Source organism: Pedobacter psychrotolerans (assembly GCF_004340665.1).
GTDB classification, from domain to species: domain Bacteria; phylum Bacteroidota; class Bacteroidia; order Sphingobacteriales; family Sphingobacteriaceae; genus Pedobacter; species Pedobacter psychrotolerans.
In genome coordinates this window covers 173014-230684 of sequence record NZ_SLWO01000006.1, presented here as the reverse complement: position 1 = coordinate 230684, position 57671 = coordinate 173014, and the positions used below count along the sequence as shown (strand labels likewise).

The 57671-nt window shown below is 37.2% G+C and carries 51 protein-coding genes and 2 pseudogenes (2 of these 53 only partly in view); 35 read left to right on the top strand and 18 right to left on the bottom strand.

Annotated features, from left to right (window positions below):
* The 9 genes from EV200_RS16335 to EV200_RS16295 all read right to left on the bottom strand — a co-directional run.
* Positions 1-3216 carry the 5' portion of a TonB-dependent receptor gene (locus tag EV200_RS16335; RefSeq protein WP_132534540.1) on the bottom strand. It extends 69 nt beyond the left edge of the window, so the window shows 3216 of its 3285 coding nt (coding positions 1-3216); its start codon is at positions 3214-3216; its stop codon lies beyond the left edge, outside the window.
* Positions 3217-3354: 138 nt separating this feature from the next.
* Positions 3355-4380 (bottom strand): FecR family protein, encoded by a 1026-nt coding sequence (locus EV200_RS16330; RefSeq protein ID WP_132534538.1) that lies wholly within the window; start codon positions 4378-4380, stop codon positions 3355-3357.
* Between the two features lie 207 nt (positions 4381-4587).
* Positions 4588-5178 carry an RNA polymerase sigma factor gene (locus EV200_RS16325; protein ID WP_132534536.1) on the bottom strand — a complete coding sequence of 197 codons (591 nt, stop codon included), beginning with the start codon at positions 5176-5178 and terminating at the stop codon, positions 4588-4590.
* Between the two features lie 76 nt (positions 5179-5254).
* Entirely contained in the window at positions 5255-6658 is a 1404-nt protein-coding gene (locus EV200_RS16320; protein WP_132534533.1) for a S41 family peptidase, read from the bottom strand.
* A 97-nt stretch (positions 6659-6755) separates the two neighbouring features.
* Positions 6756-7235, bottom strand: coding sequence for a DUF1203 domain-containing protein (locus EV200_RS16315; protein ID WP_132534531.1), 480 nt, complete (start codon positions 7233-7235; stop codon positions 6756-6758).
* 449 nt (positions 7236-7684) lie between these two features.
* On the bottom strand, positions 7685-8293 hold the full coding sequence (locus EV200_RS16310) for a Crp/Fnr family transcriptional regulator (protein WP_132534529.1): 609 nt from the start codon (positions 8291-8293) through the stop codon (positions 7685-7687).
* Positions 8294-8427: 134 nt separating this feature from the next.
* Complete coding sequence (locus tag EV200_RS16305; RefSeq protein ID WP_132534527.1) at positions 8428-8850, bottom strand: DUF1810 domain-containing protein; 423 nt, start codon at positions 8848-8850, stop codon at positions 8428-8430.
* A gap of 173 nt (positions 8851-9023) precedes the next feature.
* On the bottom strand, positions 9024-9368 hold the full coding sequence (locus tag EV200_RS16300) for a hypothetical protein (RefSeq protein WP_132534525.1): 345 nt from the start codon (positions 9366-9368) through the stop codon (positions 9024-9026).
* 153 nt (positions 9369-9521) lie between these two features.
* Positions 9522-10064 (bottom strand): DoxX family membrane protein, encoded by a 543-nt coding sequence (locus EV200_RS16295; protein ID WP_208864560.1) that lies wholly within the window; start codon positions 10062-10064, stop codon positions 9522-9524.
* Positions 10065-10223: 159 nt separating this feature from the next.
* Between EV200_RS16295 and EV200_RS16290 the strand changes: the two genes are divergently transcribed.
* Positions 10224-11759, top strand: a complete 1536-nt coding sequence (locus tag EV200_RS16290; protein ID WP_132534523.1) for a DEAD/DEAH box helicase — start codon at positions 10224-10226, stop codon at positions 11757-11759.
* An 84-nt stretch (positions 11760-11843) separates the two neighbouring features.
* Here the strand turns inward: EV200_RS16290 and EV200_RS16285 are convergent, their stop codons facing one another.
* Together EV200_RS16285 and tssD are read right to left on the bottom strand one after the other, a co-directional pair.
* Positions 11844-12029 (bottom strand): hypothetical protein, encoded by a 186-nt coding sequence (locus EV200_RS16285; protein ID WP_132534521.1) that lies wholly within the window; start codon positions 12027-12029, stop codon positions 11844-11846.
* Positions 12030-12114: 85 nt separating this feature from the next.
* The gene (gene tssD, locus EV200_RS16280) at positions 12115-12642 is read right to left on the bottom strand and encodes a type VI secretion system tube protein TssD (RefSeq protein WP_229676858.1); all 528 of its coding nucleotides are present in this window, start codon (positions 12640-12642) and stop codon (positions 12115-12117) included.
* Between the two features lie 128 nt (positions 12643-12770).
* On the opposite strand from tssD, the gene EV200_RS16275 reads away from it, so the two are divergent.
* The 5 genes from EV200_RS16275 (at position 12771) to EV200_RS22115 (ending at position 16703) form a co-directional block, all read left to right on the top strand.
* Positions 12771-13274, top strand: a complete 504-nt coding sequence (locus EV200_RS16275; RefSeq protein ID WP_132534519.1) for a GNAT family N-acetyltransferase — start codon at positions 12771-12773, stop codon at positions 13272-13274.
* A gap of 47 nt (positions 13275-13321) precedes the next feature.
* Positions 13322-13918 carry a hypothetical protein gene (locus tag EV200_RS16270; protein ID WP_132534518.1) on the top strand — a complete coding sequence of 199 codons (597 nt, stop codon included), beginning with the start codon at positions 13322-13324 and terminating at the stop codon, positions 13916-13918.
* 56 nt (positions 13919-13974) lie between these two features.
* Positions 13975-14469, top strand: a complete 495-nt coding sequence (locus EV200_RS16265) for a hypothetical protein (RefSeq protein WP_132534517.1) — start codon at positions 13975-13977, stop codon at positions 14467-14469.
* Between the two features lie 241 nt (positions 14470-14710).
* Positions 14711-16120, top strand: coding sequence for an alpha-L-fucosidase (locus tag EV200_RS16260; RefSeq protein WP_132534516.1), 1410 nt, complete (start codon positions 14711-14713; stop codon positions 16118-16120).
* A gap of 433 nt (positions 16121-16553) precedes the next feature.
* A complete protein-coding gene (locus EV200_RS22115) occupies positions 16554-16703 on the top strand; it encodes a DUF2256 domain-containing protein (RefSeq protein ID WP_132534515.1) in 150 nt (49 codons plus the stop codon).
* A 131-nt stretch (positions 16704-16834) separates the two neighbouring features.
* On the opposite strand, the gene EV200_RS16250 is transcribed toward EV200_RS22115, so the two are convergent.
* Positions 16835-17020 carry a CsbD family protein gene (locus EV200_RS16250; protein WP_132534514.1) on the bottom strand — a complete coding sequence of 62 codons (186 nt, stop codon included), beginning with the start codon at positions 17018-17020 and terminating at the stop codon, positions 16835-16837.
* 270 nt (positions 17021-17290) lie between these two features.
* Between EV200_RS16250 and EV200_RS16245 the strand changes: the two genes are divergently transcribed.
* From EV200_RS16245 to EV200_RS16215, 9 genes and pseudogenes are all read left to right on the top strand, one after another.
* Positions 17291-18835: a PAS domain-containing protein gene (locus EV200_RS16245; protein WP_132534513.1), complete on the top strand. Its 1545-nt coding sequence runs from the start codon at positions 17291-17293 to the stop codon at positions 18833-18835.
* Positions 18836-18844: 9 nt separating this feature from the next.
* Positions 18845-19210 (top strand): response regulator, encoded by a 366-nt coding sequence (locus EV200_RS16240; RefSeq protein ID WP_132534512.1) that lies wholly within the window; start codon positions 18845-18847, stop codon positions 19208-19210.
* A gap of 78 nt (positions 19211-19288) precedes the next feature.
* Positions 19289-19660, top strand: a pseudogene (locus tag EV200_RS22230) (PAS domain-containing protein); the annotation flags it as partial.
* A 438-nt stretch (positions 19661-20098) separates the two neighbouring features.
* Positions 20099-20740 (top strand): sensor histidine kinase, encoded by a 642-nt coding sequence (locus tag EV200_RS22225; protein ID WP_373287857.1) that lies wholly within the window; start codon positions 20099-20101, stop codon positions 20738-20740.
* A 91-nt stretch (positions 20741-20831) separates the two neighbouring features.
* Positions 20832-21725: a bestrophin family protein gene (locus tag EV200_RS16230; protein WP_132534511.1), complete on the top strand. Its 894-nt coding sequence runs from the start codon at positions 20832-20834 to the stop codon at positions 21723-21725.
* 599 nt (positions 21726-22324) lie between these two features.
* Positions 22325-23128, top strand: a complete 804-nt coding sequence (locus EV200_RS21910; RefSeq protein WP_208864559.1) for a carboxypeptidase-like regulatory domain-containing protein — start codon at positions 22325-22327, stop codon at positions 23126-23128.
* A gap of 36 nt (positions 23129-23164) precedes the next feature.
* Positions 23165-25402 (top strand): annotated as a pseudogene (locus tag EV200_RS16225) (SusC/RagA family TonB-linked outer membrane protein); the annotation flags it as partial.
* A gap of 9 nt (positions 25403-25411) precedes the next feature.
* Positions 25412-27265 (top strand): RagB/SusD family nutrient uptake outer membrane protein, encoded by a 1854-nt coding sequence (locus EV200_RS16220; protein WP_132534510.1) that lies wholly within the window; start codon positions 25412-25414, stop codon positions 27263-27265.
* A 9-nt stretch (positions 27266-27274) separates the two neighbouring features.
* Positions 27275-27946: a DUF3823 domain-containing protein gene (locus EV200_RS16215; RefSeq protein ID WP_132534508.1), complete on the top strand. Its 672-nt coding sequence runs from the start codon at positions 27275-27277 to the stop codon at positions 27944-27946.
* A gap of 127 nt (positions 27947-28073) precedes the next feature.
* Here the strand turns inward: EV200_RS16215 and EV200_RS16210 are convergent, their stop codons facing one another.
* Complete coding sequence (locus tag EV200_RS16210; protein WP_165877949.1) at positions 28074-28826, bottom strand: hypothetical protein; 753 nt, start codon at positions 28824-28826, stop codon at positions 28074-28076.
* A gap of 97 nt (positions 28827-28923) precedes the next feature.
* Positions 28924-29832, bottom strand: coding sequence for a helix-turn-helix domain-containing protein (locus EV200_RS16205; RefSeq protein WP_132534504.1), 909 nt, complete (start codon positions 29830-29832; stop codon positions 28924-28926).
* Between the two features lie 539 nt (positions 29833-30371).
* On the opposite strand from EV200_RS16205, the gene spt reads away from it, so the two are divergent.
* The 10 genes from spt to EV200_RS16155 are packed head-to-tail and all read left to right on the top strand — an operon-like array spanning position 30372 to position 41260.
* Positions 30372-31577, top strand: coding sequence for a serine palmitoyltransferase (spt, locus tag EV200_RS16200; RefSeq protein ID WP_132534502.1), 1206 nt, complete (start codon positions 30372-30374; stop codon positions 31575-31577).
* On the top strand, positions 31574-32695 hold the full coding sequence (locus EV200_RS16195) for a hypothetical protein (RefSeq protein ID WP_132534500.1): 1122 nt from the start codon (positions 31574-31576) through the stop codon (positions 32693-32695). Before spt ends, EV200_RS16195 begins: the two co-directional genes overlap by 4 nt.
* On the top strand, positions 32692-33663 hold the full coding sequence (locus EV200_RS16190; RefSeq protein ID WP_132534498.1) for an NAD-dependent epimerase/dehydratase family protein: 972 nt from the start codon (positions 32692-32694) through the stop codon (positions 33661-33663). Before EV200_RS16195 ends, EV200_RS16190 begins: the two co-directional genes overlap by 4 nt.
* A gap of 24 nt (positions 33664-33687) precedes the next feature.
* Positions 33688-35013, top strand: a complete 1326-nt coding sequence (locus EV200_RS16185; protein WP_132534496.1) for an inositol-3-phosphate synthase — start codon at positions 33688-33690, stop codon at positions 35011-35013.
* The gene (locus tag EV200_RS16180; RefSeq protein ID WP_229676856.1) at positions 35013-35468 is read left to right on the top strand and encodes a phosphatidylglycerophosphatase A family protein; all 456 of its coding nucleotides are present in this window, start codon (positions 35013-35015) and stop codon (positions 35466-35468) included. The genes EV200_RS16185 and EV200_RS16180 overlap by 1 nt, the downstream gene beginning before the upstream one ends.
* Positions 35469-35471: 3 nt before the next feature.
* Positions 35472-35849 (top strand): GtrA family protein, encoded by a 378-nt coding sequence (locus tag EV200_RS16175; RefSeq protein ID WP_132534492.1) that lies wholly within the window; start codon positions 35472-35474, stop codon positions 35847-35849.
* Positions 35846-38401, top strand: a complete 2556-nt coding sequence (locus EV200_RS16170) for a DUF5686 and carboxypeptidase-like regulatory domain-containing protein (protein ID WP_132534489.1) — start codon at positions 35846-35848, stop codon at positions 38399-38401. The genes EV200_RS16175 and EV200_RS16170 overlap by 4 nt, the downstream gene beginning before the upstream one ends.
* Positions 38402-38410: 9 nt before the next feature.
* Complete coding sequence (locus tag EV200_RS16165; RefSeq protein WP_132534487.1) at positions 38411-39694, top strand: DUF4833 domain-containing protein; 1284 nt, start codon at positions 38411-38413, stop codon at positions 39692-39694.
* Positions 39695-39699: 5 nt separating this feature from the next.
* Positions 39700-40320, top strand: coding sequence for a sterol desaturase family protein (locus tag EV200_RS16160; protein WP_132534485.1), 621 nt, complete (start codon positions 39700-39702; stop codon positions 40318-40320).
* The gene (locus EV200_RS16155; RefSeq protein ID WP_229676855.1) at positions 40307-41260 is read left to right on the top strand and encodes a phosphatase PAP2 family protein; all 954 of its coding nucleotides are present in this window, start codon (positions 40307-40309) and stop codon (positions 41258-41260) included. The genes EV200_RS16160 and EV200_RS16155 overlap by 14 nt, the downstream gene beginning before the upstream one ends.
* A gap of 69 nt (positions 41261-41329) precedes the next feature.
* On the opposite strand, the gene EV200_RS16150 is transcribed toward EV200_RS16155, so the two are convergent.
* Positions 41330-41770, bottom strand: coding sequence for an Hsp20/alpha crystallin family protein (locus EV200_RS16150; RefSeq protein ID WP_132534483.1), 441 nt, complete (start codon positions 41768-41770; stop codon positions 41330-41332).
* Positions 41771-42484: 714 nt separating this feature from the next.
* Here EV200_RS16150 and EV200_RS16145 point away from each other — a divergent pair.
* The 5 genes from EV200_RS16145 to EV200_RS16125 all read left to right on the top strand — a co-directional run bounded on the left by EV200_RS16145 (position 42485) and on the right by EV200_RS16125 (position 50343).
* On the top strand, positions 42485-47143 hold the full coding sequence (locus EV200_RS16145) for a DUF3320 domain-containing protein (protein WP_132534481.1): 4659 nt from the start codon (positions 42485-42487) through the stop codon (positions 47141-47143).
* Between the two features lie 268 nt (positions 47144-47411).
* The gene (locus EV200_RS16140) at positions 47412-47831 is read left to right on the top strand and encodes a MarR family winged helix-turn-helix transcriptional regulator (RefSeq protein ID WP_132534479.1); all 420 of its coding nucleotides are present in this window, start codon (positions 47412-47414) and stop codon (positions 47829-47831) included.
* A 74-nt stretch (positions 47832-47905) separates the two neighbouring features.
* Positions 47906-49225: an NAD(P)-dependent benzaldehyde dehydrogenase MdlD gene (mdlD, locus tag EV200_RS16135; RefSeq protein WP_132534477.1), complete on the top strand. Its 1320-nt coding sequence runs from the start codon at positions 47906-47908 to the stop codon at positions 49223-49225.
* A 27-nt stretch (positions 49226-49252) separates the two neighbouring features.
* Positions 49253-49675, top strand: coding sequence for an organic hydroperoxide resistance protein (locus tag EV200_RS16130; protein WP_132534475.1), 423 nt, complete (start codon positions 49253-49255; stop codon positions 49673-49675).
* A gap of 32 nt (positions 49676-49707) precedes the next feature.
* On the top strand, positions 49708-50343 hold the full coding sequence (locus EV200_RS16125; RefSeq protein ID WP_132534473.1) for a nitroreductase family protein: 636 nt from the start codon (positions 49708-49710) through the stop codon (positions 50341-50343).
* A 336-nt stretch (positions 50344-50679) separates the two neighbouring features.
* Here the strand turns inward: EV200_RS16125 and EV200_RS16120 are convergent, their stop codons facing one another.
* From EV200_RS16120 to EV200_RS16110, 3 genes are all read right to left on the bottom strand, one after another.
* Entirely contained in the window at positions 50680-50940 is a 261-nt protein-coding gene (locus EV200_RS16120; protein ID WP_132534471.1) for a hypothetical protein, read from the bottom strand.
* 186 nt (positions 50941-51126) lie between these two features.
* Complete coding sequence (locus EV200_RS16115) at positions 51127-51579, bottom strand: ferritin-like domain-containing protein (protein WP_132534469.1); 453 nt, start codon at positions 51577-51579, stop codon at positions 51127-51129.
* Positions 51580-51719: 140 nt separating this feature from the next.
* Complete coding sequence (locus tag EV200_RS16110) at positions 51720-51920, bottom strand: hypothetical protein (RefSeq protein ID WP_132534467.1); 201 nt, start codon at positions 51918-51920, stop codon at positions 51720-51722.
* Positions 51921-52171: 251 nt separating this feature from the next.
* On the opposite strand from EV200_RS16110, the gene EV200_RS16105 reads away from it, so the two are divergent.
* The 5 genes from EV200_RS16105 to EV200_RS16085 all read left to right on the top strand — a co-directional run.
* Positions 52172-53071 (top strand): SDR family oxidoreductase, encoded by a 900-nt coding sequence (locus tag EV200_RS16105; RefSeq protein ID WP_132534465.1) that lies wholly within the window; start codon positions 52172-52174, stop codon positions 53069-53071.
* Positions 53072-53282: 211 nt separating this feature from the next.
* Positions 53283-54377 carry a glycosyltransferase family 4 protein gene (locus tag EV200_RS16100; protein ID WP_132534462.1) on the top strand — a complete coding sequence of 365 codons (1095 nt, stop codon included), beginning with the start codon at positions 53283-53285 and terminating at the stop codon, positions 54375-54377.
* Positions 54377-55525 (top strand): acyl-CoA dehydrogenase family protein, encoded by a 1149-nt coding sequence (locus tag EV200_RS16095; RefSeq protein WP_132534459.1) that lies wholly within the window; start codon positions 54377-54379, stop codon positions 55523-55525. Before EV200_RS16100 ends, EV200_RS16095 begins: the two co-directional genes overlap by 1 nt.
* Positions 55515-56837 (top strand): bifunctional PIG-L family deacetylase/class I SAM-dependent methyltransferase, encoded by a 1323-nt coding sequence (locus tag EV200_RS16090; protein WP_132534457.1) that lies wholly within the window; start codon positions 55515-55517, stop codon positions 56835-56837. Before EV200_RS16095 ends, EV200_RS16090 begins: the two co-directional genes overlap by 11 nt.
* Before the next feature lie 3 nt (positions 56838-56840).
* Positions 56841-57671, top strand: partial view of a glycosyltransferase gene (locus EV200_RS16085; protein WP_132534455.1) — the 5' portion only. 219 nt of this gene lie beyond the right edge of the window; the window shows 831 of its 1050 coding nt (coding positions 1-831); the start codon lies at positions 56841-56843; the stop codon falls past the right edge of the window.

The following is a 57671-nucleotide window of genomic DNA, read 5'->3' as shown; positions in this document are numbered from 1 at the left end:
TTCTTCATATTTATTGGTAAAACCTGGCTTTAAGCGCAACCGCTCACTAATGTCATCTCTTCCGGCTGCGTAATCAGGGTTATTTTCATAACTGCCTGTATTTACATAAAAAGCAGATGCCCTGTTTAGCAGGTTACTTGCATTTAATTTGATTTCGAGTTTTTTCTTCAAGAACCTGTAGCTAATCTGCAAATCAATCTGCGCACGTGGCTGTTCGTATTCTATCTGGTTGAAATACGGACTCACGATATAGGTTTTGTAGCCAGATTTGTTATAAATAATATTGAGGCCCAGGAAGTCTCCGGTATACTGTAAACCTAAATTAACCAGATAAGGTGACTGGCCATACATGGGCCTGCTTTGTTTCGTTGGAACGGAAATATCTGGCAAACTGGGCCCATCCGGATTAGTGATTTTATAGGTGCCCACCACACTGGATTTTTGTAAAGTCACATTGCCATAAGCAGTAATCTTGCTTAAAATCTGGTTGTCAGTAATAAAATTTAAATTCTTTCTCAATTCAAATTCTAAACCATATACTTTAGCCTGATCTGCATTTTTGATATAATAATTGATATTACCATTCACCAGGATAAAAGTTAATTCTGTGGGCTGATCAAAACGTTTGTAAAACGCACCTGCTGAAATTATTTCTCCTAATCCTGGAAACCATTCTGCTTTAAGGTCATAGTTGTTGATTTTAGTACTCACCAATCCTTGATTACCAAATAATGAACCCAGGTTTGGATCATAACGGAAAAACTGACTATTATCCATCAGCTCCGGTCTGATTACCGTACTGGAAGCAGCCGCTCTGATGTTTAGGTCTGTTATCGGAATATAGGTTAAGTTTGCTGAAGGCAACCATTGCCATTTTTTTTCGGTTGGCAGAACAAATTCACTTCCACCTCTGATATTGATGTCATTTCTAAGTTCGGTATATTTATAATATTCCGCCCTGATGCCCCAAACCAATCGTATTTTATCCGAAAGCCGATCATCAAGCATGATATAACCAGCATGGGTTTTGCTGTTTCCTTCGTATCCATTTAAGAAATAGGAATTAATGGCATAATTGTATCCGTTTGCTCCGAAATTTGCTGGATTTGCCATTTCACTAATGGGAATATACCTTAAGCTATCTGCCAGGTTAGCACTATTGGCAAGTGCAGCAATCTGCCAGTTAAATGTGCCTTTCTTGGTTACACCGAAATAGCCCGTTTTTAATGTATTTCTCAGCTTTCCGATATTAAATGGTGTTGAAGCATCTACACTCCAGGAGTAATTGCGTTCACTATTGCTATAATTATGACGTGAAGTGGGCAGGATATTTCCCTGGATAAAGGGAGAAGTATCATAAAAATACAAGTATTCATTGCCAATTAATCTTGGTACACTTGTAGCAATTCCAATATCTTTTTCTTTCCGTTCTATTGCCGTCCGAGCCAGATTCCACTCTAATTTCACTTTGCCAAGCTGATGCTGACCATTTAATTTATTTTGTAGAAGATCGGTAAATGTAGGGTCATCTACTTCTTGTATTCGGCTCGGTGGTATCCCTGCCGAAATAAAATTAGCTCCGTCATTGTTATCATACCCCGTTATTCTAAGCAGCTCATTATTGTAAAAATGGGTATACGTATTACGCAAACTAAAACGGTTGCTGCCCAGTTTTAAGCCGACATTAAGTAATGCGCCTAAGGTGGTATTAAAGATGTATTTAGCGCCAGCGTTATTATAGTTTAAATACCAATCGCTTCTACGTACCTGATCAATCTGATTAATGGTTTGCGTATTTCTGTAGGTAACTGATCCAATAATGCCTAATCTGTTCTGATTAGCGGTATCCAGCTTAATAAGCCTGCCGATACTGAATTGATAATTTTGCGTTGGCGCCGTTTTATATTTATAGATACTAAAGTTATCATTCTTAAACTTTTTACTTTGATCATCTATCTTTTTCTGGTATTCCTCGTTTGATAAGGATGTATTGGGTGCCGTTCCTCTGTCAGTTTGCTGCAAGCCTTCAGGAAAATCACGTCTGCCATCATCAAAACCTAGATAATCGTATTTACCTCTTTTATGGCTGAAGAAATCTTTTCCAGTACTTTGGTCGTTGTAGGATGTACCTGCTGTAAAACCGATAAAGTTTTCTGCCGGTATATCTTTGGTGTTGATTTGAATAAGACCGCCACCAAAACTCGTATTCATATCTGGCGTTGCCGTTTTGCTTACAACCACATTGTCTACCAAATTGGAAGGGATCAGGTCAAAAGAAAAATTGCGGGTTTGTGCTTCTGTACTTGGAAGCGTAACACCATCTAATTGAGCAGAGTTATAGCGTTCGCCAATTCCTCTTACAATTACAAATTTATTTTCTACCGTATTTACGCCACTAATGCGTTTTAAACTTTCGCCAATGTTTCTGTCGGGTGTTCTCGAAATCTGCTCGGCGCTAATGCCATTACTGATTTCCGATGCATTTTTCTGGCGGGTTAATAAACCTTCAACCGATGCTTTTTTGTAGCTGGCGGTTACCACAACTTCCTGTAAACCCTTCGTATCAGGTTTTAAGGAAATATCTAAAGGTGTGTTTTTATCAGCCCTTACATTTACATTGCTAATGCGTTGGGTAGTAAAAGAAATGTAACTAATTTCCAGTGTATAGTTACCCGGCTCAACACTTAAACTATAACTTCCATCGCTGGCGGTTTGAGTAGCTTTACCTGTTTCTATTATCTTAACTGAGGCGCCGGGAAGGGTTTCGCCCTTTTCATCGAATATTTTACCTGATATCAGACCAGGTTTTACCGGATCTGGAAGTTTGTAAAGCAAGATGGTCTGGGCATCTGCAAAGCGGTAAGCAACCCTGGTTCCTGAAAGTATTCTTTTCAGGATAGGCTCAAAGGCCATGTTTTTTATATCCAGGCTTATTTTATCTTTCTGGCTAAAGATTGATTTATTGTAATTAATCAGAAAGCCTGATCTTTTTTCGAGCAAACTAAGTGCTTCGGAAATGCTTAATTCGGTTATTTTAATACTTAAACCTCCTGATGTGGCATTCTGTGTAAGTCCTCTAGCCGTTGCCAGATTAAAGCATAAGGTAAATAGCAGTAATGTTGCCAATCCTTTGCTGTAATTCAGGTTGATAATATATTTTTTTATATTTTCGTAAAATCCTATTTTAATAGGATCAAGATGTTTTTTAATTCTCACGGGTTAAAAACTTTTGTTGAGGGGCTGGGTTGTTCGAGCAATCCGGCTCCTTATTTATATTAAGAGATTTAATTTTTTCGTAAATATTTTCTAGTCAGTTTTGCGCATTTCTATTGCGACTTTTAAGTAGTTAACTCATCATTGGCAGCCCTTCCCCCATACGGTAATTGTTTTAGTATTGGTGTCTATTTTATATTTAATGTGTTTTCCACTCATGATGTGGATTTCTTCCATTACATCATTAATGCTTTTATTAGAAAATGTGGCATTGAATCTGCATTTAGAAAGTTGGTTGCTCTGGAGTTCAATATTTACATTATAATACCTTTCCAATGATTTGAGTATGTTTGGAAGGCTTGCATCTTTAAACACAAAGCTATTTTTGATCCACGAATTGATATCTGTAATGCGTTCGGTACCTACGCTGTAATTGTGCTTATTTAAATAGTAGAAGAGTTTCATACCAGGTGTAAGCAGTGAAAGTTGTTTCATTTTACCTTGGCTATTGGCAGAAACACTTACCTTTCCGGTACGTACAGCCACACTAAAGGTATGATCCTGAGGGTAGGCATAAATATTAAAAGAAGTACCCAGTACCTGCGTCTGCATCTGTCCGCTGTGTACAACAAAGGGGCTGGTGGTGTCACGTTTCACCTCAAAAAAAGCTTCTCCTTCCAGTCGGATATTTCTATGGTTGCCTTTTTGAAAACGAGAAGGCCAGATCAGCTTACTTCCGGCACTCAGGTATACGATCGAACTATCCGGCAATATCAGTTTTACTTTCTCACCTTTAAGGGTAGTTTTTGTGAAATAGGTGATGGCAATTTGTGCAGGCTTTTGTACTTTTTGATAGGTATACCAAGCCAATGCAGCAGAAATGATTACCACAATAGCTGCGGCATATTTGAAAATGGCATAAAGGGGATGGCTTTTCGGTTCGCGTTCTTCTACCTTCGCCCAAATTTGTACCAGACCTTGTTCAGCTTCTGCAGAATGATCGGTTTTTTTAGCCTGCTTATCCCAAACCTTTTCCATTACCTGATGAAACTCGCTGTTTTCATTTGTTTGATCGGCCAGGTAATCCAGCACAATTTTTTCTTCCTCCTGATTGGTTTTACCTTCCAGATAGCGTTCAAATAATATTTTAATGTTTTCTTTTTTCACTTTTAATCGTAGTGCTTTAACGCCTTATATGCTGTGCACTGTGATATATATGTTTGAAATGCTGGATACAGCTATATGGAATTGAATTTATTTTTAAATAATAATTAAAACCTTGTTTATCAGTTATTTATTTTTTTTAATTAGGCTGGCTCTAAATGAAAAATGCCCTGAAGGGCATCACATCATCAATCAATAGAAGAGATCAGTTTAGCAGCAAATGAAAGCGATTAAGGATAAAATCGTTTCCGGAGAATAAGTTTTAAAATATTTCCGCATGATGCTTAATGATTTTTTGAGGTGGTTATTCACGGTGTTTTTTGAAATCCCCATCAATTGCGATATTTCTTCATGTGTATGGTGATCATCTCTGCTCATCAGGTATATTTTTTTTACCTGTGGTGAAAGTGTTTCTATCGCGTTTTGTGCTATCCGTTTAGATTCTTTGGCATTGAGTTCATCTTCTATCGCATTAAAGGATTCCTGCTGACATAAATTCTCATTGCTATAGGCTTTTTCCCTTGCTTTTTTGCGAAGTACCATTAAGAAATTGTTACGAACAAGGGTATAAAGAAAAGCATCAAAATTTCTTTCCGGATTTATTTTAGCCCTGTTCTCCCAAAGCCTTACAAAAGTATCCTGCGTAAGTTCTTCTGCCTCTTCCTTACATCGGGTGAAATGATGCGCATAACCGTATATCTTTTGGCGATACTGGTAATAAAGTTCATTAAAAGCAGCTGAATCGCCATTTTTGATATTGTTCAGGAGTTTTATCTGATTAAAACTTTCCAACTTTTCCATGAGTAGCAGTTATGGGAGGCAAGTTAGCCGTCGCGTTTAAAGTTAATGTTAACACAATGAAACCTTTTCCCTTAGATTACTTGTGGGTAATGACCGTGCTGTTCCGGGTGGATTGAAGCCGTGAATCCAGAAGTATGTTTCCTGCCTGAAAGCTGCCTGAAAGTGCTTTATTAATGCCGATTCCTGATTTTGATATTTTACCTGTTATCCTGCCTATAGCCGTTTTAATCAGCGGATCGCCCGGATCACCAAGTGGGAGCAAGGGTAGCGTATTCATTTCATTAATGACCACATCAGGATCAATCCCCAAATTATACGCACCGTTCCCTTGCGCATTAAAAAGTTTATAAACAATAGGATACATTTCCCAATTCACCTGTTTTGGATTCCTTGCATCGAAAATGCGGAAGGAGGCTTCGTCTTTACCTCTTGTTTTTTCTCCAATCTGGATCACCTGGATAAAGGGCTTGAGGTTATTAATGATGATTTCTGCAGCTGATGCCGTAGTTGCAGTAGATAGCACATAAACCCGGTTAAGGCCCAGATTCTGCTGGAGCAGTGCATTAAAGTTTAAGGTACGATCAAAGGTGGATGAAACACCGATAGACTCTGTTTTGGTACCCCCATTTTTATTGCCTTTGTACGTAATGAAAGGCTTATCATAGGTGATGTTTTGAGCAATCATGACACAAATTCCTGCTGCTTCTGCTACCTGTCCACCCGCATTATAACGGAGATCTAGGATAAGATCAGAAATGCCCTGTGCTTTAAAATTGCTAAAAACAGGGGAGAGGGAAGTGGCCAGACCAGCATTAAAATCAATTAGATACAGGTAACCGATTTTTTTTCCATCACTTTCTATCATCCTGCTGATTTCTTTTTGATCGAGGATCACGCCTTTACTGATTTCAACCGTACGGGTATCGGTCCAGATGTTATTGGTCTGTTCGGCCAGGCTCATAGAAAAGCGGTCACTGTTTAATATTTCATCCTGCAAGGCCTGGGCGTTAGCCGATGTTAGTGTTTTTCCATTTATTTTGCTGATGTAATCTCCACGTTTTAAACCTGCTCTTGAAGCCGGAGAATCTTTTAAAACCACTTTGATAATTCCAATTACTTTTGTACTGTTCTGGTCACTAACGGTAGTATAATCAAAACCAAAATTCCGGTTGCTGGGCGTTATGGTGGTGGCATCACCTGGCAGGTTAATATACGAGAAACGGTCAGATGGATTGCGGAGGGAATAAAAAAAATCTTTAGGCGGTAAAGCAATGTCCTGATCGGCACGTAACTGTTCATTCCAATAATAATAACGCTTAAGGCTATCCAGTATCCAGGTGTTAATGTTTTCATTGCTTCCTATAGGATAATCAAGCTTTTTCTGATCTTTCTTGCAAGAAGAAAGCATCGCTAAAAAAAGCAGGATGATACAAATAGAGCAAAAAGCTGTTTGTTTTAATGAGTTGGAGCGTTTTATCATGATAGTTCTGAATTTCACATCAAAATTAAGTGTACGCTTGTTAACTCCACGTTAAATATCAGCATGTTATCATAATGGTAGGATATACTACAATTGACTAAACTCGCTCTATTTTGCAGATGTAACAACAAGCCTCAGCATTTCTGGCATGCAGGTAGTCGATTTCCGTGTGTTGATCGAAAATTTCACCAATTAAATGATCAACATCTGCATCGCCAATTAATTGAGTGTACATCATTTGCTGATCTTTGGAATAGCCAATTAACGATAATGGAAATTTTTCTTTATCGGCTTTGATTTCTGGTGGGAATTGATGGATATTACGATAAGGTTCAACATCTTTTTGATGTATAAATACTGGTCCAGGTTGATTAAAAACATTATCAATGGTAAATGGACTATGGGTAAACAATAGCCGGATATCAATGCCTACAATGAAAGGTTTTAAGGATACACGGCAAGGACCAAAACCAGCGGCTACCTGTTCAATCACGTCGTGACCAAAATTATCTTTTAAAGTTCGTTTAATATTATTTGCGTATGCCGCGGAGATGGGGACAATTTTAAATTTCTTCATTTTATGAATTTGAATTACAAATAAATCAAGTTTTGAATAGGTAAACAATCCGAAACTTGCTGAAGTAAAATCAGGCATTGGACATTAAATCTGTCGATGTTTTACTCAAAAGAGTAGATTTATGGATAATTTATTGATTATTGGGCGTAATTGAAATGGCCTGGAGGACTGATGGAATTTATACTTGAAGTGATGATTAGTGAGTATTTTTTTTGTGATCAGTAAGATTTGTATTGGATCTTCAGGGTAATGTATGATGCTCAGAAATACGATCAGTAAATGGGGTAAATTGTCTTTAATAGATTTCTTAAGTGCTTATTAACCAGTAGTAAATATTTTAAATAAAAGATTAATCAGTTTTTCTTACCCTGATTAATCTGTTTATTATTGTATACAGTTTATGTTGTGTTTGTATAATAAATTATCAATTATTGATCATGTTCTATACGTCAGGTAGTAGAACTATTTAACATCTGACTTCGCAGACGGCTTAGCGTTTCAATACGCATACCCAAATAGGAAGCTAAATATTTCAAAGGAATTCTGTGGTAGAATTGGGGGTGAGTGTCATTCATTCTATTAAGGCGCTTAACAGCACTGTTAAGCCGAATTAAATAGTTCCGTTCTTCAGCATCGTGGTAATGTTGCCATAGCAGTTTTCTACAAATCATACTCATTTCAGGGTATTCTGCCAGTAATTTTTTGACTAATAAATTTGTAATTAAAATAACTTGACAGGGCTCTATTGTTTCAATAAACTGAGGTTTTGCTGTACTGAATTGTTTTGAAAAAAGGGTTAATCCAACAATTTGTCCTTCTATAGTAATCCAGGTGGTAAGATCTTCACCATCTTCACGGGTAAAGCCACGCGCTGCTCCTGATAGGATAAAATACATATTTGGATGCATATCCAATGGGCTGACAATGTGCTTCCGTTTTTTAAATTCGATTACCCGGGTTTCGTTGATAATTAAGGTGGCCATGTCTTTTGGTACCCGACCATGTTGTTCTAAATATCTAATTAATATTTTAGACTTTTCTAAGTGATTCGCGTTCATTATATAGGGATAGAGGACAAACCTTACAGAAATGATGCCGTTTTAGTAGATGTGAATTTACAAATATCTCTAAACCGTATACCCCAATCAAATAAACGCTTGTAGAATTTATTACACGAATTTAAATTAAATTATTATTGATCTAATTGTTTAATGGTAGATAAATCAGGATGATCATGATAAAATTGATGCAATATTTCCTTGAAAATTGGATTAGCATTTTCAACTTTTGAGAACAAAGTCATAGATGAATGCAGTTTCAGGTCATCAGGTGAACCTAATATTTCATTTGCGCTTTTGTTAGTATGTTTTAGCAATGCTGAAGAAATTTCTTGCAAACGCTTCCCAAGTATAGGATGGTTTAGATATTCTTCAGCCTCTTTTAAACTCTTTATACCATAATATGTAGCCATCTCACTTCTACCTAAACCAGATAGCTGAGGGAAAATATACCACATCCAGTGAGTGGTTTTTCTTCCATTTGAAATTTCATTTAGTGCCATAGCATAGCTGCTTTTTTGGGCTTCGAGAAATCTATTTAAGGTATCTTCTTTCATATTGAATATAGAACCCTTAATGTTTGATGTTGGTTTTCAAAGCAGCAATATCTCTGATTAGATTTACACTTAACTTACGAGAAATATACTCCTAAATTCTAAGGCAAAAAAAATGAGCAATTTTAAATTGCCCATTCTAATTTATTTTTAAATCTTAAAAATCAGATTTAAGCCTATCCTTCGTTAATGTGTCTGTGAAGGTATTCTTCCACATTAATTAAATCATTATCTACCTGTTCTTTAGCCGTCATAGAGTTATAGTGTAAAGAATCCTCATCAAACTGACTAAGCAAAGTAATTTTTAATTCTTCTTCACCTGTCGTGGATTCAACAGTTTGGCTTTGACCAACAATTGTACAGATTCCTTCTATGCCATCATGTACAAAACTATATTTCATTTCGAATGTATTTTCATCCTTCATCGGTATTTCAGCAATCTCTGTATACTCGCGTTGTTCTACGGTTTCTAATCCTTGCTTTAATAATTTTATTGCCTGTTGTCTTTTATCTTCTGTCATGATGTGTCTTTCTTGTATAAAGCATTAACAGAAATGAGCAGGCATAGTTTTAAATAAAAGCAGTTCCTTTAGTTATACTCCACAAATAGCATCTGTGTACATGGCTTATTGATTTAAGTACCACACTTTTAGAATTTATATTTTAGATAATTATTATTTGAAATGGGATAGCATGATCATCGAGCCTAAAGACAGGAAGAAAATTAAAGTGCCTATAGTGATCCAGATCGGTTTGATTGGCGGAACAATGAATTTTTCATCCTGGTATCGGAAATTATCCGGATACAGCATGAACTTTATTTTATACCAATCCCATGCTATCAACATCAGGTTTGCGAGTAACATTAAACTGGTAATAATATAAGTACCTGAAAAATTCATACTCATCGTGATGACCCAGATATTTCCCATAATGGTAAGAAAAAGAATTGCGCCTACAGTCGCAAAGCGCTGGCTCATCAGTAGGAATGCTGCTAAAAGCTGTATACCACCAAGAAACTGCCAGTAAGTTCCGGTTTGGTAAAGTGCTTCAAAGAAATAGCCTATTGTTGTGTCAGTGCCAGCTTTTGTAAAGCGTGCACCTTTCAATTTGGTTAAACCTGATGGAATAAATGCGAATCCAATTAAGTATCGGGTAAGGTAGATGAATAGGTTAAGATTTTTGTTGGTTCTTAAACGATAGTAAAGTGCATTCATATATGCATTGAGATGCCAAAAGGCATAATTTGTTACAATAATTGTCTTCACTAATAACAACAAATTCTAAATCTGAAGATGTTTGGTTAACGCGTCTTTTAAAGATTCTGGTTGTGATTATATTTCAAACTTTTTCTGTTGAGGTCGGGTTCTTATGGTATGAATCTAACCGAAAATACAACCATGCTCCCGGCTACAAAAAGAAAGCTTTATTATTATCAGCAGCAAGATATTGATCTTCTTTTCAGTAAACTTAATGAAGACAGTAGCAGCAAAGCAAGATTATTATATCAACTTTCTACCGGTGGTGGAAAAACTGTTATTTTCTCAGAAATTGCTAAACGTTTTATTCAAAGCCACGGTAAGAAGGTGATTGTGTTAACGCACAGAACTGAGCTTTGCAGACAAACTACTGCTGCCTTGAAAGCCAGTGGCGTGATCAATAAAGTGGTAAACAGCGGCGTGAAGAAAATTTCTAAAAAAGATACTTTCGAGTGTTATGTTGCAATGGTTGAAACCTTAAAACACCGGATAGATGATGGATTAATTAATACCACTGATGTTGGATTGGTTATCGTGGATGAGGCACACCATAATTCGTTCCATAAACTGCTTGGGCAATTTGAAAATGCAGCTGTTATTGGTGTAACGGCTACACCTTTTTCGGCTAATGTAGATTTGCCAATGAATAAATTTTATGATGAATTAATTATAGGAGAACCTATTTCATCTTTGATTAATCAGGGTTTTCTCGCTAAACCTAAAATTCACGGATATGATGTGGAATTAAACACACTCAGAACTGGTATTTCTGGAGATTTTACAGTGAGCACTTCAGATGAGCTTTATGGATCGCAAGCAATGCTCGATCTGTTGCTTGATGCTTACGAATCTCATTCGTTAAAGAAAAAGACACTGATTTTTAATAATGGTATATTTACATCAAGAAGGGTACTAGAAACCTTTACCAAAGCTGGTTATCCTATTCGACACCTGGATAACAAAACTTCTCCAGCCGAAAGGGTCGAAATATTGAAATGGTATAAGAAAACAAAAGGTGCAATTTTAACTTCAGTTTCTATCCTGACCACAGGGTTTGATGAGCCTAGCATTCAATCTGTGATACTTTACCGGGCCACTACATCCATTACCCTTTATCATCAGATGATAGGCAGGGGTGCCAGAAGGTTAAATGGTAAGAAAACATTTAACATCATTGATTTAGGTAATAACAATGAACGTTTTGGCGAATGGAATGCACCCATAGACTGGCAGCATGTGTTCGAAAATCCTGATATATACCATGAATGCCTGCATAAATCTACTAGCATTATCCATCAGATCTCACCGGAATTAAGGGCCAAGTTTCCAAATTCACTCGAGGTTACTTTTGATATATTGGCTGCATATCAAACAGCAATGGAAACGGGTCAAAAGGCAAAAATTGTGATTCGCGATTCTATCCGTCAACATGCATTGATGTGTGTGGATAATAGTGAGACTCTAGCAGAGGCACTTCAGCTATGCGCTGAATTGGATAAAGAAATAGATTTCAGGGTGAAACAATATGGAAAGTGTTTAGGTAAGGTAACCAAAAATTATATGAAGTGGCTAGGCGAAGATTATCGTAGCCGTTTAAATAAAATGGTGTCTAAACTGATGGGTAAACGTGGATTGTTGCGTACTGCAGTTTAAAATGATGGCGGTTTTTTGGAAAGCTTTGACAAATTGATCTTGTGTTGAACTCAAGTTGTCAAAGCTCATATTAATAAATAGCCACTACTCTGATCTTTCAATAAATTTATCATCGCCTTCCTTCGGTATCTCATCATCTTGATTATGAGTGGATTGATCTTTAAAGTCAACGATTTGTTTTCGGATGTGATCGAACTTAGCATTACTGCTTAATAATGTGATCAATTCGTTAATTTCTGCGGCGCTAGCCTGTATTTCTAATTTTATCATCTTTTGTTAAAAAAATAAAAGGTCTAAAATCTTATGATGTTAATTATAGATTATAGACCTTTTATGTGTTTTATAAGAGGAGATATTACTGCTCTAGCATAATCCCGTTAATTGATAAACCAGTGCAATTAAGTGATATCGAAGTATTACCCATAGCATCTCCATAATAGGTAGAAGAGAACTGATCTGAATAACTGCTTAAACTACCATTTAAAAACTTAATGGTTCTGGTTGGAAGTTTACCGTAACTATCTGTTATGGTAATGGTACCATCAAAAGTTGTTTTTTTGGAAGCCAGTAGTTTCATCATATCATCCTGAAGGTTTTTCGCATCCATCATCAGGTAGAAAACACCAGACTTGTAACTTGAAGTTGGTACATTGGCTTTGGTAGAAGTAGAATCCTTACCTTTAACGGGTAAACTTAAAGCTGTTTCATCATTGTACCTGGAAAGGGTAGTGGATACACTGTTTAGTGTCGTGTTGATTGTTTTACCTTGTGATTTAACACTAAGTACAATCGAAATTCTGGATTCTTCCTGCTGTGCATGAGCAGTTTTGATTTGTAGTGATGTTAATAACACCACCGACATAAGGGCGATAATATTTCTCATTTTTTTTTAGTTTTTATTTAAACATCAATACAGCATATTTGTTCGGTATGTATAGAACAAAAAATTAGCTGTAAAAATTAAAGATGATCTGCAAATTGTTTATCATTATAACCAGTTAAGCTGAATAAATGATTGTAAATAGTATCCGTAAGGTTAAAGAAATTGAACATCTTCAGGTATTAAAGCTATGGGAAGATTCTGTAAGAGCTAGTCATGATTTTATAACTGAAACCGATATTGAAGATTACAGGGAGCGGATCTCAAACAGTCTGATCAACATGGAGCTATTTTGTATTGAAAAGGCTGAGGAGATGCAAGGTTTTATTGCGCTGGCCAACTATAAAATTCAATTGCTATTTGTTCATCCGAAGGTTTACAGGCAAGGGATTGGTAAAAACTTAATTGATTTTGCCATCCAGCACCATCAGGCTTGTATGGTTGATGTAAATGCTCAAAATACACGGGCAGTTTCATTCTATAAAAGTTTAGGTTTTGAGGTATATCAAAAATTCCCGAATGATGGTGCAGGAAAACCTTACCCTGTCTGGAGTTTAAGATTAAACCATATAAAATCGAAAGAAAACATTTGGCAGGATTGGAAAAATAAGTTAGCTTCTATATTAAAACTATAATTATCATATTTTTATAATACAATAATCAACATAAATAAATTCATAAAATGAAAATAACATTTCTCCTTTTTACACTAACACACTTCTTGATAGCTGATTTAGGTAATCGATACCAGGTAGATGATGAGGTGCAGGTGCCTGTGGCTTTAAAAAAATACATTCCAAAAGGTTTTGAAGCATTAGAGATGGCCAAGGGAGATTTAAACCGCGATGCTTATCCTGACGTGATTCTGATATTGAAAAAGAGAGGCGAGGAGAAAACTTCAGATGTAAATGATCATCCAGAAAAAAGGCCTTTGCTGATCTTGCTCGGCCAAGCTGATAAATCTTATAAACTTGCAGCCAGGAGTGACAACAGTGTATATTGTGTGGATTGCGGTGGCCAGATGGGCGATCCATTTACCGGAGTTACCATTAAAAATGGTTATTTTTCTGTTGAACATTATGGTGGGAGCGGCCAACGCTGGACTAGGATTGTTACTTTTAAATATTCTCCAGCTGAAAAGAATTGGTTTTTATTTAAAGATGGTGGAGAACGTTTTCATGCTACAGCACCCGAAGAATTAAAAACTGAGGTAAAAACGGCTAAAAATTTCGGTAAAATTTCATTTCAGCAATTTGATATTTATAAGGAAGAAAAATAAATATAATTGTAAACTTGGAAAACACCGACTAAATATTTCAAATAATCCTTTATAATATGACCAGAAAAACAATTGTTTGCGCTTTATTGATGTTTGCCGCTCATACAACTTTCGCTCAAGATGAATTTAATGTTGAAGTGCCGAAAGATATCATCATTTTAAATAGTACAAAGGATTATAAAACCGCCTTATCAACTGCTAAAAAGGCATCTGTATTGCTTCGCAAGAAATTAGATCTTAGAGGATTAATGCCAAACAACAAAATTGGCTTATCTATGAGTAAAGGCGATTGTATGGAAGATGCTGGTGGAGATGAAACTGGTTACCCTTGCTATCCTGCACGTGGTGATGGCGCTGCTATCAATGATGATTATATTTCTGTGGAGTATTCCAATGCATATAAAGGGTTTGCAAAAGGCTATTATATTGTTGTGGCCGCCATCACGGATGTAAAGTCACTTGATATGAAAAATAAACTGGCTGCAATTAAGAAGAAATATCCTGATGCTTATGCAAAACGTACCAACATCTGGAGGGGATGTATGCATTAGCCGTAACTAAACTTACGTTTAACAGCCTGAATTAATCTTATCAAAGGGAATTTAATTACTGCAAATAAGGGTAGTTTTCTTGATTATTATAGTCGATCGGATGATAATCATTTAGGTGTTTTAGACTTATCTATGTAATAGGTTTTTTACTATCAAAATCCTAAGCAAGTGGTCAAAGTCATTAACTTTACGAGCAAACCCAATAAATTTGTTGTCAAACTATTTCCCATCATTTAAACTTATGTCCATTCAGAAAAACGTTTTAGTAGTCATTTATCTGCTATTTTATGTATTCACTGCTACAGCTCAAACTAAAATTGCAGATCAGGAGAAAAAATTAAATCAGCTTCAGCAGCAGTTTGTAAATTTACGCTTTGGAATGTTCATCCATTACAATATTCCTACCTATGCCAATGCAGATTGGCCAGATCCGGATGCTTCTCCAATGCTTTTTAATCCTAAAAAGTTAGATGCCAATCAATGGGCAAAGGCAGCAAAATCTGCCAATATGAGTTATGGCTGTTTAACAACTAAACACCATAGCGGCTTTTGCATTTGGGACACTAAAAGCACTGACTATAATGTGATGAACAGTCCGTATAAAAGGGACGTGGTAAAACAATTTGCAGATGCCTTTCGTGCAAATGGATTAAAGGTGATGCTTTATTATTCTATTTTAGATACACATCATAAGCTGAGGCCAAACCAGATTACACCGAAGCACATTGATATGATTAAACAGCAGATTACTGAATTGTTAACCAATTATGGTAAAATTGAAGCACTGATTATTGATGGCTGGGATGCGCCTTGGTCTAGAATTTCTTATGACGACGTACCCTTTGAAGATATTTATAATTTAATTAAAACCTTACAGCCTGATTGTTTAGTGATGGATTTGAATGGTGCCAAATATCCTGCCGAAGGACTTTATTACACCGATATTAAAACATATGAAATGGGTGCAGGGCAACGAATGAATCACGAAAATAAAGTGATGCCGTCACTGGCTTGCCTGCCCATTAATACTTCATGGTTCTGGAAAACTAACTTTCCAACCACCCCGGTGAGAAGTCCTAAGGCAATTGTTGATAGTTTGATTAAGCCCTTAAATGCAGCCAGTTGCAATTTTATCTTAAATGTGGCGCCAAACCGTGATGGATTAATTGATGATAATGCCATTCTATCTTTAAAGGAAGTAGGGAAGATTTGGAAAAACGAAGGCCCTACTGCTAAATTGCCGGCATTTGGTCTTCCTATTATTTCAAGTAACCTGGCCATTCAGCAGGCAGCCAATGCTTCCTGGAGTGATGATATGGACATTATGGATTTTGCTAACGATGACGATTATAAATCTTCATGGAAATCCAATAAAGAAGTTAAAAATGCCTGGTACGAGGTTGATTTTAAAAATGAAAAAGCCGTCAATATGATTGTAGTGGCTGAACAAAAAGCTAACATTGATACTTATATTCTGGAATACTGGAATGGAGCGGAGTGGAAAAAAGCATTTGAAGGCAAAAATGAAAACAGAATTAAAATTCACCGTTTCGACCGCGTATGGACTAGCAAAGTGCGCATTCGGATTGAGCATTCAAAACAAACACCAACAATTGCAGAATTTCAGGTATTTAATGAGCGAAGATCATAATTTTCACATAAGTATAGCATTTAAATTATAGTTTTTGTTGTTTTGGAGTTTAAAGTATTTCTAGTTATACATCACAAGGCGTAATTGATTTACGAATTTGAAAGGTAAAAATACCCTTTATTGTTTAAATTCAATCTTGGGCACCATAATTGTATATTATGACCTCGTTAGAATTAAATCAACGGGACGATTTAGATTAATAACATGATGCATGATTGATTATTGCATCAGTCAATAAAGCTATCTGGATGGATAGCTGATGATAAAACAGACCTCGCAAACATGCGAGGTTTGTTTGTTTAAAGCGTTTTAGAAATGTTGAACTTCTTAGTGTCTAAATAAAATTACTCACCGTCTGACTAAATTTTATGCATGAAGCTGAACGATTAAGATTTGTTTATTTATTTTAGATAAGCACTGGTGGTAGAAAAAGATGAAAAATATTAAAAAAGAAAACTTACCTGAAAAAATTTGTCCGGTTTGCCAGTTATCATTTACCTGGCGAAAAAAATGGGAAAGAAATTGGGATACTGTAATTTACTGCAGTAAGAGATGTGCACTAACAAAACGTCGATTAAAGTAAAATATAAATAGTCAGGTTCAAGATTGATTTATACTTAATTTATAAAAAGGAATTTCTTTTAAAAAGGATAGTAAAATGAAAGCGCCACATGATATAGATTTTCATGTGGCGCTTTATTATTAAATGAGTGATTACAATGACTTTAACCAGGTTATCACCTCGTCACGAGTTTTTCCTGTTTTCTGCTGCAATCTTCCATAAAGTTCATCGTCTTTACCTTCTTCATGTTTCAAATCATCATCAGTAAAATCGCCGTAAGCTTGTTTTACTTTTCCTTTGAGCTCATTCCAGGCTCCTTTTAATTCTAACTTGTCCATATTATTACAATTTATGTTCTGGTATTAAACACTGTGTTTGTTATAATGTTTTTATACGTGACTTAAAAGCGTATTCCTACTTGCTATAAACGGACTTATACGGTTTTTTTCATGATTTTGAAAAACTAAACATTGCTTTTTTAGTTAATGTATCTAATTGTCGGCGATTTCAGTTTAGAAAGAACTAACAATGAAAAATCAATAAGGATAGGTTAGTGTATTAACGATACCATCAATCAATTCAAATTGATAGAACAGACAAAGAAGATCATGAATATACTTGAAAACGGAGAATCAGCACACTCCAATAACGACACCAAAAAAGATTTTGAATTGCTCTCGAGAGCAATGGATGCTTCTATTTCCGGAATTATCATTACTGATAATTTAGAACCAGATAACCCAATTATTTATTGCAATAGTGCTTTCGAAAAAATGAGTGGTTATAAACGTTCGGAAATTATCGGACACAATTGTCGGTTTCTACAACGTGAGGATCGTACGCAAAAAGAAAGGATGCTTATTCGTGAAGCTGTTTCAAAGGGTGAAAGTTGTACCGTGGAGATTAGGAACTATCGGAAAAATGGTGATCTCTTTTGGAATGAGCTGTTTATCTCGCCAGTTATTAGTCAGGATGGAGAAATCACCAATTTTATTGGTGTTCAGAATGATGTTACCCAGCGTAAAAAAACTGAACAGGATTTAAAACAGCAGCAGGATTTGATGGAAAAGCAAATTGCCGACCGTACGCGTAACTTGCGGGAAAGTGAACTTTTCCTATCCAGTATTATTCAAACGGTTCGTGAAAGTCTGTTGGTATTAGATCCGGATTTTAATGTAGTAAGTGCCAATGACCATTTTATTAAAACTTTTAAGGTTACAAAAGAGGAAACTGTTGGTACCAATTTATATAAATTAGGTAATCACCAATGGGATATCCCAAAACTGAGAGAATTGCTGATTGATATTCTGCCAACCAATAACCCGGTAGAAGACTTTGAGGTAGAACACGATTTTCCACACATTGGCAGAAAGCTGATGTTGCTTAATGCTTACCGGATAGAACTGGAAGGACAGTTTAAGGATCAGATTCTTTTGGCAATAGAAGATATTACAGAGAAAAGAGAGATTGAACGTCGAAAAGATGATTTCTTATCAATCGCAAGCCATGAGCTTAAAACACCTTTAACCACCATCAAAGGATATGTTCAGGCGATGGAAAGGGTAATGCCCGAAAATGCTGGTGAGCGTTTCCGAAATATGCTTTCCAAAACCTCACAGTATCTTGATCGGTTGAATAACCTCATTGCAGAGTTATTGGATGTTTCCAGAATCCAGACAGGAAATATCGAACTGCATAAATTGCCCTTTGATTTTGATAAAATGGTAAAGGAAACAGTGGAAGCCATCCAGTCAGCGTCCAGTAATCATGAAATCCAAATCACAGGAACTTCCGGAATTAAGGTTGCGGCTGATGAATCCCACATTATTCAAGTGTTGAATAACCTTTTATCAAATGCGATAAAATATGCACCAGAGGCAGAAAAAGTACATGTTCATATTTCGAAGGTAAGTGAATTTGTTAAAGTATCTGTAACAGATGAGGGCATGGGAATTAGTCTGGAAGATCAGAAGAAGATTTTTGAGCGTTTTTTCAGGGCTGGGGAAATTCAGCAACGTTTTCCGGGCATGGGCATCGGACTTTATATATGTGAACAGATTATTAAGAATCATAATGGCACCCTTTGGGTTGAAAGTGAAAAAGGTAAAGGGTCTACTTTTAATTTTACTTTGCCCGTAAATACAACAAATTAGAAGAGAATTATGAATGATAATAAGACAATTTTAATCTGTGATGATGATGAAGGAATTTTGGATATGCTTGAAATGGTATTTGAAGATTCTCCATACACGGTAATTGCTGAGCAAAACAGCTTAAATGTTAAGGGAATAGTAGAAAAGCAATCTCCAGATCTGGTGGTGTTGGATTTATGGATGCCTGTATTGTCTGGTGATCAGGTCCTTAAAATGATTCGTAAAAATCCTAAAACAGAAACGCTTCCGGTAATTATTATCTCAGCAAGTAGAGAAGGTAAAAAAATTGCAACAAATGCTGGTGCAACGGCTTACATTTCCAAACCTTTTGATTTTGAAGAATTGATGACCATGGTAAACCATTTAATGAGTTAATATAAATCGCTCCACATAGGCTTTGTAGTTAAGTAAATTTTATTGCAATAGTTTGAAACAGGATTAAGGAAAATAGAAATGGAACCGGCTATACCAGAAGAAAATTATAAGACTAAGTATATCGAAAGTGAAAAAAGGTTTAGAAAAATATTTTCGTTAACCTCCGCCGCTACTAAAATCATTGATGAAAATCTGGTGATTTTAGAAGTGAATGATGCGTTGATCGATTTGATGGGATATACGAGGGAAGAGATTTGCGGGAAGAAAATTCTTGATTTTGCCATCAAACCCTATATTCAATCCTGGCAAAAGCTGCAGCATGAGATGTGGGCACATGGAAAGCCTTTTTTTAAACTTGAAGCTTGTTTGAAAAAGAAGAATGGCGATGTGGTATGGGTGCATGTAACCACTATTCTATTTAATGATGGTTATAAAAGATTTGCTTATTCCATGCTAGACGATTATACTTTTATGAGAAGCTACCATGAAAGTGAGAAACGTTTGAACATGTCGCTCCAGTACTCCAGAATGGCGGTTTTTGAGCTGAATCTTGAAAATGGAGATTTGGTACCTTCTCAAGGTCTCAATGAAATTCTGGGTATTAATCTAAATCAGGCACAATTGGATATAAATATGCTGGCAAATTGTTTTATTGAAGATGATGCTAAAGATCTGCAAAATCTACTAAAGAAAATGCCTGAAGAAAGTTCCATTGATTTTGTGGGCAGGGTTAATACGGGATCAGGAATTAAATGGGTAAGGTTACAGGGACGCACTGAGGCGGATGAAAATAATATCCAGAAACTTTTAGGCACCATACAAGATATCAGTAAAGAAAAACAAGCTGACCAGTATAAGGATGATTTTATTAGCATTGCCAGTCATGAATTGCGTACACCCATCACTATCCTAAGCGGAACCTTGCAGCTACTGGATCGAAATAAGCCAGATGGCGATTTAAAACTATCAGGCCTTATTGAGCAAGCCAATAAAAGCCTTAAAAAGGTGACCATTTTAATTGAAGACTTGCTTAATGCCAGTAAAATGAATGAAGGCCAGTTGCATTTAAATAAGCAGCCTTTTAATATTGTTGAGGCAGTTAATGAGTGTTGTGCACACATCAATCGTGAAGGAATTTATCAGATATTAGTTGAAGGAGATCTTTCTACTGATATTTATGGTGATGCTGACAGAATACAGCAGGTGATTATTAATTTCGTGAATAACGCGATTAAGTACGCACCGGATGAGAAAATCATTACCATTAAAGCTATTGATGAAGGCGATGTAGTTAAGGTTTCCGTAATCGACTCCGGGCCTGGAATTGATCAGGAAAAAGCTGAACACCTCTTTGACCGCTATTATCGTGTAGATTCAAAAGGTAGCCAGTATTCTGGTCTTGGGTTAGGGCTCTACATTTCAGCTGAAATAATAAAAAAACATGGTGGAAAAATTGGTGTGAACAGTGTAAATGGGAATGGAAGTGAATTTTGGTTCATTCTTCCGAAACAAAATCAACAGATCAATTAATCAAAACACTGGCTTACTAAAAACATTAATTCTGGTATAACCGTTATTACAGATGAAAATGATATATTAAACTCGATATTAATAGAAAGATATGCTTCTGAATAAGACGATTCCAGCTAAATATATTTTAAATAAAATTAAATGGGAAGTACTTTATGTATTGATCATTGGATTATTGGTAAACTTCCTCACGGCAGAATATAGAAATCTGATTCCAGAAATGCCTATTGCCATTCCAACATTTATTGGTACAGCGATTTCAGTAATTCTGTCTTTTAAGATCAATCAATCATATGACAGGTGGTGGGAAGCTAGAAAAATATGGGGTAGTATTGTGAACGATAGCCGTAGTTTTGTATTGCAACTGCAGTCATTTATCTCCCATAATAAAAATGATGAAATTAAAGAATTGGCTTACCGCCATATTGCCTGGTGTTTTAGTCTTGGTCAAAGTTTAAGAGGCAATAATGCCTTAGAAAATCTTGATCGTTACATTAGTGATAAAGATCTCAAAGCTATTGAAAGTCATAACAATAAGCCACTGGCATTACTTCAGTTAAATACCTTGCAAATAGCAGATCTTCGAGAAAAAGGTGAGCTGGAATTATTCAGTCACATACAAATTAACAACACACTCGTCAATTTTTCAAATGCCATGGGCATGGCAGAACGGATCAAAAGCACAGTATTTCCTAAAACCTACCGCTTGTTCCTGCATTTTTTCATTTATATTTTCGTAGTAACCCTTTCTATAGCTCTACGCAACATTGATAGCTTTTTTGAAATTCCATTGTTGTTGGTGATATCATCCGCATTCTTTCTACTGGAGAAATCTGCCACTCACCTGCAGGAACCCTTCAACAATAAACCTACTGATACCGCCGTAACTACCATTGCAACCACTATTGAAATTAATATTAAGCAACTGCTTGGAGAAGATAATGTTCCTGAACCGCTGGCACCATTTAGTTATTATGCGATGTAGTTTGAGGTTATATGTGCTCTGGATATTTTATTTATAATGTAAGTTATAACCGAATTAAGGATCATCATCTTTAATAAGTGTCTTTTTTAAAAGAAAAATCCTATACCACCATTTACAAACGTTATTGTTACGTTTATCGAATTAATCAGTATATTTGGTCTGTCTTAAATGATTGCATAACCGTCAGGTTAACTACCTGTTCGTGCAACTTCAATTTAAGGTTAACCAAATATATTCCTATGAAATTAACATTCTTATTGATTGTAATGCAATCATTGGCTTCAAATTTTGCCAAGCCTAATCTGGGCGCAATCCATAAAATAATGCTTTCTTCTTCTTTTCCAAACATATCAAATTTCTGCATTAGCATTGGAAATACTTTAACTATTTCAAGCTAGTATAAGCTGTATGAGTAGGAGATGGCTATCATTCATTTAGCCTTTGATGAAGTTGAATAGCCGTCTATATCTGCTTGAATTCACATTTACAATTTCCATAAAATCGAAACTACTAATCATTAATTTATAAACCAAAACTACTATTTTATGAAAGTCTTTATTTACGAAAGGACGTTTTTTAAATTGATTTTAACCTTTTTGATGACGTTTATTTCATTTATTGCGTTCGCCCAGATTGCTGTAAAGGGAAAAGTTTTAGATGAAAAGGGCTTAGGTATGCCTGATGTCAATGTGCTGTTAAAGGGTACAACCACTGGCGTAAAAACCGATGCAGCTGGTAACTATAACATTACGGCTCCAAATCCTCAAGCTACACTTGTCTTTTCTTACCTGAGCTATGTTACACAAGAAATTGTAGTTAATCAGCGTACCACTATAAATGTTTCTTTAACCGCTCAGGATAATACACTGGATCAAGTGGTTGTAGTGGGCTATGGTGCTCAGAAAAGAGCAACAATCACTGGCGCAGTAAGTGATATTAAATCTGATGCCCTGATGCGCACACCCGCGGTTACCACTTCTGGTGCACTGGTAGGTAAAATTCAGGGTGTAAATACCCGTCAAACAGATGCAAGGCCCGGTGGTACCACTGGCTTACAGATCAGGAACCTGGGTGAACCCCTTTATGTAATTGATGGTGTACCATCAGATGCCGGACAGTTTAATAATCTTGGGCAGAATGATATTGAAAGTATTTCCATTCTTAAAGATGCATCTGCCGCTATTTATGGTCTTCGTGCTGCGAATGGTGTGGTATTGGTTACCACCAAAAAAGGTCGTTCAAACCAACCCACTACCATTAACGTATCTTCATATTATGGACTTCAGAATTTCACCAGAATGCCAAAGCCGGCCAATGCAGGCGATTATGTACAAGCGCTGGCAGAGTCTGATCAAAACCTGAACAGAACTTCTATCTGGACACGTGAATTGCTTAATAAATAGCAGGCAGGAACTGAACCTGGCTTTCAAGGTTTTGATTATTATGATTTCATCATCCGGCCAAATGTTCCACAGCGATACCTCTCTGCCAATGCATCAGGTGGATCAAACAATACCAACTTTTTTATCTCAGCAACGCATCTTAATCAGGAAGCAGTAATTAAAGATTTTAATTTTAACCGTACCAATATTCAGGCGAACTTAGATGCCGGTTTAACTAAAGGATTGAAGATTGGAACACAGCTTGCCGCAAGACTGGAACGCCGTCATCAAACTGGTGTGCCAGGTTATGATGATTATTTTAATCCGTTACTTAGTTTGTACACCAATTGGCCTACTGAGCGGCCTTATGCAAATGATAATCCGAATTATATTAATGCCACACATAACATCAATGTTAACCCGGCAACCTATGTAGAAGATATTTCTGGTTATGCTGATAGCGACTGGAGGGCTTTGAAATCTAATTTTTACGCACAATATAGTTTTCCATTTGGCTTGATAGCCAAAGCCACATACTCTTATAATTATACCACCAATGTTGGAGAAAACTTTGAGTATACTTACAATGCTTACACTTATGATCCGGCCACAAATACCTATAATATTAATGGTGGAAACCAGAATCCATTCAGGAGAAAAGAGCGTAGGGAGATTGCAGAAAACTTCGGTCAGTTTCAGTTAAACTATGCCAAATCTTTTGGTGATCATTCATTTGATGTAGTGGCCGCCTATGAGCGCTACGATTCTACGGATGATTATATAGAACTGATCAGTAATCCACCTAATAACACAGTGCCTTTGATCTATTTTGCTGATCAAACGGCACTGGGAAATACTTATGGTGTTTCTGCCAGAGCAGGTTATATTGCCCGTATCAATTATAACTACAAACAAAAGTATTTATTAGAAGCTCTGGGCCGATATGATGGATCATTTTTATTTAGAAAAGACAGCAGATTTGGATTTTTCCCTGGCGTATCTGCAGGCTGGGTCATCTCAAAGGAAAAATTCTTCAGCCAGATTAAATTTGTAGATAACCTTAAACTTCGTGTTTCCTATGGTCAGACAGGTACAGACCGTCAGCCTTATGGCGATACCAATGCACCACTGGTTGCGCCATTTAGCTATCTGCAGGGTTATGATTATGCCAATGGCGGGGCCGTGCTTAATGGTTCTTTGGTAACAGGTGTTTCACCGAGAGGATTGCCAATTACCAATTTATCATGGATTACCAGTATTTCTAAAAATATTGGGATTGATTTCGCTTTATTCAATAACAAGTTAACAGGTTCCTTCGACTTTTTTGAACGTAAAAGAACCGGACTTCCAGCCCCGCGGTATGATATTTTATTACCAAGCGAAGTTGGCTATTCTTTGCCAAATGACAACCTCAATTCCGATGCTAACCGCGGAATGGAAGGTATACTGACCTACCGTAGTAAAATCAGGGAGGTGGAATATTCTATTGGTGCAAATGCCACACTTTCACGCTTGCGTACCCTGGATTACTACAAACCACGTTTCGGAAATTCATGGGATGAATACCGGAATAGTGGTGTGGATAGGTGGGCTAACGTCAATTTTGGCTATCACGTGCTGGGTCGTTTTCAATCGCAGGATGAGATTGATAATTATGCCATCAATAACGATGGACAGGGAAACCGTACTTTATTGCCCGGCGATCTTAAATTTGAAGATACCAATGGCGATGGTATTATCAATTACATGGATGAGCGCCCGATTGGCTATGCGCAAGGTGGTTTACCTTATTTAAATGTAGGTATCAATGGAAGTGTAACGTGGAAAGGGATTACGCTGCAGTTCGATTTTGCAGGCGCCAGTATGCAGACTTTTCAGCGGGAATATGAATTGCAGATTCCGTTTCAGAATAATGGAAATTCACCAGCCTATCTGTTGAATGACCGCTGGCACCGTGCCGATCCATTTAACCCAAACAGTGAATGGATTTCCGGAACTTATCCTGCCCTAAGAAAAGATAATCCAGGTTTGTCAAACTTTGCCTATCGCAATGATTTCTGGATCACCAATGTTAGGTATCTCCGTTTAAAAAACCTATTGCTGGGCTATTCGCTGCCCAAAAAGTGGATGGAAAGCATTGGCTTTAAAAATGTATTTGTTTATGCCAATGGAACCAATATTTTCTCTTTAGACAATTTGAAGGATTTTGAAATTGACCCGGAGATTTCTTCAACAAACGGCATCATATATCCGCAACAGCGATTGTTTAATTTCGGTTTTAACTTAACACTTTAAGATTTTGCAATGAAAAATATTAAAATTTATATAGGCCTTATTATTTGTACCATCACATTTAGTGCCTGCAAAAAAGATTTTCTGGAACGCGAGCCACAAAGTATTGTGGTAGAAGATCAGGTTTATGGTGACCCCAAATTGATTGAAGGCGTACTGGCTAATCTATACAATCGAATTCCAACCGATGCTTCCTTAACCAATCGCTGGACTGAACACACGGCATATGATGATGCGGTATGGTCTGGAAGTGGTAATGCCGGAGATGAATACCGGAATAATATCATTTCCTATCCTGTCGATCGATGGAGGCTATGGGATTATGGATTTATCAGAGATGTAAACCTCGGTATTGAAGGCGTGCAGAAAAGTGCGAAATTAACAGCACAGCAGAAAGCCCAGTTTAATGCTGAGTTTCGTTTCCTTCGTGCATACGATTACTTCGAAATGGTAAAACGAATGGGTGGTGTGCCCTTGGTAACCACTCCTTTAGTTTACGATTATAGTGGCGATGCAACCAATCTGCAGTTACCACGCAGCAAAGAAGTAGATGTTTATGATTTTATCGCTACCGAACTTGATGCCATTGTAAATAATATTGAAAATAACGGCAGTACATCGCGTGCAAATAAATATGCTGTATTGGCCTTAAAATGCAGGGCTATGCTATATGCGGGTTCTCTAGCCAAATACAATAACCAGATGGCAAGTCCAATTACGCTGCCTGGTGGTGAAGTTGGAATTCCGGCACAACGGGCATCTGATTTTTACAATAAAGCACTGGATGCTGCAAAACAGGTAATGGCAGGACCATATTCCTTATATAAATCAAATGCTGCAAATTTAGGTGAGAATTTTTATGAGGCACTTACAAAGAAAACCGGTAATCCGGAACTTATTTTAATCCAGGATTTCTTACAATCAAAAGGATTTAAACACGGCTTTAGTTATGATAACATTGCCCGCTCATTACGGGAAGATAATTTAGCTTCATCTGCTATTGCGCCAACATTAAATCTGGTAGAAAAATATGAGTATCTGGATGGTACTGCAGGAAACCTGAAAACCAGAAATGTAGATAACAGCGATTACGTGTATTACACCAATACTCAGGATATTTTTGCCAATAAAGATGCCCGCTTATACGGAACCATTATTTATCCCGGAACAAGTTTCCGAAATACGCCGGTAAATATCCAGGCTGGAGTTGCATTGTGGAATGGAACAACTTATCAGATTATTGAGGGAGATTTAGGAGCCAAATATACAGATGGAAAACTACTTACTGGTTTGGATGGGCCTCAACGTTCGGCACTTGATTTATCTAATACAGGCTTTTACCTCCGCAAGTTCATTGATAATACACCTTTAGCCAGTACCCGTACCCGCGGAACAGATATTGCCTGGATCAGGTTCAGGCTAGGAGAAGTTTACCTGAATGCTGCTGAAGCAGCTTTTGAACTTGGACAAACAGCAAGCGCTCTAAGCTATATTAATACGTTGCGTGAAAGAGCCGGATTTGGAGCAAACAGTTTAAGTGCACTCACCATCGATCGCATTCGCAATGAGCGTAGGGTAGAGTTAGCCTTTGAAGATCACCGTGTTTGGGATTTGGCCCGCTGGCGAATCGCAGATAAGGTATGGAATGGCAGTACCAGTAATCCTGATGCCATGCTTTACGCTTTGTATCCTTACCGCGTAGTACGTCCGGGTGATGCTGCCCGTAACGATAAGTACATTTTTATTAAGCAGGTTGCGCCACGTTTTAAAACACCACGCTTTTATCAGATTGCGAATTACTATTCATCAATCGATCAAGCTGTACTGAATAACAATCCTAAAATCATTCGTAATCCATTTCATTAATCAAACATCATGAAAAAGATAAGTTATATCGTATTATTCTCCCTGATTGCATTTTTCTCCTGTAAAAAGGATAATTATGATGCCCCTACGTCCAGGCTATCAGGTCGTGTCCTTTACCAGAATCAAGCTGTTGGCGTTCGGTCCGATGGTGTTCAGCTCGAACTTTGGCAACGTGGCTATTCGCTTTTCACTAAAATTCCGGTTTTTGTAGCACAGGACGGAACCTTCTCTGCAACACTGTTTGATGGTGATTATAAGCTGGTACGCTTACGTGGAAATGGTCCATGGTTAGACAATCCCGATTCAATTGCTGTTAAAGTAAGTGGAAATACCCAGGTAGATGTTCCTGTAGTGCCTCATTTTAATTTAAGTAATGTTTCCTTCAACAAAGCAGGGAATACGGTTACAGCCACATTTACGGTGCAGCAAGTTACATCCACAAGTGTATTGGAACGTGTTAACCTATACCTGGGCACTACCATGATTGTAGATAATACACGGCAGGATGCCAGTGCAGAAAAACTGGCTTCAGATATTGTGATCGGACAATCAGGTTCAATAACAGTAAACATTCCGGCGGCGCTTGCTTCAAGAAATTTTATGTATGCAAGATTGGCAGTGAAAACCAACGGTGTAGGTGAAGCCTTGTTTTCTGCACCTCAACGAATTGAATTTAAATAAATCAAGGCTATAAATTGATGGTAAAAAACCGTATAAATCTGGATCTATACGATTTTTACCATCATTTCTGATGAGTCTTTTAGTAGATAGATCCCGGATTAAATAAACAACAGTTGCTTAAGCATCACTAAAATTTATCCTGAACGATTTTAAAAGTTGCAGCATTTAAATTTGAAGCCACTTTAATTACATTTTTTGATCGCTCATCCAATCTTTTGATCAGAAAAATAAGTTCGATACTGGCTATAAAAATTAATAAATAACCATAGGTTTCTAAAGATTCTTCGGATATGTTTTTCACATCCCGCATATAACCGTTTTCCATAGCAGCCATCCAGAATATTTTTCTTCCATAAAGTCTTGAAAAAATATAGGTGGTTAAAACACCCGATGTCATGATTCCGAAAGCAAATAACGACGTATATACTTTCAAATTATCCATGAGCTTTTTACGCCTGATGATGGCAAAATAAATGGGAAAGGGTAGGGATAAGATCACAATGGTTTGCCATGCGCCATCGAAATAATGAAGATCCAGATAAGCATCTTGCTCGCGCACCAGCGAAATAAAAAGAAATTCAGTAATTAATATCAGCAATGGTCTCCAGTTTTTATAAACCACAATGCCGTAGGTTAAGGCAATACCAGAAAAAAGGAGCAATACACTTTGTAGTGCTTCCACAGAAGACTCTTCTGAAAACTTCATTCCTTGTTCTTCTTTGATCACCTGCCACATTAGAAATTGTGCTACACCAACTATGGCAATTCCATAAATGATGAATTTTACAAACATTGTGATTAAACCAGATGAATTTAATGTTTCAGAATTCAATTGGTTTTTGGGGTTGTACGGGATGTGTATGTTGGGTTGACTGATCATGATAAAAATTTGAATCAAAATTCTTTAAAAACTGGTTTCCCATCAAGGTCAATATGTAGTAGAAATTGTCCCTTTTGTATGAAAATGGTATCGTGTTTTAAAAAATAGTTTGATGAGGGAGACGGTTTTCCATTCTGTAAACTGATGGAGAGATTCCGGTATTCTTTTTAAAGTACTTTCCAAAAAAAGAAGCATTAGCAAAATTCAAAGCTTCTGCAACACTGGATATATTGTGTGCATAATTGGCCAGCAAGATTTTTGCCTCACCAATCACAATCTCATCAATCAGTTCGCCGGCAGTTTTTCCGGTTACTGATTTTACAACCTGCGATAAATGCCTTGGGGTTATGAATAATTTACCCGCATAAAATATAACCAGCCTTTCTTTTTTAAAATGTAAAGAAAGCAGATTTAAAAACTTAGTTGTCATTTCAAACTTACTGTCTCTTTTAGGCGGCTCAAAGTTATCTCGGTTATTATGTGATAGCAATAAATCGTAGAGAATTTCAATGAAACTATTCCTGATGATGTCATTTCTGTAGGGCATATCAGCAGAAATTTTTAACTTCTTCTCCAGTGCGAGTACATCATGATACAGGTCATGATATTCATCCCGCTTTAAAGAGAATTTATTAATAAACTTACGCTGAAATACCGTGTAATGCTGGGCTGCTGTAAGAAAAATACCTTCTTTGGAAAGGTAATCTTTATTAAATGTGATTTTGATGAAGGAGAAATCTGTATGATCCATCACCTCATATACTGAATCAGGAAAAACGAAAAATATATCTTTCTCTTTTAATGTTTCGTTTCTAAAATTGGTCTTTATATTAATACGTCCTTTTATAACCAATATAAACGCAAAAGAGGCAGCTCTGAAAGGTTGATTGTTACAAACTCCTTTAGAAAGGTGAGTAATCCTTGAAACTTCCAGCCCCTCACTATCATTTGAGTTGTAAACAAACCCCATTTCTTGCGGGATATTATGATTTGACGTTCGTTGCATGGATGATAGGTTGTTAATATGGACTTAACCTGAGTTATTCATAAGCTCATATTTTCGCTAATAATTTAGCTTAAATTACTTCACTGAAGGTTGCCCAAGAATATCTGATGTTATTGACCTCTGCAAATGTAATATTATAGGTGATTTTACAATTTTTTTATTCAAAATATGACTATTCACTGATTAGAATTTAATCTATTGATTAATAATATAATTTATTAAAGCATTGATAAACAGTTTATTGTTTATTTTTACATCACTTTAAGTGAATAATTAGCTGTTTTACTTTTTTGTAAAAAAAGTCAGTAAGTCGAAAAGTCAATTCATCTGAATGTCACATTTCGCACATCCCACATTTAGACCAATAATTCCCACATTTCAACCTTTTTTTAGGCGCTAATCTAGATTAAAATTGCGTTATCAAATTGTTTCGAAATGATGATCTTCTTCTGAACGTTAAATTCAGAATTCATCTTCGTACAATCTATTAGAAAAGGTTTTCCAGAATACGTGAACAAAGCAATCATTACCATATACACATGCGCAAAAAATTAAAAGATAGAATCGACGCATTTAAAGATGCGACCCTGATTAAAGAACAAGGGTTGTATCCATACTTTAGATCTATAGAGTCCGCACAGGATACAGAGGTCATTATCGACGGAAAAAAGGTATTGATGTTTGGTTCAAATTCATACCTGGGTTTAACCAATCACCCTAAAATTAAAGAAGCGGCCAAAATCGCCATTGATAAATATGGAACCGGATGTGCAGGCTCTCGATTTCTTAACGGATCTTTAGACATTCACATCCAGCTGGAGAATAAACTAGCTGAATATGTATCTAAAGAAGCTGCCGTATTGTTCAGTACTGGTTTTCAGGTTAATTTAGGTGTAATTTCCTGTCTATTAGACCGTAATGATTACCTCATTTTAGATGAATATGATCACGCATCCATTATTGATGGCAGCAGGCTTTCTTTCTCAAGAACGATAAAATATGCCCACAATGATATGGATGACCTGCGTAGGAAACTGAGCAGGTTACCTGAAGATGCGGCAAAACTAATCGTATCTGATGGCATTTTTAGTATGGAAGGTGATCTGGTAAACTTACCGGAACTGGTGAAAATTGCAGATGAGTTTGGAGCCAATGTGATGATGGATGATGCGCATAGTTTAGGCGTTATCGGGTTTAATGGTTCTGGTACAGCATCTCACTTTAATTTGAATGATAGTGTTGACCTGATTATGGGGACATTTAGTAAATCATTAGCCTCATTAGGCGGATTTATTGCAGGTGATGCACAAACCATTGAATACATTAAGCACCGTGCCCGGTCATTAATGTTTAGCGCAAGTATGCCGCCTGCTTCTGTAGCCAGTGTAATTGCAGCGCTTGATATCATTGAATCTGAACCTGAACGGATTGATAAATTGTGGGATAACACCAATTATGCTAAAAAATTATTGGTAGAATCTGGTTTTGATATTGGTCATAGCAATAGCCCAATTATTCCGGTTTATATCAGAGATAACACTAAAACATTTATGATTACCAATATTCTACAGCAGAATGGTGTATTTGTAAATCCGGTGGTTTCTCCTGCCGTACCTTCAGATTCTTCCCTAATCAGATTTTCGCTAATGGCAACACATAGTTTTGAACAGATTGAAACAGCCATAGAAAAGCTTTTAGAAGCTTTCAAAGCCGTTAACGTAGAATTAGATGGCGTAAAATCATGAGAAAAGTAATCGAAGTTTCTACCAAAAAGCAACTGGCATCCTTTATAGATTTCCCACATGATTTATATGCAAATGATGTAAACTATGTTCCGGAATTGTTTATTGCACAGCGTGATTTGCTTACGCCTGGAAAACATCCATTTTATGAACATTCTCAAATTCAACTATTTTTAGCTTATGAGAATGATCAAATAGTAGGTAGAATAGCAGCCATCAATAATACCAATCACAATAAAGTTTATGGTGGGAAAGATGGCTTTTTCGGTTTTTTTGATTGTATTAATGATCAGGAAATAGCAGCTTTATTATTTAGCGCTGCTGAAAAGTGGTTGCTGGAAAAGGGGCTAACCAAAGTTTTAGGACCAACCAATTTCTCTACCAATGAAACCTGTGGATTACTGATAGAAGGTTTTGATGGTCCTCCGGTAGCAATGATGCCTTATAATGCAGCTTATTACCTTACGCTTTTAGAGCAGATTGGCTTTACCAAACATGTAGATTTACGGGCATACCGCTATACCACAGGCAATTACAATGATCGGTCAGTTGGTTTAATTGATAAGATTGAGGAACGCCTTAAACGTAATGACATTACCATTCGTAAAATCAATATGAAGAACTTCAACAGCGAGCGTGAGGCTTTGCGTGAAGTATATAATAAAGCCTGGGATAAAAATTTAGGTTTTGTTCCCATGACCGATAAGGAATTTGATTACACCGCGAATGACCTGAAGTTGATTCTTGATCCTGATTTCTGTGTAATGGCAGAGCAAAATGGTCAGATTATAGGATTTGCATTAGCCATTCCTGATATCAATCAGATCCTGAGAAAAATTAAACGTGGACGCTTATTTCCTACAGGTTTAATTAAGCTCCTAACCGGGAAAAAGAAAATAGACGGCATCAGAATTTTATTACTTGGTGTGGTTGATGGTTATCGTAAAATGGGAATTGAAGCCTGTTTATACGGACACATTATTAAAAGCTTTGCTGCAAAAAACATGAAATATGCTGAAGCCAGCTGGACGCTTGATCATAATGAATTGATAAACAAGCCTATTGAGGATATTGGTGGAAAGCTATATCGCAAATACAGAATTTTGGAAAAAGCGATATGAAAAAGCGAGTATTGATTACGGGAGCAACAGGTTTTGTAGGTTATCATTTAATCGAAGCAGCATTGGCTGATGATCTCGAAGTATACATTAACGTCCGGAAATCAAGTGTAGTGGAACATCTTCGGGGACTTAAAATCAATTACGTAGAACTGGATTTCGAATCAATATATCAGTTAAGGCAGAATATCGATGAACATCAATATCATTATATTATTCATGCAGCTGCCACTACAAAGGCTAAAAACCGTGAAGAATATTTTCACATTAATGCCACCTATACCAGAAACCTGGCTGTAGCAGCATCCTTATCAACACATAAGATAGAAAAATTTGTGTTCTTAAGTAGCCTGGCAGCCCGCGGACCATTAACCAATAATCAAAATTACAGCAAACCAGTAACCAATTATGGTAGGAGTAAAGCGCTTGCAGAGACTTATTTAAGTCAGATTTTAGGTTTACCATTAATCGTCTTCAGGCCTACCGCTGTTTATGGTCCACGTGAGAAAGATATTTTTATCCTCATCAAAGGTATAAATGCAGGCTTTGAACTTCACGCAGGTAAACAGGAACAGCAACTAAGTTTTATCTACGTAACGGATTTAGCCAAAGTGATGATTAAGGCACTGGCTTCTGATGTGATTAATAAAACGTATAACCTTTCTGATGGTCAGGTGTACAGCAAGTTTTCGCTTGCAGCTTACGTTAGGAAGGCTTTAAATAAAAAACCATTCGTAATGGAAATACCGATGCCGGTCATTAAAGGACTGGCCTGGACTTTAGAAAAAACTTTAGGCTTTTTTAACAAAGTGCCAGCGCTAAATATAGATAAGATAAACGAAATTACAGCCCTGAACTGGGCTTGTAATATAGATCAAATACAGAAAGACCTTGACTTTGTGCCTGATTACCAGTTAGAAAGTGGATTGAATGAAACCATTGCATGGTACAAGGACAATAAATGGTTATAAATTAAAAGCTTAAATAAAAATAGAATGAAAGAAGATGTAAAATCAGCTGATGGCAAGCTTGGAATATTAATGCCAGGACTTGGCGCTGTTGCTACCACAATGATTGCTGGTGTAGCTGCAATTAAAAAAGGTTTGTCTAAACCAATTGGTTCTTTAACCCAAATGGGAACCATTAGAATTGGTAAAAGAACAGAAAAGAAAGAACCAAAAATTAAAGATTTTGTGCCTTTAGCAAATCTGGAAAACCTGGTTTTCGGTGGTTGGGATGTATACGAGGATAATGTTTACGAAGCAGCACTAAATGCAAGGGTTTTAGATGCAAACCTTTTACGTGATGTACGTGAAGAATTACAGGCCATTAAGCCAATGAGGGCAGCTTTTGACCATAACTATGTGAAGAATTTAACAGGTACATATGTTAAAGAAGCTGCAACGAGATATGAGCTGGCCCAGGAAGTGATGGAAGACATCAAAAACTTTAAGGCCACTAATAATTGTGACCGGATTGTTTTGGTTTGGTGTGGGTCTACTGAAATTTATTTTGAACCATCTGCAGTTCATGAAACACTGGCATCTTTTGAGCAAGGTTTGATAGACAATGATCCGTTAATTGCACCTAGTATGATTTATGCTTATTCTGCGTTAAAACTCGGTATTCCTTTCGCAAATGGAGCGCCTAACTTAACTGTTGATATTCCGGCATTAATTGAATTGGCCAGAGAAACCAATACACCTATTGCAGGTAAAGATTTTAAAACAGGTCAAACCTTAATGAAAACCATATTGGCTCCTGGTTTAGCAGCGCGTTCATTAGGTGTAAACGGTTGGTTCTCTGATAATATCTTAGGTAACCGCGATGGTTTGGTACTGGATGATCCGGATAACTTCAAAACTAAGGAAGTTTCTAAATTAGGTGTATTAGAAGATATTTTTAAACCAGATATTAATCCGGATTTATATGGTGATATGTACCACAAAATCAGAATTAACTACTATCCGCCTCACGGAGATAACAAAGAGAGCTGGGATAATATCGATATTTTCGGTTGGTTAGGTTACAAAATGCAGATCAAGATTAATTTTTTATGTCGTGATTCTATCTTAGCTGCACCTATTGTTTTAGATTTAGCCTTGTTTATCGATTTGGCAAAAAGAGCAAATATGTCTGGCGTTCAGGAATGGTTATCGTTCTATTTAAAATCACCACAAACTATCCCTGGTGTACCAGCAGAAAATGATATTTTCAAACAGTTGATGAAACTTCAAAATACCTTGCGTTACATCATGGGTGAAGATTTGATCACTCATTTAGGGCAGGATTACGAAGAAGAAGTTGTAGAAAACGCATAGTGTTAATCCATAAAATTATATCAACCAGCCTGGGAATTGGCTACATCGGTAAGGGCGCAGGCACATATGCTGCAATAGCAACCTGTCTTTGCTGGTACTTTTTTCAGGCTGGTTATCAATACCCAGGGCTCAATACCATTCTGATTACGATACTGATCACGCTTCAGGGTGTGAGAAGTGCAGATGTGGTAGAAGAGATTTGGGGCAAAGATCATCAACGTGTAGTAATAGATGAAGTAGCCGGAATGTGCATTACTTTACTCTGTGTGCCGGTAAGATGGGAATATATTCTTATAGGTTTAGTGCTTTTTCGTTTTTTCGATATTCTAAAGCCTTTATATATCCGTAAAATGGAAGATTTGCCTGGAGGTTTAGGCGTAATGGCTGATGATGTGCTTGCAGGAGTTTATGCAAATGTAATTCTCCAACTAGTGATTATTTTCAACATTATATAAGATATGCTTCGGTATTTAAAAGCCCAGGCATCATCATTAATGGCTTCATTAGCAGATTTTGCAGTTACACTGGCTGCAGTAAAGCTTTTAGGTTTGTGGTATTTGGCAGGAAGTATCACCGGAACAATCGTTGGTGGAATGATCAATTTTTACATTAACAGAAATTGGGTTTTTAACGCAAATACCAAAGCGCTAAAGTGGCAGGTACTGAAATACATTTTAGTATGGCTTGGAAATTTAGCATTGGTAACCACAGGTGTTTATCTGCTCACCAATTTTTATCACCTTAATTATATGCGCTCCAAAGTGCTGGTATCAATAATCGTTGGTATAAGCTATAATTATATCATGCAAAAACAGTTTATTTTCTCTGTTAAATGAAACGTCAATTTAGTATACCATCCGTAGTTCTCTTATTCTCAATATTAAATCTATTGTGTATAGGAAACATTTTTGCGCAATCCACTGTGGTTTCCGGTACCGTTCGCGATGCCAGCACCAAAGAAACCCTGCCTTATGTATCTGTATTTTTCAAGGATACTAAAATCGGCACACAAACTGATCTCAATGGAAATTATACCCTCAGTTCAAATCAACCGCAATCTGCCCTAAGTTTTAATTACGTAGGCTACAACATATTAACCAAAAATATTACACCTTCAATCAGTCAGACGCTTAATGTGGTTTTAGCGCCCAGCGCCAATTCACTTGATGAGGTAATGGTAGTTGGTGGGAAAAAAGTGAGGTATCGCAATAAAGATAATCCAGCGGTAGAGTTAATCCGCCAGGTGATAGCGCATAAGGATGAAAACAGAATTAAAAGTTATCAAACTGTGGCTTACCAGCAATACGAGAAAATGCTGTTTTCAGTGAGTAATGTTTCTGAGAAGTTTAAGAATAAGAAAATGTTCCGTAATTACCAGTTTTTATTTCAGGAACAGGATTCTACTTTAATTGGTGGTAAGAATTTACTGCCCGTATATATTCAGGAAAGCTTATCCGATCAGTATTTAAGTAAAGACCCACTGAAATCGAAAACAGTGGTTAAAGCACAAAAACAGGTTGAATTTGATAACCGATACATTGATAATAAGGGGATGAAAACTTACTTTGATCGAATGTATCAGGACATTGATATCTATCAAAATAACATCTCTGTGATGAGCAATGACTTTTTAAGTCCGATTGCAAATGGGGCCCCAAATTTTTACAAGTTTTTTATTACGGATACACTGAAAAATCAAAAGCCTCAAATTATTGAACTGTCCTTTACGCCTAGAAATACAGGCGACATGTTATTTGAGGGAAAGATCTATGTGACCAATGATGGTCAGTATGCCGTTACAGGAGCAACATTAGGTGTAAATAAAAATATCAACCTCAATTTTGTGAGGGCGATGAAAATCGATTTAAATTTTGAACCCAACGCCTTAGGAAAATATAACCTATCTAAAAGTAATTTGCTATCCGATTTTGGACTGGGGAAAGGTAAGGGCATTGGTTTTACCGGTGAGCGTACCGTAACCTATAAAAACTATCAGTTTGATACTAAATTGCCAGACACGGTTTTTCAGGGAAAAAGTAAAGTGGTTTTGGCTGATGCTGCTAAAAAGAATGATTCATACTGGCAACAGAACAGATTGGATACCATTTCTGCCAATCAGTTAAAGATTTATAAGAATATTGATACACTTCAAAACCTCCCTTCTTTTAAGCGAACCATGAAAATTGTTACCTTGCTTTTTGCTGGTTACCAAAATCTTGGGCCTTATGAAATCGGACCTGTAAACACATTCTATAGCTTTAATAACGTAGAAGGACTTCGCTTGCGCTTGGGTGGAAGAACCACACCTGAATTAAGTAAACGATATTATTTCGAAAATTATGCTGCCTATGGTTTCAAAGATGAGAAATGGAAATTCTTCCTTTCAGCAACGTACTCCATCAACAATAAATCAATTTATGAGTTTCCTCAAAATTACATCAGGGCCAGTTTCCAGAGAGATACCAAAATTCCGGGGCAGGAACTTCAATTTGTACAGGAAGATAACTTTCTCTTATCATTTAAACGTGGTGTAAATGACATGTTGCTCTATAACGACTTTTATAGGGTAGATTATGTTAAAGAATATGAAAACCATTTCTCCTATACCTTAGGCTTAAAAAAATGGAGCCAGACACCTGCCGGAGGGCTGTATTATCAGAATGATGCAAGTCAGTTTGTAAATCGCCTGACTACCAGCGAAGTATCGGTTCAATTGCGTTATGCGCCAAATGAAAAGTTTTACCAGGGAAAGATTTACCGATCACCTATTGCAGATCGATATCCGGTGTTTAACCTAAAGTATACTGCTGGTTTAAAAGGTGTTTTAGGTGGTGAATACAATTACCACAACATTATGGGTAGCATTGATAAAAGATTTTACCTATCTCAGCTGGGCTATAGTGACGTTACTTTTGAAGGCGGCTATATTGCCGGCAAGGTTCCCTTCCCATTATTGGATATCCATAGAGCCAATCAAACGTATGCCTATCAACTCAGTTCATATAACCTGATGAACTTCCTGGAGTTTGTCAGCGATCATTACGTCAGCATTAACATCGATCACAATTTTAATGGTTTTTTCTTTAATAAAATCCCACTGCTAAAAAAATTAAAATTGAGGGAAGTGGTTTCATTTAAGGCATTATATGGTGGTTTACGTGATGAAAATAATCCGGCTTTAACTTCAGGCTTATATCGTTTGCCTGATTATGAAGATGGTTCTAAACGTACCTATGCCCTGGGAAATGACCCTTATATGGAAGGTAGTGTAGGGGTAGGAAATATCTTTAAATTATTAAGGGTTGATTTGGTGAGGCGTTTTAATTATCTTAATCATCCAGAGGTATCGGAATGGGGAATCAGGGCAAGGGTAAAATTCGATTTTTAAAAATTGGTTATGAAAGCAAATTTAAGAGACAGTTTACAACTGGGCATTTATAAAGTGATTAATCCCTTTGTGAGGGGATTAATTAAAATAGGATTAACTCCGAATGCAGTTACCACTATTGGTTTAATTCTGAATATTGGTGTAGCGGTTATTTTTGTTTTAGGTGCCGAAAAATCAAATCGTGGAGACATGTCATACGTTGGATGGGGAGGAGCCTTGGTGCTTTTCGCAGGCCTTTTTGATATGCTTGATGGTCAGGTAGCCCGTTTAGGAAACATGAGCTCGAGGTTTGGTGCGTTATATGACTCGGTGTTGGATCGTTATAGTGAAATGATTATGTTTCTGGGCATTTGTTATTACCTGGTATCGCATCATTATTTTTTGAGCTCCCTTTTTGCCTTTATCGCTTTAATTGGTTCAATGATGGTAAGTTACACCAGGGCCAGGGCTGAGGGACTAGGGGTAGAATGTAAAGGTGGTTTAATGCAGCGCCCGGAACGTGTGGTAACCATCGGTGTTTTTGCCATCGCCTGCGGCATTACCGGACATTTTATCGGTGGCGATTATAAAATTTATGTACCGGGTATTTCTTTTCATGTTTTTGAAACGATGTCTGTTTTTACCATTCCCATTACGATAATGGCACTTTTGACCAATATAACAGCTGTTAAGCGGTTGCAGGAAGCCAAAAAAGGATTGGAAGCACAGGAACTGGCTGAAAAGAAAATTAGCAATAAAGCGGCAATGTTTATTGGCTTTATCTTATCAATAGGCTTAATGGGTCTGAGTGCTTTACCTGCGCAAGCGCAAGATCCTTCTCCAATTAATTTTCCTGTGCCGAAGAACATCAGCAATCAGTTGTTTTACTTACAGCGTGATCCGAATACCAATACCATTATCTGCCAGTTAAATGTAGACCGTAATGGTGAGGTTAATCATCAAAATCCTGTAAATGTGTTTTGGATTCGTTATGGAGATCAGGGCGAGAAAAAGGAATTGGGTTATATCCAACGAAAATTTGCTTACGGAATACAGACTAAAAACCTGGGAAAAGGGCAGTTTGAACTTCGGTTTGCCGCACGTAAAAATCTTCCGATGTACCTTAATAAATCAGCTGTAGATAAAAAATACCACGTTTTTGTAACAGTAAATAACAAGAAAGTTCAAATTGAAAGAATTTTTCTCCGAATAGAGGGTGGATCGTTTTGGTTACCCAATGTTAAATATGTTGAAATTAAAGGTTTAGATGCGAACGATCCCTCGAAAGCATTAGTAGAGCGAATTAAAGTTTAAAAATTATGAAAAAGAATTTTGTTTCGAATTCATCAGCATCCATCAGGATGTTTAAGAGCGATCTTCTGGAAGGCCTCTCAAAGGTAAAATACTATGTACCTTTAATCGTGTATGTTCCTGTAATTGCTTACCTGTTTTATAAGTCTATTTGGGAGGTGGAAATGCCTGTATTAAGTTTTATCGGCTGGTTTTTATTTGGTTTAGCCATTTGGACCATTACCGAATATGTTTTGCATCGGTTTGTATTTCACTTTGAGCCAGAAGCCGAATGGGGTAAAAAGATTCACTTTATTTTTCACGGCGTTCATCATGATTATCCAAATGATGCGAACCGCCTGGTGATGCCACCTTCGGCTAGTATTCCAATGGCACTGGGTTTTTACTTTCTTTTTGACTGGTTATTGCCTCATACCATGGTTTATCCTTTTTTCTCAGGATTTATTTTAGGATATCTGTTCTACGACATGGTTCATTATGCTTTGCATCATGCCAACTTTAAAAATAGTTTCTGGAAACGCCTTAAGCACCACCATATGTTACATCATTATTCAGATGCAACCAAAGGCTACGGTGTAAGCTGGACATTTTGGGATAAGATTTTCCAATCCAACTTTGATAAAAAATAACATGCAGGATGACATTTCCCAGAATAATGCATTTTTTGGGCTTAAAACAATTTATACCACCTTACTGATTTCTCTGGCTTACCTTTTACTATCGGTGATATTGGTGGGTTTTAAAGTAGATCAGCTGATCTTGATATTTATTTTTAATTCACTTTTTTATATTTCCACCGGAACAAGAAAGTTCATTCTTGGCTTTTCTATTTTCATTGTGTATTGGATTATTTTCGATTACATGAAAGCCTTTCCGAATTACATTTTCACACCTGTTCATATTGAGGATTTATATCATCTGGAAAAGAAACTTTTTGGAATTTCCTTTAATGGACAACTACTTACGCCGAATGAATACTGGAAACTAAATACCAATGCTTTTTTGGATGTGCTCACCGGTTTTTTTTATTTGATGTGGGTACCGGTGCCTTTGGCTTTTGCTACTTATCTTTTTTTTAAGAAAAGGGAACAGTTTGTTTATTTCTCGCTTACCTTTTTGTGGGTTAATTTGCTGGGCTTTACGGTTTATTATTGTTTTCCCGCTGCTCCACCCTGGTACGTACAAGCGCATGGCTTTCAGTTTATTTATAATACTGTTGGTAATACTGGTGGCCTTTCACACTTTGATCATTTCTTTAATATCCATCTTTTTCAAGGAATATACAGCAAAGGCTCAAATGTTTTTGCTGCTATGCCATCTCTACATTCGTCCTATCCTTTAATTGTGCTTTATTATGCTTTGAAGAATAGAATGGGAATCATAAACCTGTTTTTTGCAATTCTAGTTTTAGGCATCTGGTTTGCAGCCGTATATAATAGTCATCATTATGTGTTGGATGTAATAGGAGGGGTGCTGTGTGCAATTGTGGCTATTTTGAGCTTTAATTATTTTCTAAAAAATACCACTTTCAGAAATTATATCAGGAAGTTCATTTACAAGATCAGTTGATCCTTTATGCAAGGTTAAGCTTTAAGATATACCTTTAAAAAAAAATGCCGCTTTCGCGGCATTTTTTAATTACTGAATTTCTATTTGTCTTGAAACTGCTTTAGCTTCTTCTTTTTTCGGAAGGGTGAGTTTCAAAATCCCATCCGCATAATTGGCCTGAATTCTTTCTACATCAGCACTATCAGGTAATGTAAAAGCTCTGGTGAAAGCAGAATAACTAAATTCCTTTCTGGTGTAGGATTTTTCATTACGTTCACTCTCGGCGCTTTTTTCAGTGGAGATGGTTAACATATCCCTTTCTACGCTTACCTTAAAATCTTCTTTTTTAAGTCCTGGTGCAGCCAATTCAATCTGGTAGGCATCAGGAGCATCTGCAATGTTTACAGATGGAACGTTGTTGATCCTGCGTCCTGAAAAGAATGTGTCTTCCAAAACTGATTCGAACATGTCATTAAAGCCTGGCAGTAATACATTGTTCTTTTTTTCTGGATTAAATTTAACCAATGTCATAGTTTTTCCTCCTTTTAATGTTTTAATAATAAATGGACTATAAATCAATTAATTTGTGTTGTGCATTCCTGCAAGCACACATGAAGGGTTAATCAAGTGCTGTGCCAATGTAGTTTTCTGGTGATTAAAATCCTAAGCGACTGAAAAAATTTCATTTTTGCTGAAAGTTTTTCAGGAAAAACTGCTAAACTTTCAGATTTTACATGAGCCAAGTAAATGATAATCGGATACTTAATGAGTATAAATGATTTGAACTTAGGCTAAATTAGAATGGAAAATATTAATCAAGAAATAGGAAAATAAAAAAATCCTTTCCGGTTGATTAGCCAGAAAGGATTTGTTTTTTACTCATTAGTTACTTTCATCCGAAAGGGAAAGATTGTCATCATTAATCTTTCAGGCTGAACTGCCTATTACAATATTACCAATATTCAAATTTTAAATCAGCATTTACAAACCAAAATCATAGCGTTTTGAAGAATTTAACTCTGAAAGCTATTGATAATTGTCATTAATTTGATTTAAAGGCATTAAGCGTAACAAAAAAGATAGATCTATCCTTATCTGGTTATAAATTGATATGGAGATTTTAGTTATAATTTAGCATTACGGCATCAATGAGACAACTATTTCAATTGAACACCCAGATATAATTTTATTGGTATATCCAAAATATTTGGAGATATTAGAATGATCTACATATAAGAAAAAAACATGCAGGAATCTATCCTTCCCAAATTAGAAGCATCAAGAAAAGAATTATTGGATTTAGGTATGCGTAATACGCTCCTGAATTATAAAGTACCAAAAGCCAGAGGTATACATGTGATCCAGGAAAAGTCTACCTCAATTTTTGATATGATGGTGAGGCAAAATAAAGCCATGACCTTTTTAAGCCGACCGGGAAAGGATGATGATGATGCAATAGAATGGCCGGCACTTACCAAAGAAGAACTGGAAAATTCCTATAATGATACGCGCCTCCAAACCAGTGAAACAGAACAAAAACTACAAACAAAAATTCTGAATACATATTATTTTGCCCGCACCAGTATCGAAGAGCAGGGTGTAAATATTTTGTATTTATCACTGGGCATGTTAAATTGGTATGAGCAGGGAAATACAACTGAGCCTCGTCAGGCGCCCATTATCTTAATTCCGGTATCGTTAGAAAGGTCAAGTGCCAGCGAACGTTTCAGGTTAAAATATAGTGGTGGAGAGATTGGGGCAAATCTTTCTTTACAAGCCAAAATGATGGCCGATTTTAACATCACCATCCCTGATTTAGGAGATATTGAAGATTTTGATCTTCAGGCTTATCTGGATGATATGGTGACCCGGGTAAAACACCATTCATTATGGCGCATTGAGCCTGATGCTATTGAGCTTGGTTTTTTCTCCTTCGGTAAATTTATGATTTATCATGACCTGGATAGTAATAAGTGGCCGGAAGACGATAAACCTGAAAATCACGCTATTCTCCATTCTTTATTTGGTGGTGGTTTTACAGATGCTGAACCTACAGCAAATGACGATCATAATTTAGACAAGGAGACCAATGCCCATGAACTTTTCCAGGTAGTAGATGCTGATAGCTCACAGGTACTTGCCATGTTGGCTGTTCATGAAGGTAGAAATCTTGTTATTCAGGGACCTCCCGGAACAGGTAAGTCGCAAACCATCACCAACCTGATTGCCAATGCAGTAGGACAGGGTAAAAAGGTATTGTTTGTTGCGGAAAAAATGGCGGCACTTGAAGTGGTGAAACGTCGCCTTGATGCCATTCATCTTGGCGAGGCTTGTTTAGAACTTCACAGTCATAAATCCAATAAAAAGGAGTTGCATGCAGAATTAAAACGCATTCTTGAACTGGGTAAACCTGCCTTAACGCATCTTCAGAATGAACTGGTAGAATTGGATGCTTATCGTGGGAAATTAAATGGTTATTGCAATTCAATTAACAGGGAAATTGGACGAAGCGGAGTATCGGCCCAAAAAGTAATTGGCTACCTCTCGCAAATAGCAGATCAATATGCAGATGTCAAACTACTAAATGTGCCCATAACCGATATTAGTGATTGGGATATGATCCGTATGAGTCGTGCGGAAAAAAGAGCAGAGGAAATTGAAGCCCGGCTAAAGGAAATTGGCGTGCCGGCACACCTGATATTTTATGGTACCAGATTAAAAGTTTTGCTAACCCATGAACAGGAAGGCTATCAGGTTTTAATTAGCAATGCTTTAAATGCTACTGTAATATTAGAAAACACCTCTAAAGATGCTGCCAAATGGTTGTTGATGGCTGAACCTATTAATGCTGCAGCAATTGAAAAATTAATCGCTACTGCAAAATTGGTTGCAGATAGCCCTGATTTAAGAGAAATTGCCATTCATGATCCTGCGTGGGCGACGAATTATGAAGACATTCGTGATCTACTGGAAACCGGAGAAAGGCTTGCCACGCTTAAGCATTCTTACGAAGAAGTTTTGTTGCCAGAAGCATGGAATCAAAATGTACTACAGATTCGTCAAAATTTATTAGCTCATGGTCAAAAATGGTATAAATTTATCATTGGCGATTACAAAAGAAGTGTAAAAGAGTTGGCCTCTTTTTCAAAAATTCCATTGCCTGATAACCTGGAAGGGAAGATTCAATATACTGATGATATTTTAGAAGCCAATAGATTAAGTGTTGCACTGACTGAATATGAGGCATTAGCACAACGATTATTCGGTACCCGCTGGCAAAAAATGAAAACCCGTTGGCAGGAGTTGAATCAGATTTTGAAGTTTCTTTCCAAAGCTCATATAGATATATCCAATAAGGTTTATCCGGCTACGGTTTTAGAGGTATTAAGCAGGAATGATCATTCAGGTCTCGCTTCTGATTGGGTTGAAAAACTTAGAGCAGCCGTTGCTAATCAAACAGATAGCTTTGAGCTTCTTTTAACTAAGCTCGACTTTGATCATATGCTGGTTACAGAAGATAAAAAACTGAAGTTCCTAAATTTTAATGCTCAGATTGCTTTGTTGCAGCTCTGGTCTGATCGTTTTGTAGAAATTCATCATGCCATCCAATGGAATAACCTTACAGAAGCTGCTGAAAAAGAAGGTTTTAGTTCATTAACAAATTTTGCCACTCAATGGGAGCATGCCGCTACCCATTTAAAAGTTGCATTGCAAAAAACGTGGTATGAACACCTCATCACGCAAGTCATGACTGAACGACCACCTTTACGAGGTTTTGAACGGACAAGTCATGAGGATACCATAGAAAAATTCAGGTCATTGGATGTGCTTAATCTCGTTTACAATAGGGCACGTGTAGCCTTGAAACATTATGAATCTTTGCCCAAGCAAGAAGGTGGCGGACAAATGAGTGTGTTACGAACAGAATTTAACCGTAAAGCCAGGCATTTGCCTATTCGGAAGTTGATGCAGGAAGCAGGACTTGCCATTCAAGCCATTAAGCCTGTATTTATGATGAGCCCAATGTCAATAGCGAGTTTTCTTCCTCCCGGGGAAATTGAATTTGACCTGGTCATATTTGATGAAGCCAGTCAGGTACGTCCCGTTGAAGCATTGGGAGCCGTGCTAAGAGGGAAACAATTGGTTGTGGTTGGAGATACCAAGCAGTTGCCGCCAACCAGTTTCTTTGATAAACTAAATACGGAAACCGAAGATGAGGATAATGTAACGGCAGATATGCAGAGTATTTTGGGCATGACCGATAGTCAGGGTGCGCCACAGCGGATGTTACGCTGGCACTACAGAAGTCGCCATGAGTCTTTGATCAGTCTTTCCAATCATGAATTCTACGAAAACAAGTTAGTGGTATTCCCGAGTCCCGGATCTAAATATCAAATGGGTTTAGCATTTCATCACCTGCCGGATGCCGTTTATGAACGTGGAAAAACCAGAAGTAACCCTAAGGAAGCAGAGACTTTAGCTGATGCAGTTATTCAGCATGCTTTACAAAATCCTAAGCAAAGTCTTGGTGTAATTGCTTTCAGTACCTCACAAATGCAGGCCATTCAAAATGCGCTCGAAATAAAACGCAGAAAAAATCCTGAAGTAGAGAGTTTTTTCAGAAACCACAGCGATGAACCGTTTTTTGTAAAAAACCTGGAGAATGTACAAGGTGATGAGCGGGATGTTATCTTCATTAGTATTGGTTACGGACGGATTGAAGATGGAACCGTACCCATGAACTTTGGACCACTGAATAATGAAGGTGGCGAGCGGCGTTTAAACGTGCTCATCACAAGGGCAAAATACAGATGTGAAGTATTTGCAAATATTACTGCTGATGACATTAAAGCTGCTGCAACTACAAAATTTGGAATCCGGGCTTTGAAAAACTTCCTTTATTTTGCCCAACATGGAAAATTTAGTGTAAGCCAGGATATACCTGTGATGACTGAACGCCCTTTTGAACAAATGGTTGCAGACAGGTTAACTGAAGTAGGTTACACAGTTAGAAATAAGGTAGGTTCAGAAGGTTTTTATCTGGATCTGGCTGTTGTTGATCCAGAGCATCCGGGTAGATACCTTATTGGAATCGACTGTGATGGAGAATCATATGGAAAATCGAAATCGGCACGTGATCGTGATCGCTTAAGGAAGCAGGTTTTGCAGGGTATTGGCTGGAAGATGTTCCAACTCTGGAGTACAGAATGGTACCGTAATCCTGAAAAAGAATTTCAGCGCCTTTTGGATTATATCGCCGCGGTGAAAACACAAACCTCCCTGGATGATCAGGTAGAAGAAGAAATTCATGCAGAACTCAATACCCTTGTCAGAGAAGAGCCCATAGAAATAGATACGACTATTCCATTATATGAATCAGCTAAATTGATCATAGACCAGCAAATTGAGGATCTTCACCTGATTCCTTTTGGTAAATTAGGAAATTGGATTGCAGAAATTGTGGAGAAAGAAAGTCCGGTACATTCCGAAGAAGTGGCCAGGAGAATTGCTGAAGCCGCAGGTATTTCCAAAATTGGTTCCAGAATTCGATATACTTTAGATGCAGCAGTTAATTATGCTATTACCAGTAATTTAATTGTTAAAAAAGACGATTTTCTATGGCATCCTAAAATGGAGAATCCAATCATTCGAAACAGAGCAGGTTTAAATAGTAGCAGTAAGAAACTAGCTTACATATCTCCCGAAGAAATGACTTTGGCAGTTACAAAAATTGTGAGCGAATCAATTGCCATTCAACCAGAAGTTGCTACAGTTTTAATTGCCAGATTGTTTGGCTTTAGCAGGGTAACGGAAGAAATGAAAAAAGAACTGCTCCGGGTATTGGATGTGAATGTGAATTCAGGCAAAATAAAGAAGGATGGCCAGGTGCTAAAGGAACTTTAATAAGTTAATGATGTTACCATCATGTTGCTGGATTTAAATAAACGGGCGATAAAATCGCCATTCTCACTCATCCTCGTTATAAACGAGGACGATTAGCGGTAAACTCAATTTTATTACCATTCGTATTGCAGATTTAAATAATTAAGCAATAAAATCTTGATTCCAGTTCATCCTCATTAAAAAACAATGACGATTAAAAATTCAAATTTACATAAATTATACACAATTATATTGTGCACAATGTATATTTGTACTACAATAAAAAAGAATGAACAATCTCTTAAAGTTAGAAAACCAGGTATGCTTTCCAGTATATGCCTTTTCGAGGGAGCTAACTCAGTTATACAGGCCATTTTTGGATGATCTGGGATTAACTTATCCGCAATATTTGGTGATGCTAATCCTTTGGGAAGAAAATCAACAAACGGTTAATCAACTTGGTGAAAAGCTTTATTTAGATAGCGGTACGCTTACGCCGTTGCTTAAAAGGATGGAGCAAAAAGGAATAATAAATAGAACAAGAAGCACAGCTGACGAGCGTGTGGTTATCATTTCAGTAACCGAGATCGGTGAAAAGATGAAAGAAAAAGCGACTTGCATTCCTGCTAAACTGGTAGAGGCCTTAGGACTTTCTATAGATGACTTGAATCAGTTAAAGCAGATTGTAACTAAAGCACTTAAGAGATAGATTAAGATTAAGGGCGAAAGGATATATAGAAAATAGATATCCATTAATGATTAGCTCATTAAAATAAAAAGAATATGACATCAATAGATCAACAACAAATTATCAATATATTTCAAAGCCAGAAAAGCTTTTTTGCTACCCGTAAAACACAAGATATCAGCTATAGAATTGAACAGCTGAAACGTTTCAGAACTGTTTTCGTACAACATACTGATGCCATTTGTGATGCCTTAATGGAAGATCTTGGTAAAAGTAGGAAGGAGGCCGAATATGCAGAAATACAACTTGTACTGGATGAACTTGATTATTGCATCGCAAATATTGAGGAATGGGCTCAGCCTGTCGAAGTGCCTTCTAAGCCACGTCCGGGTGGAGAAACTGTTATCAGCAAGCTTACCCATCAGCCATTTGGAGTAACCTATATTATTGGTCCGTTCAACTATCCGGTTCAGTTAACTTTTAGTCCGCTGATTGGTGCATTAATGACTGGAAATACGGTTATAATTAAGCCATCAGAAAACACACCGACTGTTTCAAATGTAATCGCACAAATTATTTCAGAAGCTTTCCAACCCGAATATGTGGCCGTTGTACAAGGAGCTATTGAAGAAAACACTTTGCTTTTAACCTTTCCATTCGATTATATCTTTTTCACAGGAAGTGCTAACGTTGGAAAGATTGTAATGGCTGCTGCTGCAAAACAATTGATTCCATTAACCTTGGAATTAGGCGGAAAATCGCCATGTATTGTTCATAAGGATGCAGATCTGGATATCGCCGCAAAACGAATTTCTTCAGGTAAATGGGCCAATTGTGGACAAACCTGCGTGGCTCCTGATTATGTATATGTACATGAGGAAGTTAAGGATGCATTGATTCTGAAAATGAAGGCATATCTTAAGGAAACTTATCAGGATCAAACGTTAGGTAAAATTGGAAAAATTGTTTCTCAGCATCAAATTAAAAATCTTGCTGGTTATATTACTTCATCATCCGAGAAATTGGTTTATGGAGGTCATTACGACTTGAACACTCGTCATTTTGAAGCTACTTTAATGGATGGCGTAAATTGGAATGATGCCGTGATGCAACAAGAGATATTTGGTCCGATTCTACCATTTCTTACCTATACAGATATTGATGAGGCATTGAGTGAAATCAACAGCAGACCAAAGCCACTTGCTTTATATGTCTTTTCAGAAAATCAGGCATTTGCAGATGATGTGTTAAATCGCACTTCAAGCGGAGATGCAGAAATTAATAGCACACTCATTCATGTAGGTTCTCACTTTTTACCATTTGGTGGAGTTGGTGGGTCAGGTTTTGGAAAATACCATGGCAAATTCAGCTTCGAAACCTTCAGCCACTTACGGGCTGTTTTACAGATAAAATAATAAAATCACAATTAAATAATAATCAAAATGAAAGTTTTATATACTGCAGAAGCAACTGCAACAGGTGGCCGTAACGGACACATTAAAAGCGATAATGGCATTTTAGACGTAGAGGTACGTATGCCCAAAGCATTAGGTGGTGCGGATGATAACTACACCAATCCGGAGCAGTTATTTGCCGGAGGTTATGCCGCATGTTTTGATAGCGCTTTGAATTTAATTATTAAACAAGGTAAAGTAGCCACAGGAGAAACCAGTGTAAAAGCAGAAGTAAGCATCGGCCAGATTGAAAATGGTGGTTTCGGCCTGGCAGTTAAATTAGCCGTAAACATTCCTGAAGTGAGCATGGAAGAAGCACAGGCTTTAGCAGACAAAGCACATCAGATTTGTCCGTATTCAAATGCTACACGTGGAAACATCGAAGTAACCATTACGGTTACGAATCACTAATTAAGAAATACATTAAATTAAAACCAGTAAAAATGGGATTATTAGAATCATTACAGTGGAGATATGCCGCTAAAAAATACGATCCATCGAAAAAAGTAAGCGAGGAAAATATAGATAAAATTGTAGAAGCAGCCAGATTGGCTCCAACGTCTTCAGGGTTACAACAATTCAGGGTTTTGGTGGTATCCAATCAGGAACTAAAAGAAAAACTTAGCCAAAATGCTCTCAATCCTGAAGTTATGGTAGATTGTTCTCATGTTTTGGTATTTGCAGCCTGGGATAATTATACCGAAGAGCGCATTGATGCCATCTATGATCGCACTACAGATGAAAGAGGATTACCCCGCGGAAGATTCTCCAGTTATACAGATAAAATTAAGGGCATTTACTTAAACGAAGAGCCTGAAAAAAACTTTATTCATACGGCACATCAATCTTATATCGGTTTTGCAATGTCAATTGCAATGGCTGCAGAATTGGAAGTAGATAGCACACCAGCTGAAGGTTTTGACAGTGCACTTGTTGATGAAGTTTTAGGATTAAAGGAAAAAGGACTTCGTAGTGTAACCTTATTATATTTAGGGTACCGCGACAGTGAAGGCGACTGGTTAGCCGGAATGAAAAAGGTACGTAACCCAAAATCTGAGTTTGTTATTGAGTATCGTTAAGTATTAGAAGGGGAGGCCTAGGTCTTCCCTTTATTTTTAATATAGATTTTCACTAAATCTTTCAATATATATCCCGCTGATTTTCGCGGATTTCGCAGATCTGTTAATCAATCATTATCAATTTAAATCTGCTCACATTTTCTTCGTAATCTGCGGGAAATGATTCACCAGTCCCAGCAAGCCTCAAATAAAAAAAATTATTCATTATTTCCCATTTTAAATATGCGAAATCCCTGAAATCTGCGGGAACTAATGCCACCAATCACTGCGAACTATAATCTCAAAGTAAAGCTATTTTCGAAGCATTTAGTTTCAATTGACTTTTCCACTATTTATTTACTCGTTAGAATCAGGAATCAGATTTGGGTGACGATACTCAATTTCATCCGCAAGTAAACCAAGCAATTCCTCATCAAAACCACTATATTTATTGCAGATATTTAACACGTGATTTCGATCTGGTTCTAATGACGCAACAATTCTGTCTTCAAAAAATACAGTATACTTACAGGTTTCTCCATCCTTAAATGGATACTCCCCAACTAAAAACTCATAAGTTTTATCATCACTTCCGTATTTCACTTTGTATTTTTCCATCGAATATGTAAATAAATGTTTAATAGCTCATGCTCTTAATTAAGCGTCATGCAAAGAGGAACAAGGAAGCAATCTATTAGCGAAGCGATAATTGGTACTAATCGTATAACGTATGGACATCGTAGTCTCTTAGGCAATAACCATATGGTATTAAATAAAAAGCCCCGCATTTCTGCAGGGCAATACTTATGATCTTGATGTCTTTAGAAAGGTAACTTCTTCTAATGCTTTGTGAATACCGTCTCTTTGTTTAGTTAATAAATCAAGATGGTCAGCATGAGTTTCCGGATGCTCAATTAAAGCATCGTACTTTTCTATCGCAGCTTTTTCTCCCGTTTCGATAGCACCCAAAATAGCCGCATCTTCTTTACTACTTAAAGCCTCTTTAATATCAATCCAGGTTCGGTGAATTGCACCTAAAATACCGCCTTCACTATTATCTGATGTTCCGCCATGCGTAGCCAAATGTGCTTTAAGTTCTAATTCATAAGCTTTACGCTCTGCCGCATATTTAAGGAAGATGGCTTTCAAATCTAGGCTTTCTGTTGTTTCAGCAGCTGATTCATAACCCTCTTTTCCATCATTTATAATTGATACTAAACCTTTAAGGTCACTAATGATTTCCTTATTATTTTCCATTTTTACAGTATATATGTTATTGAGATGATTAAATTGTTTTTAAATTATATAAGTATTTATATCATAATGATCTAAGTAAGATCTAATAAATAAATACTTTATCTTAACTATAAGCTAAAGGAGGTGATAGTCATGAATCATTATGAACTAAGAAGTTCATCTCCATGCTCTTCAATATATTTTGCAATAGCCTGCCTCCCGTTAGTGCCTGCTGCCTTTGCATATTCCTTATATTTCTCTGGACTGATTCTGGCTTGTTGCGCCGCATAAGAAATATCGTTTGGATCGTTAAGATCTACTCTTGTCTCATCACGACCATCTTCTTTTTTATAGTAATCCATAATGAATAAACAACATTCTCAACCATAAGGTTTAATAATTTATTTAGAATAGGTGAGATCATCACTTTTATCACTGCCATAATCTGATCGGCAAAAGATAAACCTATAAATCTTAATTTTTTCTGAACAAATGATAAATTTTTAGTGTTGAAATAAGTAGGTAAGCGAATGAAGTCGCGAGCCTTAAAGATTATTACACACGGTCAGATTAGTAATCTGGAGATGAATTGACCTAAAAAATTTTAAGACATATGCTTAATCAAAATCAAAAACCATTAGTGAGTCCATTAGATAAATACCCTAAACCACCATTTGTAAAACAGCCACAAGAAGTGCCTGGCCTAGCCTCTAAAATGAATCCGATTCCAGATCACGGAGAAAAAAGCTATAAAGGTTCAGGTAGACTTTTAGGACGCAAAGCGCTAATTACCGGAGGTGATTCCGGGATTGGTCGTGCAGCAGCTATTGCTTATGCAAGAGAAGGTGCAGATGTAGTAATTAATTATTTGCCACAAGAACAGTCAGATGCTGATGAAGTACTTGCACTGATTGAAGAAGCAGGTAGAAAAGGGTTTGGAATTCCAGGCGATATTACCACCGAAGATTTTTGTAAAAAATTAGTAGCCGAAGCTGCTGATAAATTAGGAGGGATAGATATCCTTGTTAACAATGCCGGGCATCAGCAAGCAGTTGATTCATTGTTAGATATCAGTTCAGCGAATTTTGATACGACGATGAAAACCAACGTTTATGCACCATTCTGGATCACGAAAGCCGCATTGCCATTACTTCCTGAAGGTTCGGTAATTATAGCCACCAGTTCTGTTCAGGCTTATGATCCTTCTGAAAACCTCTTTGACTATGCCCAAACGAAAGCCGCTAACGTTGCTTTTGTAAAATCACTCGCTAAACAACTCGGTCCAAAAGGAATCCGTGTAAATGGGGTAGCACCAGGTCCGGTTTGGACACCTTTACAAACCAGTGGTGGACAGCCACAGGATGCCATTGTGAATTTTGGTGAGGTTACACCACTTGGTCGTCCTGGTCAACCTGCTGAACTGGCTTCTATATATGTGCAACTTGCTGACAGCGATGCCAGTTTTGCAACCGGTCAGATTTATGGTGCTGCAGGTGGAAATGGACACCCATAGTGAATCATAATTAAATCTGATTTCAAAAGCTTCTCCCATCAGAGAGGCTTTTGAATTTTATACGATAACTACATGTTTCCATCTCTTTACAGCTAATATTAATTTCTTCAATGAATAACATATTACCTGCAAAAAAGAAATATAAAACTTAAGGACTAAAAATATTGTCTATTGATTGACTATAAACCATTACTAAATTGCTGAAATAAATATGAGGATTGGAATCATCGCTCACTTAAAACATCCCATAGTGGCTCCTTTTGCAGGAGGATTAGAGGTATTTACACATGAAATTACCAGAAGGTTGGTATCAAGAGGTCACGATGTGATCTTATTTGCCAGTTCTAGTTCCGATGAAAATCTTCCTGTAGATCCAATTTTATCTGATGAAGATTACGATGAAAAGACTGGCATGCGCATTAAACGGAGAGATCTACCTTCAGAATATATTGCAGAACATCATGCTTACTTTGGTCTAATGTCTAGAATAGACGATTACAAGCTGGATATTATTTTTAATAACAGTCTGCATTATATTCCCATCACAATGGCCAATCTAGTAACTACACCCATATTAACTGTTTTGCACACGCCACCGTTCTATGAACTTCAGATGGCCATCAAAGCAGAACAAAGAAATCCGGTTATTCAATATGTAACCGTTTCAAAACAAAGTGCTGCCAATTGGAACGAAATAATGTCTGATTGTGATGTAATAGAAAATGGCATTGACCTGGATTTATGGAAATCGTATGAAAAGCCAAATGATCAATCTTATGCCATCTGGTTTGGCAGAATCCATCCAGATAAAGGACTTCACCTTGCTATTCAGGCTGCAAAAGTAGCCGGAATTCCATTAAAAGTTGCTGGTGCCATTGCTGATCAACGATATTTTAAAGAAAAAGTATCAAGCCTACTTGATGAAAATGTAGAATTACTGGGGATTCAAGATCAAAAATCGTTAAATTCCTTAATTGGAGGCGCTAGTGTGTGTATTGTTAGTCCTTGCTGGCAAGAGCCATTTGGTTTAGTCGTTGCAGAAGCATTAAGCTGTGGAACGCCAGTAGCTGGCTTTAAAATGGGCGCATTACCAGAAATTGTGGCGGAAGGAACAGGAATTCTGGTGGATTATCCTGAAGTGGAGGATTTGGCCACAGCCATAAAAAAAGCAATGAAATTGGATCGGACTTTTGTAAGTAACTATGCCAGAAGTAGGTTTGATATTGAAAAGATGATGGACAGTTATGAAAAAATGCTTGCTGAAGTTGCACAGCAAAAAAACAAACAAAAAGTTTTAGAAGTATAATGACGAGTATAACAGAAGATATCCAAATAAAAAATAATGATGAGGCACAAATCAATTTTGTTTTAAATAAAATAGCCAAACGTGCGGCTGTAACAGAGCATCATCCCTCCGGACCTCAGGATGAATTTACTTGGTTACGTGAATGTGGTGCTCTATCTATTGTCTTGCCAGGATATGCTCTAGATTTTAATTTACCTAAAACTCCGGCACTTTTGAAACTATTAAAAGCAGTTGGAAAAGCAAATTTATCTGTAGGAAGAATATATGAAGGACACATTAATACCCTTTACCTCATTCATTTATATGCAGAAAAGGATCAGCGTGAAAGATGGTATAAAGAGGTAGAAGAACAGGGTCATCTGTTTGGTGTTTGGAATACACAGGCAGCAGATGGTATTTCTTTTCAAGCAGAGGAAAACATATTTCGTATTCAAGGCAGTAAAACTTTTTGTTCTGGAGCAGATTTGGTAAACCGAGCGTTAATTTCAGGAGAAATCGTTCGAAATGGAGAAAAGGGATGGCAAATGGCCATTATTAATATGGAAGATCTGTCGCAGGAAAAGATTGACCGGGAAACTTGGAAGCCACTTGGAATGAAAGCTTCCGGTAGTTATAAAGTAGATTTCAGCAATTATGTGATAACTGAACAGGACTTATTGGCAAAGCCAGGAACTTATTTAACACAACCATATTTTAATGGAGGAGCCATTCGGTTCGCAGCTGTACATTTGGGCGGTGCAGAGGCAATTGCAGACCAGACGTTGGCATATTTAAAAGAGTTAAAACGTACTGAAGATCCCTTTCAGCAAATGCGTATTTATAATATGATGAGCGCCCTTACTACAGGACAATTATGGATTAACCGGGCAGGAAAGTATTATGATCAATGGGCATCTAGTGGTACGCATGATCAGGCTTTAATTGCCTTTGCCAATATGACCCGAACCATCATAGAAGAGATTTGTTTAAATATTATGGATGAAAGTAACCGATGTGTAGGTGCACGTGGACTGATGGAGCCATTTGAACTGGAACGCTTGCATCGCGATCTTACTTTTTACCTTCGCCAGCCAGCTCCTGACGCAACCCGCACCAAAGCTGCAGAATTTTTTATTCATAACGATTTTTCTTTCGACGATGATATTTGATAAAACAGCATTCTGGTCGTCTGCGGTGAGCATTGATCAGCAATTCTTGAATGAAATTAAACGATGCCTTATTTTAGCGCCACATCCTGATGATGAATCATTGGCATGTGGAGGTTTAATCCAATCATTGATACAAAGAGGTTGTGATGTCCGTGTCATCCTGAATACCGATGGAAGCCAGTCACATCACTCAGCTACATATCCTTCAGATCGTCTGGCTGAATTACGGTATACAGAAATGATTACCGCCCTCGGATTTTTAGGCTTAAGTCAGGATAAACTTTCAGGTTACCAGAGCAAAGATTCTGCAATGCCTGCAAAGGGTGAAGATGGATTTGAGGCATTATCAATAAAACTTCATGCTGATTTATCGTCTTTTCTTCCACAATTGATTTTAGTTCCCTACGAACTTGATCCGCATCGTGATCATCGGGCAACTTTTCAACTGCTTTTTGCTGCATTAAAAAATGTGACGAACTATAAACCAACCATTTGGGAATATCCGATCTGGTTATATGAAAATGCCAGTGAAAATGACATCCCAAAACTGGAAGCAGGGGAGCTTAAATTTTTAGAAATTAAAGATAATTTGTCTCAAAAAAATAAAGCCATTCATGCGCACCAGTCTCAAACTACCCAACTGATTCATGATGATCCTACAGGATTCATGCTATCAGAAGAAATGATTGGAAATTTTTTAACAGGGAAGGAATATTTTATGCAGCGAAAAAAAACTAATCCTGCAAATACGCTTTCGAAAGACTACTTCGAGCAGCTTTACAGCACCCATTCAGATCCATGGTCATTTGAAACCAGTGTATATGAAAAAGATAAATATGCGGCTACAGTAGCGGCGATTCCAAATGGTCAGTATGAGCGGGCACTCGAGATAGGATGTTCTATTGGGGTACTCACACAAATGTTGAGTACTAAATGTCAACACCTGATCTCTATGGATATCAGTGAAATTGCATTAGAAAAAGCCAGATCACGAATGAAAGACCAAGAAGATGTAACTTTTCTTCATGGTGGAATTCCAATGGATTATCCCGAAGGAAACTTTAATTTAATTGTGATGAGTGAGGTAGGTTACTATCTGTCCAAAGAAGATCTTTTGAAAGCCAGAGAACTGATCACCAATTCGTTAAGTCCTCATGGTGTTTTAGTGCTGGTTCACTGGACACATTTTGTTGCAGATTATCCTTTAAGTGGAGATGAAGTTCATCATTGTTTTGCCGACGCCGACCTCTCACATATAAAAGGTGATAGAAAAGCTGATTATAGGTTGGACGTTTTTAGGAAGCAAGGATAGTTTATGGAGTTTAACCTGGCATTTTACGTTCACCACCACGGCGCTGGTCATTTTACGAGAACGGCACAAATCATTACCCGTTTATCTGGATTTAACATTACCCTGTTAGGCAGTAATCTGAAACCCTTTGTGCATTTACTTCCAGCAAATATTGATGTTATTCACCTTCCAATGGATACGCCAGAAGATCATGATTTGTACTTTCAGGATGGAAATACAGTTGATGCCTTGCATTACGCCCCTTTAAATGTTAAAGGAATTAGTGACCGGGTAGCCATGATGACTGAGTTTTTCAGATCAGCCTGGCCGCTGGTATTGGTGGTGGATGTATCTGTTGAGGTGACATTATTAGCCAGACTCGCTGGTATTCCAACCATCGTCATGCGACAACACGGACTTCGTGATGATTTGCCCCACCTTATGGCCTATCAAAGTGCTGAATACCTTCTTGCACCATTTTCAGCTTCTATTTCACCTGTATCAGCTAAATGGATAGAAGAGAAGACGATTTTTGTTGGTGGCTTTTCAAGATTTTCTGAGGGTGATTCAAACAATGAAATGGAACGTCACGTTGCTGTAATTGTTGGGAGCGGAGGTACCTCAATAAATGCTGCCTTCCTTAAATTTTTGGTCATTTCAGGTTCAGATTTTTATTTTCACATCATTGGGAAAATTGAAGGTAAACAGATAGAACATGCTCACATTAAATATTATGGACACCTGGATGAACCGAAGGCAGTATTGGATCAATGTCGTATCATAATCGGCAATGCCGGACACAATACAGTAATGGAAATGGCTAGCCTCAACAAACGATTTATCGGTATTCCAGAA

What these genes read in the sequence shown, in the direction of transcription:
- EV200_RS16325 (WP_132534536.1), bottom strand. Translation starts at nt 5,178, where the DNA reads ATGGAAAAGTTGGAAAGTTTTAATCAGATAAAACTCCTGAACAATATC.
- EV200_RS16320 (WP_132534533.1), bottom strand. Translation starts at nt 6,658, where the DNA reads ATGATAAAACGCTCCAACTCATTAAAACAAACAGCTTTTTGCTCTATT.
- EV200_RS16315 (WP_132534531.1), bottom strand. Translation starts at nt 7,235, where the DNA reads ATGAAGAAATTTAAAATTGTCCCCATCTCCGCGGCATACGCAAATAAT.
- EV200_RS16310 (WP_132534529.1), bottom strand. Translation starts at nt 8,293, where the DNA reads ATGAACGCGAATCACTTAGAAAAGTCTAAAATATTAATTAGATATTTA.
- EV200_RS16305 (WP_132534527.1), bottom strand. Translation starts at nt 8,850, where the DNA reads ATGAAAGAAGATACCTTAAATAGATTTCTCGAAGCCCAAAAAAGCAGC.
- EV200_RS16300 (WP_132534525.1), bottom strand. Translation starts at nt 9,368, where the DNA reads ATGACAGAAGATAAAAGACAACAGGCAATAAAATTATTAAAGCAAGGA.
- EV200_RS16295 (WP_208864560.1), bottom strand. Translation starts at nt 10,064, where the DNA reads ATGAATGCACTTTACTATCGTTTAAGAACCAACAAAAATCTTAACCTA.
- EV200_RS16290 (WP_132534523.1), top strand. Translation starts at nt 10,224, where the DNA reads ATGAATCTAACCGAAAATACAACCATGCTCCCGGCTACAAAAAGAAAG.
- EV200_RS16285 (WP_132534521.1), bottom strand. Translation starts at nt 12,029, where the DNA reads ATGATAAAATTAGAAATACAGGCTAGCGCCGCAGAAATTAACGAATTG.
- tssD (WP_229676858.1), bottom strand. Translation starts at nt 12,642, where the DNA reads ATGAGAAATATTATCGCCCTTATGTCGGTGGTGTTATTAACATCACTA.
- EV200_RS16275 (WP_132534519.1), top strand. Translation starts at nt 12,771, where the DNA reads ATGATTGTAAATAGTATCCGTAAGGTTAAAGAAATTGAACATCTTCAG.
- EV200_RS16270 (WP_132534518.1), top strand. Translation starts at nt 13,322, where the DNA reads ATGAAAATAACATTTCTCCTTTTTACACTAACACACTTCTTGATAGCT.
- EV200_RS16265 (WP_132534517.1), top strand. Translation starts at nt 13,975, where the DNA reads ATGACCAGAAAAACAATTGTTTGCGCTTTATTGATGTTTGCCGCTCAT.
- EV200_RS16260 (WP_132534516.1), top strand. Translation starts at nt 14,711, where the DNA reads ATGTCCATTCAGAAAAACGTTTTAGTAGTCATTTATCTGCTATTTTAT.
- EV200_RS22115 (WP_132534515.1), top strand. Translation starts at nt 16,554, where the DNA reads ATGAAAAATATTAAAAAAGAAAACTTACCTGAAAAAATTTGTCCGGTT.
- EV200_RS16250 (WP_132534514.1), bottom strand. Translation starts at nt 17,020, where the DNA reads ATGGACAAGTTAGAATTAAAAGGAGCCTGGAATGAGCTCAAAGGAAAA.
- EV200_RS16245 (WP_132534513.1), top strand. Translation starts at nt 17,291, where the DNA reads ATGAATATACTTGAAAACGGAGAATCAGCACACTCCAATAACGACACC.
- EV200_RS16240 (WP_132534512.1), top strand. Translation starts at nt 18,845, where the DNA reads ATGAATGATAATAAGACAATTTTAATCTGTGATGATGATGAAGGAATT.
- EV200_RS16230 (WP_132534511.1), top strand. Translation starts at nt 20,832, where the DNA reads ATGCTTCTGAATAAGACGATTCCAGCTAAATATATTTTAAATAAAATT.
- EV200_RS21910 (WP_208864559.1), top strand. Translation starts at nt 22,325, where the DNA reads ATGACGTTTATTTCATTTATTGCGTTCGCCCAGATTGCTGTAAAGGGA.
- EV200_RS16220 (WP_132534510.1), top strand. Translation starts at nt 25,412, where the DNA reads ATGAAAAATATTAAAATTTATATAGGCCTTATTATTTGTACCATCACA.
- EV200_RS16215 (WP_132534508.1), top strand. Translation starts at nt 27,275, where the DNA reads ATGAAAAAGATAAGTTATATCGTATTATTCTCCCTGATTGCATTTTTC.
- EV200_RS16210 (WP_165877949.1), bottom strand. Translation starts at nt 28,826, where the DNA reads ATGATCAGTCAACCCAACATACACATCCCGTACAACCCCAAAAACCAA.
- EV200_RS16205 (WP_132534504.1), bottom strand. Translation starts at nt 29,832, where the DNA reads ATGCAACGAACGTCAAATCATAATATCCCGCAAGAAATGGGGTTTGTT.
- spt (WP_132534502.1), top strand. Translation starts at nt 30,372, where the DNA reads ATGCGCAAAAAATTAAAAGATAGAATCGACGCATTTAAAGATGCGACC.
- EV200_RS16195 (WP_132534500.1), top strand. Translation starts at nt 31,574, where the DNA reads ATGAGAAAAGTAATCGAAGTTTCTACCAAAAAGCAACTGGCATCCTTT.
- EV200_RS16190 (WP_132534498.1), top strand. Translation starts at nt 32,692, where the DNA reads ATGAAAAAGCGAGTATTGATTACGGGAGCAACAGGTTTTGTAGGTTAT.
- EV200_RS16185 (WP_132534496.1), top strand. Translation starts at nt 33,688, where the DNA reads ATGAAAGAAGATGTAAAATCAGCTGATGGCAAGCTTGGAATATTAATG.
- EV200_RS16175 (WP_132534492.1), top strand. Translation starts at nt 35,472, where the DNA reads ATGCTTCGGTATTTAAAAGCCCAGGCATCATCATTAATGGCTTCATTA.
- EV200_RS16170 (WP_132534489.1), top strand. Translation starts at nt 35,846, where the DNA reads ATGAAACGTCAATTTAGTATACCATCCGTAGTTCTCTTATTCTCAATA.
- EV200_RS16165 (WP_132534487.1), top strand. Translation starts at nt 38,411, where the DNA reads ATGAAAGCAAATTTAAGAGACAGTTTACAACTGGGCATTTATAAAGTG.
- EV200_RS16160 (WP_132534485.1), top strand. Translation starts at nt 39,700, where the DNA reads ATGAAAAAGAATTTTGTTTCGAATTCATCAGCATCCATCAGGATGTTT.
- EV200_RS16150 (WP_132534483.1), bottom strand. Translation starts at nt 41,770, where the DNA reads ATGACATTGGTTAAATTTAATCCAGAAAAAAAGAACAATGTATTACTG.
- EV200_RS16145 (WP_132534481.1), top strand. Translation starts at nt 42,485, where the DNA reads ATGCAGGAATCTATCCTTCCCAAATTAGAAGCATCAAGAAAAGAATTA.
- EV200_RS16140 (WP_132534479.1), top strand. Translation starts at nt 47,412, where the DNA reads ATGAACAATCTCTTAAAGTTAGAAAACCAGGTATGCTTTCCAGTATAT.
- mdlD (WP_132534477.1), top strand. Translation starts at nt 47,906, where the DNA reads ATGACATCAATAGATCAACAACAAATTATCAATATATTTCAAAGCCAG.
- EV200_RS16130 (WP_132534475.1), top strand. Translation starts at nt 49,253, where the DNA reads ATGAAAGTTTTATATACTGCAGAAGCAACTGCAACAGGTGGCCGTAAC.
- EV200_RS16125 (WP_132534473.1), top strand. Translation starts at nt 49,708, where the DNA reads ATGGGATTATTAGAATCATTACAGTGGAGATATGCCGCTAAAAAATAC.
- EV200_RS16120 (WP_132534471.1), bottom strand. Translation starts at nt 50,940, where the DNA reads ATGGAAAAATACAAAGTGAAATACGGAAGTGATGATAAAACTTATGAG.
- EV200_RS16115 (WP_132534469.1), bottom strand. Translation starts at nt 51,579, where the DNA reads ATGGAAAATAATAAGGAAATCATTAGTGACCTTAAAGGTTTAGTATCA.
- EV200_RS16110 (WP_132534467.1), bottom strand. Translation starts at nt 51,920, where the DNA reads ATGGATTACTATAAAAAAGAAGATGGTCGTGATGAGACAAGAGTAGAT.
- EV200_RS16105 (WP_132534465.1), top strand. Translation starts at nt 52,172, where the DNA reads ATGCTTAATCAAAATCAAAAACCATTAGTGAGTCCATTAGATAAATAC.
- EV200_RS16100 (WP_132534462.1), top strand. Translation starts at nt 53,283, where the DNA reads ATGAGGATTGGAATCATCGCTCACTTAAAACATCCCATAGTGGCTCCT.
- EV200_RS16095 (WP_132534459.1), top strand. Translation starts at nt 54,377, where the DNA reads ATGACGAGTATAACAGAAGATATCCAAATAAAAAATAATGATGAGGCA.
- EV200_RS16090 (WP_132534457.1), top strand. Translation starts at nt 55,515, where the DNA reads ATGATATTTGATAAAACAGCATTCTGGTCGTCTGCGGTGAGCATTGAT.